The sequence below is a fragment of the Stenotrophomonas sp. MH181796 genome (assembly GCF_009659995.1).
Classification (GTDB): Bacteria; Pseudomonadota; Gammaproteobacteria; order Xanthomonadales; family Xanthomonadaceae; genus Stenotrophomonas; species Stenotrophomonas riyadhensis.
In genome coordinates this window covers 167,935-222,145 of record NZ_RAHU01000007.1, presented here as the reverse complement: position 1 = coordinate 222,145, position 54,211 = coordinate 167,935, and the positions used below count along the sequence as shown (strand labels likewise).

Genomic DNA, 54,211 nt, shown 5'->3' with positions numbered 1-54,211 from the left:
GCGGGTCCACGGCGCGATCCAGCCGGGGTTCCATTTCAGCCAGCGCGAGCGGTGCGACCGGCCCGCTGACGTAGAAGCCCGAGCCCGCGCGCGCGCTGATCACACCCTCGGCGGCCAGGCGCTCGTAGGCCTCGACCACGGTGGAGACCGATACCCCCATTGCCGCCGCCTGCGCCCGTACCGAAGGCAGGCGCGAGCCGGGGCCATCGACCCGCGCGTTGATGCGGGTGCGTACCGCCTGGATGACGGATTCGATGCGGGTCAGGGGGCGTGGCATGGCGGACTGTATTGGAAGTGTGGGCAGTACAGTTACTTGGGACTGTACTGGATTGTAGCTGGGGTGACGGGGGCACAGGTGCTCTCATGGAAATCCCGCCGGGACCGCCCGGCATTGCAGGAGTACAGGCGTGGAACGGTCGGCGAGTGGTTGGATCAATGGCTTCATCGGTGTGGTGATTTTCGCGGGCTCGTTGCCGGCCACCCGCCTGGCGGTGCTTGAACTGGATGCCGGGTTCGTCACCGCCGCACGCGCCACCATCGCCGCTGTGCTCGGCCTGGGGCTGCTGTTGCTGCTGCGCCAGCCGTGGCCGCGCCGCAGTGACCTGCCAGGCCTGGTGGTGGTCAGCCTCGGCGTGGTGGTCGGCTTTCCACTGCTGACCGCGCTCGCCCTGCGCCACGCCTCATCCGCACACACCATCGTGTTTGTCGGCCTGCTGCCACTGAGCACCGCGATATTCGGCGTGCTGCGCGGCGGCGAGCGGCCGCGTCCTGCCTTCTGGCTGTTCTCGTTGCTGGGCAGTGCCTGCGTGGTCGGCTATGCGGTGCGCAACGGCATCGAGGCCTCGCTGCAGGCCGACCTGCTGATGCTGGCGGCGATCGTGGCGTGCGGGCTGGGCTATGCCGAGGGCGGTCGGCTCGCCCGTCATCTTGGCGGTTGGCAGGTGATCAGCTGGGCGCTGCTGCTGGCGTTGCCGGTGATGCTGCCGCTGACAGTGCTGATGCGCCCGGCCTCGTTCGCCGCCGTCGGTGCGTCGGCGTGGTGGGCACTGGGCTACGTGGCAGTGTTCAGCATGCTGGTCGGCTTCCTGTTCTGGTACCGCGGCCTGGCGCAGGGCGGCATCGCCGCCGTCGGCCAGCTGCAGCTGCTGCAACCGTTCTTTGGCCTGGCCCTGGCTGCGCTGCTGCTGCACGAATCGGTCAGCCTCAGCATGGTGCTGGTGACCGTGGTCGCGGTGATCTGCGTCGCCGGCGCACGCCGCTTCAGCCGCTGAACGAAAAAGGGGACGGAGGGGATTAAGTCGTAACTGGCCACACTGTGCCTGAAACGACTTAATCCCCTCCGTCCCCTTTTCGGCGATAGCGTGGGCGTATCGTGGTGGGCGGCGAACGGTATTGGCCGCCGTCGCGGCGCGTGGCGGAAGCTGTGCGCATGAAGCCGATCTCGCGTATTTCCTTCGAAGGCCAGGTGGGCCTGGTGACCGGTGCTGCCGGTGGTCTGGGCCTGGCCTACAGCCGCTTGCTGGCCGAGCGTGGTGCGCACGTGATGATGCATGACATCGGTGCTGGCACCGACGGCCGTGGTGCCGATCCGCTGCGCATTGTGCGCAGCGTCGAGGCGCTGCAGATGCAGGGCCTGTCAGTGCAGGCCGCGAGCAGCCCGATTGACCATCGTGCAGGTTGCCATGCGCTGGTACAGGAGCTGCTGCACCAACATGGCCGCATCGACTTCCTGATCCATAACGCCGGCTGGGTCGGGTACCAGGCACTGGAAGCGATCGAGGACGACGCGCTGGAGCAGATGCTGTGCCTGGCCGCGAAGACGCCCTTGTGGTTGGCACAGGCGGCGTGGCCGGCGATGCGCGCGGCGGGCGGAGGGCGCATCGTCATCACCACGTCCGATCGCGCGCTGTATCCGCAGTACGCACAGCGCGGGCTGTCTGCGTACGCGATGGCCAAACTGGCCGCGCTCGGTCTGGTCAATGTGCTGGCACTGGAAGGTGCCGAGTATGGCATCGTGGTCAATGCGGTTTCGCCGGTGGCGAAGACGCGGATGTGGGGCATCGAGGGTGAGCCGGATGAACTTCATCCGGATGCGGTCGCACAGGGCGTGGCCTTCCTGGCGTCCACGCGCTGCCAGCACGGCGGCTGGGTGCTGCGCGCAAGCAACGGCCAGTTCCACGCGCTGCGCCTGCAGGAGGCCGAGCATGTGGCGTACCCAAGGGATCTGCGCGCGGTCAGTGCCGACAGCATCGAGTCGGTGGCCCTGCAATGGCCGGCCATCGCCCGCGCCAGCGTGGACGTGCGCGGCTGAGGGCGTACCCTAGGCAGGTTTCCACTGCCTGCTTCGAGATGATCGACCTGCGCCTGCTTCGCCAGTATGTGGCCGTGGCCGAAGAACTGCATTTCCACCGCGCCGCAGCCCGCCTGCACATGTCGCAGCCACCGCTGACGGCGGCAATCCGACGGCTGGAAGATGAACTGGGCAGTGAACTGATCGTGCGCGGCAACCGCACCCTGGGCCTGACCGTGGCCGGGCAGACCTTGCTGGTGGAGGCGCGGGCAACGCTGCAGCAGGCCGAGCAGGCATTGCAGCGCACGCGCGAAGCCGCCGCCGGACAGTCCGGCAGCCTGCGCGTAGGCTATGTGGGCAGTGCCCTGTATGGTCGCCTGCCGGGCTTGATCCGCCGCTTCCGCCAGATCTACCCGCACGTTCAGCTGCATCTGCAGGAAGCCACATCACGCCAGCAGCAGCTGTGGTTGCGTGAGCAGCGCATCGACGTCGGCGTGCTGATCCCACCGATTCCCGCCGCTGAGCTGGTGCTGCACGACTTCGATTACGACCGCCTGGCGATTGCGCTGCCGCGTGCGCATGCGCTGGCCGATGCGGCGGAGGTCAGTGTGGCGATGCTGGTTGACGAGTCGTTCGTGTCGTGGCCGGCGGGTGAGGGCATCGGCTTCCACGCGCAGGTGCTGGGCCTGTGCACTGCGGCAGGATTCACCCCGCGCGTCGTGCAGGAAGCGCGGGGCATGCATGCGGTGCTGTCGCTGGTGGCGGTGGATGCTGGCGTGGCGATCGTGCCAGCCAGCATGGCCAGCTTCCGTTCGCAGGAAATCGCTTATCGCCTGCTGGCCGATGAAGCAACGCGCTTCGCGCTGCAGTTCTGCACGCGCCCGGAAGCTCCGGCGCCGGTGCTGCGCAATTTCCTGGACGTTGCCAGCGCAAGCTGATCCCGTGTATCCGCTACGCCTTGCTGCCCTGGAACAGATGCGCAACGGCGTAGTCGATGAACACCCGCAGGCGCGCGCTGGGGTGGCGCCCGCCGGGCCATAGCAGCGAGAACTGCCCCTGGTGCGTGGGCAGCGCGGGCAGTACCCGTTGCAGGCGGCCATCGGCCAGCGCATCGGCCGCGAGGAAGTCCGGCATCCAAGCCAGGCCCATGCAACCGATCGCAGCGGCCAGTACGGCTTCCATGTTGTTGCAGGTCATCGCCGTGGGAAGGCGCGCGCCGACATCGCCTTCGATACCCGGCAGCTGCCACGGGTGCAGCTTTCCGGTGGTGGGGTAACGGAAGCGCAGTGCGGTATGCAGGCGCAGCTCGCCCACATCGGCAGGCGTGCCATGCGCCTGCAGATAGCCCGGCGCTGCACAGAGCATGAAGCGAAACCCGCCCAGCCGCCGTGCGGTGAGGCTGGAATCGGCCAGTTCACCGCTGCGTATCACCGCGTCGAGGCCTTCGCTGACTACATCAACGATGCGGTCGTTGAAGTCCAGTTCCAGCTGCACCTGCGGGTAGCGCTGCTGGAACCCGGGCAGTACCGGCAAGAGGAAGCGGTAGCCGATGGTGGGCAGGCCGATACGCAGCAGTCCACTGGGTGCGTGCTGGCGCTGTGCCAGGTCCGCCTGTGCTTCGGAAAGCTCGTCCAGCGCACGCCGGCAGCGCTGCAGCAGCAGTTCGCCTTCGTCGGTGAGGTGCACGCGGCGGGTGGTGCGCTGGAACAGGCGGGTGCCGAGCTCCTGTTCAAGGCGGGCGATGCGCTTGCCTACCGCCGACGCGGAGAGGCCGAGCACGCGGGCGGCACCGACGATGCTGCCCGCCTCCGCGGTGCGGACAAAGGCGAGCAGGGCAGAGATGGAGTCCATGAGGGGCATGATTGCGGAACATCTGGCCGTAATCAACATCCATCAAGCCTGTTTTTCAGGAATAGCGTCCTGTCCATCATCAATGCCCCTGATGGATGGAGGCCCGCATGGCCCCGGTTTCGATGCTCCCCGTACTTTCCCGCACACATCAGCGCTGGACGCTGCTCGCGGTCTGCCTGGCCGCGCTGGCGTTGCCGTTGTCCTTCTCGGCCGGTGCGGTGGCGGTGCCGGCGCTGGCCCGTTCCGCGGCGTCGTCGCCGACCGCGCTGGCGTGGGTGACCAACGCGTTCATGCTCACCTTCGGCAGCCTGCTGCTTGCTGCCGGTGGCCTGGCCGACCGCTATGGCCGACGGCGGCTGTTCCTGCTGGGCACGGCAGGCTTCACCGTCGCCACGATCGTCGTCTGCCTCGCGCCCACGCTGCTGTGGCTGGATCTGGCGCGCGGGCTGCAGGGCGTTGCCGCTGCAGCGGCGTTGGCATCCGGCACCGCCGCGCTGGCGCATGCCTGGCAGGGGCCGGTGCGTGCCCGTGTGTTCGCCCTGCTGGGCACCACGTTCGGTGCAGGGTTGGCACTGGGGCCGCTGCTCGCGGGCCTGCTGCTGCAGGCTCTGGGATGGCGCAGTGTGTTCGCCGCGGGCGGTGTACTGACGCTGGCGGCGTTCGCCGTGGGCGCGCGCGCGTTGTCCGAAAGCCATGGCGAACGCGGGCGGCTGGATGTTGGCGGCATGCTGGGCTTCAGCCTGATGCTGGCGGCGTTGACCCTGGCCCTGTTGTGGCTGGGTGAATTCGGCCTGCATGCCATGCGCGTGCAACTGACGCTGCTGGCGACGCTGTTGCTGGGCGGGGTATTCATCTGCATCGAACGGCTGCACCGCTCACCGTTGCTGGACCTCTCGCTGTTCTCGCAACCGGCGTTCCTCGGTGTCCAGCTGCTGCCGGTCGCAACCTGCTTCGGCTACGTGGTGCTGCTGGTGGTACTGCCGCTGCAGTTGCTGGGCGTGCACGCACAGAGCACGACATTGGTCGGGCTGCAGATGCTGGCCTTGTCTGCGCCGATGCTGGTGCTGCCGATGCTGGCCGCGCGCTGGGCGGAGCGCGTTGGAAGTGCGCGGCTGTGCACGTTGGGCCTGCTGGTCTGTGCCTCTGGCCTGTACCTGTTGTCGCGCCATGCATCGCATCCGTCGCCCTCGCAGTGGGTGCCGTTGCTGATGCTGGTCGGTGCAGGAACGGCCTTGCCGTGGGGCCTGATGGATGGGCTGTCGGTCAGCGTGGTGCCGGTACAGCGTGCGGGCATGGCCGCCGGCATCTTCGGAACCGTGCGGGTGGCCGGTGAAGGCATCGCATTGGCCGCAGTCACTGCCTTGCTTGCGCTGCTGATCGGCCACCAGCTGCAGGGAGCATCGCCCGCATCGCTGGCGCGCGCCGGTGCCTATCTGGCCACGGGGGCGCAGGCACAGGCGCAGGCACTGCTTCCGGCGATGAGCGGCGCACAACTGCAGCAGGCCAGTGCCGAGGCGCTGGCGATACTGCTGCGTGTCCTGGCGCTGCTGACCGCCGCATGCGCTGTGCTGTTGCACCTGCTGCTGCGGCGGCCCAGGCTGGCTGTGATCAGAACCGAGGGCTGAAGGCGTCGGCCACCCCGCGCGGGCAGCAGGGGGTGTGTCGGTTGCCAGCTGGTTTTCCTTTCCTGCGGGTGCTGCGCATTGGCTCGAAGGCCGTTGCTCAGGGCAGGCCGTCCGTCGCGCCGCGGATGCTCATCCAGGCGCCGCCGCCGGGGGCGCTGCCGGCGCGGACACGGAAGCCGTGCAGGCCGGCAATGGCGGCTACGATCGACAGGCCCAGGCCGAATCCCGGTCCCTGGCCGGCGCTGCTGCTGCCGCGGAAGAAGCGCTGGTAGATCAGCGAGCGGTCCTGCGGTGGGATGCCCGGCCCGTTGTCGATCACATCGATCCTGGGAACGCCTTGATCGTCCACTGCGCGCAGCAGGATGTGGCCCTGCGCTGGCGTGAACTGCAGGGCATTGGACAGCAGGTTGGCCAGCGCTTCGAACAGCAGCTCGCGGTCGCCACGCAGCGGGCCCACCTTCGGATCCACCTGCAGCTCCAGCAACTGCTGCTTTTCTTCGGCCAGGGGCAGGTAGAACTGGTGAAGTTCCTGCAGCAGCTCGGAGACGTCCACCGCGTCGAAGGCCGAACGCCGCTGGTGGCTCTCCAGTTCCGACACCCGCAGCAGCGCGGCGAAGCGCGCCATCAGCATGTCAGTCTCGGCCAGCGCCTTGTCCAGTGGATCGGCGTGCGGGTCCCGTTCGTCCAGGCCCACGCGCATGCGGTACAGGTGGGCACGCAGGCGGGTCAGCGGGGTGCGCAGATCGTGGGCGATACTGTCGCACACGCCTTTGACCTCGGTCATCAACTGTTCGATGCGTTCCAGCATGGCATTGACGATGCTCGACAGCCGATCGATCTCGTCGCGGCGGCTGGAGACCGGCAGGCGCTGGCCGAGGTCGCCGGCAACAATTCGATTGGTGGCCGCTTCGATCTGCTGGATACGTTTCAACGGGCGCCGACGCAGCAGATGCCAGCCCACCAGGCCGGGAATGACGGTCAGCGACACGCCCCACAGCAGTGCATCGAGGATGATGCTGTTGACCGCCATGAGCTTGCCATTCTGGCGTACGAATACCAGCGTGCGGCCATCGCGGGTCACCACGCCGAGCGCACTGCCACCGTTGTCGTGCGGCCCATCGGCCAGCGTCCAACCCTCGACCGGATGCGAGCTGCCATCCAGCGGCAGTCCCTCGGGGATCGCTGTCAGCGGGCCCGCCATCGGCATGCCGGCCTTGTCGAACAACCCATAGGTATAGACCTGGTGCAGATCGAAGCGCTGGCTGTCGCGCAACGCTTCATCCAGTGCCGGGCCGTCGAAGCTCATGAACAGGTGCGCGCGCTGCTGCAGGCCCGATTCGGTCAGGTCACTCAGGTAATCCGAGATGCGCCAGTACATCACGCCCAGCAGCAGGCTCGACCACGCCACGAACAGGATGCAGTACAGGCCCAGCAGTCTGCTGCTGGAGGAGCGCCAGTGGTCAGGATTGCGCGTCGAAGACATAGCCGGTTCCACGGACGGTCATGATCGGCTGGGGCCGGCCGGGTTGTTCGATGCGTTTGCGCACGCGACCGATATGCACGTCGATCAGGTTGGTGCCCGGATCGAAGTGGTAGCCCCAGACTTCCTGGAACAGCATGCTGCGGGTGACCACCTGGCCGGCATTGCGGACCAGGAATTCGAGCAGCTTGAACTCTGTGGGCAGCAGTGCAATCTCGTGGCCACCGCGTCGCGCCGAACGGGTCATCAGGTCCAGTTCCAGGTCGCCGGCACGCAGTACGTTGTCGATGGCCGGGGCCTGGCCCTGGCGCCGGATCAGCACTTCCACGCGTGCGGCCATCTCGTCCGAAGCGAAGGGCTTGGTCAGGTAGTCATCGCCGCCGGCGCGCAGGCCGCGCACGCGCTCATCCACGTCAGACAGTGCGCTGATCATCAGCACCGGCGTGGTGATGCCTTCACGGCGCAACGTGGTGACCAGGGCCAGCCCGTCGATGCCGGGCAGCATGCGGTCCAGGGTGATCACCGCGTAGTCGCCTGCACGTGCCAGCGCCAGGCCGTTGCTGCCGTCGCTGGCCAGGTCCACGTCGAAGCCGTGGCTGCGCAGTTCGGTGGCGATCTCCTCGGCGGTGACAAGATCGTCCTCGATGGTGAGTACGCGCGGCATGGGCCAGTGTGCAGAGTGGGACAGGGGCATCCTCGCAATCGTGGGCAGCGACTGCAAATGAAAAATGTTTCATGCGCCATTTAGCAGGATCGTGCCGCCACGTCTTCTATATTCGGCGCCGAACGCTCCCCCACGCGTGGAACCTGCAGCCGATGATCCTTCCGAATCCCTCCCGTCCGTACCGTGCCTGGCGGTTGCCGCGAACCGCGGCCCTGCCGCTGCTGGCGCTTGCCCTGGCCGGGCTGCTCAGCGCCTGCGGCAAGGACGCGCCCAAGCCCGGCGCGACGACGCCTGAGGTGACGGTACTGACCCTGCGCAGCCAGCCGCTGGCACTGCAGCAGGAACTGCCTGGGCGCAGCGTCGCCTCGCAGGAATCGGACGTGCGCCCGCAGGTGGATGGCGTGCTGGTGAAGCGGTTGTTCGAGCAGGGCCAGTGGGTGAAGGCCGGGCAGCCGTTGTTCCAGATCGAGCCCGCGCTGTACCAGGCCGCGCTGAACGAGGCGCAGGCCAACCTGAAGACGGCCGAGGCCGCTGCGGTGACCGCGCGCCTGCGGGCGCAGCGCATGCGGGCGCTGGGCAAGGACCAGCTGGCCGCGCGCCAGGATGTGGACGATGCGATCGCGAGCGACCAGCAGGCTGCCGCCGCGGCGCAGGCCGCACAGGCCGCACGTGACACGGCCAGCACGCGGCTGGGGTTTGCCACGGTGACCTCGCCGATTGCCGGGCGCATCGGCCGCGCGCTGTTCACGCCGGGGGCGCTGGTCACCTCGGGCCAGGCCGAACCGCTGGCACGGGTGCAGCAGATGGACCCGATGAACGTGGACATCACCCAGTCCAGCAATGAGTACCTGGCACTGCGCCGCGCCATCGCCGACGGTGGCGTGCAGGTCGATACAGCGCCAGTGCGGCTGCGGCTGTCCGATGGCACCGACTACCCGCTGCCCGGCACGCTTGAATTTGCCGACGTGGACGTGCAGCAGGAGACCGGCAGCATCACCCTGCGGGCGCGTTTCCCCAACCCGGATGGGCAGCTGCTGCCCGGCATGTACGTGCGCGCGCTGGTGGGGCAGGGCACCCGCCAGCAGGCGCTGCTGGTGCCACAGGCTGCGGTCGATCGCAGCCCCAAGGGCGAGGCACAGGCGTGGCTGGTGGACAAGGACGGCAAGGCGCGGCTGCGCCTGTTCCGCACCGCGCGTGCGGTGGGCGACCAGTGGCTGGTGCTCGATGGCCTGGTCGCCGGTGAACAGGTGGTGGTGGCGGGCGCGCAGGGCCTGGCCGATGGCATGACGGTACGGGTGAAGCCTGTGCCGGCACCGGCCGGGAAGGACTGAGCAGATGCTGCCGCGCTTCTTCATCCATCGCCCGGTATTCGCCTGGGTCCTGGCGATCTGCATCATGGCCTTCGGCACCATCGCGGTGACCCAGCTGCCGGTGGAGCAGTACCCGGACATCGCGCCGCCGCAGGTCAACATCACCGCGAACTACACCGGCGCCTCGGCGCAGACGGTGGAAGACAGCGTCACCCAGGTGATCGAACAGCAGATCAAGGGCATCGATCACCTGTTGTATTTCTCGTCGACCAGTTCGTCATCGGGGCAGGCGCGCATCACGGTCACCTTCGACCAGAGCGCCAACCCGGATATCGCCCAGGTGCAGGTGCAGAACAGCGTCAACCAGGCCATCAACCGGCTGCCGCAGGAAGTGCAGCAGCAGGGCGTGACGGTCGCCAAGTCGCAGGGCGATTCGCTGATGGTGGTCTCGCTGTACGACACCAGCCGGCGCATGGAACGCGTGGACGTCTCCGATTTCCTGGTCAGCAACGTACAGGACCCGATCAGCCGCATTCCCGGTGTCGGCGAGATCAACGTGTTCGGCTCGGCTTACGCAATGCGTGTGTGGCTGGACCCGCACAAGCTGCGCGCCTATGACCTGATGCCCTCGGACGTGCGCGCCGCGATCCAGGCGCAGAACACCCAGGTGACGGCGGGTGAGCTGGGCGCGATGCCGTCCGGCCCGACGCAGAGCCTCAACGCCACGGTGACCGCGCAGTCACGCCTGCAGACCCCCGAACAGTTCCGCGCGATCATCCTGCGCACCCTGCCCAATGGCGCGGCGGTGTTGCTGGGCGACGTCGCGCGGGTCGAGATCGGCGCGGAGAACTACCAGACCAGCAGCTATCTCAACGGCTATCCGGCGGCTGGCTTCTCGGTCACCCTGGCCTCCGGTGCCAACGCATTGGCCACCGCCGATGCGGTCCGCGCGGAGATCGAACGGCTGCGGCCGACCTTCCCGCCGGGGCTGCAGGTGGCCTATCCGCGTGACAGCACACCGTTCGTGCGGGTCTCGATCGAGGGGGTCATCCATACCCTCATCGAAGCCATCGTGCTGGTGGTGGTGGTGATGTTCCTGTTCCTGCAGAACCTGCGTGCCACCTTGATCCCGGCGATTACGGTACCGGTGGTGCTGCTGGGCACCTTCGGCGTACTGGCGGTTGCCGGATTCACCATCAATACGCTGACCTTGTTCGCGATGGTGCTGGCGATCGGCCTGCTGGTCGACGATGCGATCGTGGTGGTGGAAAACGTGGAGCGCATCATCCACGACGAGCATCTGCCGCCGCGCGAAGCGACCGAAAAGTCGATGGGCGAGATCACCGGCGCATTGATCGGCATTACCGTGGTGCTGGGCGCAGTGTTCCTGCCGATGGCGCTGTTCGGTGGTTCCACCGGCATCATCTACCGGCAGTTCTCGATCACGATTGCATCTGCCATGGCATTGTCGGCGTTGGTGGCGCTGACGCTGACCCCGGCGCTGTGCGCGACCCTGCTCAAGCCGTCTTCGGCGCAGAAGCCACAGGGTCGTTTCTTCCGGGCGTTCAACCGGGGCGTCGAGCGCAGCCAGCTGGCCTACCAGGGAAAGCTCGGTGGCGTCGTTACCCGGCCGCGGCGCTGGATGGCGTTCTACCTGCTGCTGGTGGTCGCCATGGTCGCGCTGTACGCACGCATGCCGACCGGTTTCCTGCCGGTGGAAGACCAGGGCCAGGTCACCTTCCAGTTCTCCACGCCGGAAGGCACGCCGATGGCACGTACCGAAGCGCTGGGCGAGCAGATCAGCCGCTACTTCATGGAGCACGAAAAGCAGAACCTGGACGTGGTGTTCGTGGTGGTCGGCCGCAACAATGCCGGCACCGGCCAGAACGCCGGGCAGGGCTTCCTCGCACTGAAACCCTGGGATGAGCGCACGGGCGACAACACCGCTGCGGCGATCATCACGCGAGCCAATGCCTACTTCCGCAGCTTGCCGGATGCCAAGGTCAATGTACTGGCACCGCCGGCGGTGCGTGGACTGGGCCAGTCCAGTGGCTTCGAACTGTGGCTGCAGGACACCAGCGCGGCCGGGCGCGTGGCCCTGCAGTCAGCGCAGGAACAGGTGGTGCGTGCGGCCGGCGAAGACGATGGGCTCACCTCGGTGCGCCTGAACGGTCTGGGCGACAAGGCCGAGCTGCGGCTGGACATCGACCATGCCCAGGCCAGCGCGCTGGGCCTGGCACAGACCGACATCAATTCCACGCTGTCGGCGGCCTGGGGCGGCAGTTACATCAACGATTTCCTCGATCGTGGCCGGGTCAAGCGGGTCTACATGCAGGGCGACCAGCCCTACCGCAGCGTGCCCGACGACATCGGCCAGTGGTATGTGCGCGGTGGCAACGGCCAGATGGCGTCGTTCGCCAGTTTCGCCAGCAGCCACTGGGCACGCGGGCCGCAGCTGCAGCAGCGTTTCAATGGCCTGCCGGCAATGCAGATCCAGGGCAGCGCAGCTGAAGGGCGCAGCTCGGGCGAAGCGATGCAGCGCATGCAGGCGCTGGTTGCCGATCAACCCGGGTTCGACCTGCAGTGGAGTGGCCTGTCCTACCAGGAACAACTGGCCAGCAACCAGACGTTGTGGCTGTACACCGCCTCCATTGCTTTCATCTTCCTGTGCCTGGCGGCGCTCTATGAGAGCTGGACGGTGCCGGTGGCGGTGGTGCTGGTGATCCCGCTGGGCGTGATTGGTACGGTGCTGGCGACCACCGCGGCCGGGTTCGTCAACGACATCTACTTCCAGGTCGGTCTGCTGACGACCATCGGCCTGTCGGCCAAGAACGCGATCCTGATCGTGGAGTTTGCCGAGGCCCGCTATCGTGCCGGCAGTTCAGCGGTGGAAGCGGCCCTGCAGGGCGCACGCCTGCGCCTGCGCCCGATCGTGATGACGTCGTTGGCCTTCGTGGCTGGTGTGATCCCGTTGGCGTTGGCGACCGGTGCAGGCGCGGTCAGCCGCCGTGAAATCGGCATGAGCGTGATCGGCGGCATGGTCTCCGGTACGGTGCTGGCGGTGGTGCTGGTGCCGGTGTTCTTCGTGCTGGTGCGCCGCCTGGGCCGGTCACGGCCGCAGGACTGAGGGGGGACGCGGCTGTCATCTGGCTGCCGCAGCACCCTCACCCGTTCTTTGCCCAGGTGTCGCTAGCGTAGGTCGTCCCCGTCCCCCACGGAGACCTGCCATGTGGCTGCTCGATCATCTCTGGCCCGGCCGCAGACCCGTACCTCCCCCGGTCGCGGTCGAGCCGCAGGCGTCGCCCCGCCGGCCCTGGCTGAAACGCCCGGTGCGGGCCGGTCGCAGCGGCATGGCCCCCTGGCAGAAGGTTGCCGCACCGCCACGACGCACGCGCCACTAACCGGTGCGGTCGGCGGGGTGGTTGACCCCGTCATTGACCGGGATCACGCCCAGCGCGAACGGGTCGATGCCTTCCAGGCAGGCCACGTTGTAACCGTACTGCTCCGGGTTGGAGCGGCGCCGGTGATGGGTGTAGATGCCGCATACGCCACAGAAGTAGTGCTCGGCCACATGGGTGTTGAACTGGTACAGCTGCAGGTGGTTCTGCCCGCGCACCACCTGCAGTCCCGCGCGGGTGACGCTGGCGGCAATGGCCCCCCGACGTCGGCACATCGAGCAGTCGCAGCGGCGGGGTTCGACAATACCGTCCGGCAGGTCCAGCAGCAGTTCGACCGTGCCGCAATGGCAGGTGGCGCGGTGCCGGGGTTGGACCGGAACGCCGGCCACGGAAGTGATGCCCATCGTTGCTCCTGTGAAGTGAACCTGGCCGCAGAGGCCGCCGCCGACGGTGCGCCGGCCTGCCTGAACGGTCCGTAGATGCCACGGTGAACCCGCTTGTGGCTAACTATGCGGCTTCAAGACCGCGACAGGATGCCAGTGAACGCCGCAGGACGATGGATGACAGGAAGTGCCATGGCGCTGCTGGCGCTGTGGGTGACCGGGCTGCTGACCTATCAGTTGCCGGGGCCGGGCTGGCTGGCCACCGGCGTCGCCGGGCTGTGGCTGCTGGTGGCGCTGTGGGCGTCGTGGCGGGTCGCGCGGGGCCGTGCCTCGCGCCGACTGGGCCTGGCCTTCGGGGCATCGCTGGCACTGGCCGGCCTGTGGTGGCTGCTGCTGACCCCACGCCAGGACCGGCTGTGGGCCGATGACGTGGCCCAGCGTTTGCACGTGGTGTCCTTCGATGGCCGCCACGTCGTGCTGGACAACGTGCGCGACTTCCGCTGGCGCACCGAAACCGACTACGACGCACACTGGGTGCGCCGCGAGTACGACCTGGACCAGCTGCGCTCGGCCGACCTGGTGCTGTCGTACTGGATGGGCCCGGCGATCGCCCACACCCTGATCTCGTTTGGTTTCGAGGACGGTCGCCACGTGGTGTTCTCGCTGGAGATCCGCAAGGAGCGCGGTGAGTCGTTCTCGGCGCTGGGCGGCTTCTTCCGCAAGTTCGAGATGACCTTGGTGGCTTCGGAGGAGACCGACATCATCCGCACCCGCACCAACGCGCGCGGCGAAGATGTCTACCTGTACCGCCTGCACGGCATGGATCGCGCGCAGCTGAAGGAACTGTTCGCTGCGTACATCGAACAGGCGCGTGAACTGGATGCCAAGCCGGGCTTCTACAACACGCTGACCAGCAACTGCACGACCATCGTCTTCGACCTGGCCCGCCACATCGCACCGCGCCTGCCGCTGGACTATCGGCTGCTGCTGTCCGGCTATCTGGCCGAGTACGCGCAGGAGGTCGGTGCGCTGACGCCGGGCGTGCCGTACGCCGAGCTGCACGACAAGGGCCGCATCACCCAGCGCGCACTGGACCTGGGTGATGGCGAGCATTTCTCCACCGTGATCCGCCAGGGCGTGCCCGGCACCGAGCAGGACCCGCAGTAATGACCCAACTCTTTCTGACCCGCTGGCAGCGCCTGCTGCCGGTGTTGTTCGCCGCCTTCCTGCTGCTGGGCAGCAGCGGCTGCGCGATGGTCACCGTCAAGCAGGTCAAATCCAGTGATTCGCTGGTCAACAAGCGTGCCGATGTGCTCAACACCGGCAAGCTCAGCCCGGCCGCGCGTGAAACGCTCAGCGCAGCGGGCCTGGACGAATCGCAGTGCGAGAAGGACTTCCTGGTCTGCCGCAGCACGCTGCTGATGACCGACGACCTCAATGTCGAGCAGCGGCTGTCGGCGCTGTCCGAGCTGTGGGTGAAGGCGGCATTGGCGATGACGCCGAAGAAGACCGCCGCAGGCGATCCGCCGATGAGCGATGCGGCATTGGATGCCTGGCTGGAAGCCGCGCGCTATGCCTATGCCTACCTGTTCTACAGCGGCCGCTCACCGTCCGACCGGGCCTTCGAGGACCGGCAGACGCAGGTGCGCGACTACTACAACTATGCGGCCGAGAAGGCGGCAGTGGTGCTGTTCGTGCGCGCACGCGCCGCTGCGCTGGCCGGCGAGGACTATACGAAGCCGCTCACGGTCGGTAGCTGGTCGCTGGCCTCCAACTACCAGCAGCTGGGCCTGAAGAGCATTCCGGCGCAGCTGGTGCCGGCGGGAACGGTCAGCTTCGTCGGCCTGCGCAGCACCTATCGCCGCGATGGCTTCGGTGCCGAGCTGGTGATGGTGATGGACCCGCCCAAACTGGTCGCGCCAGTGATCGCGCCGGACGGCCCAAAGGCTGAAACCGCGCAGGACGACGAGGACGACGAGCGTCGTGGCCGCCGCCACCGCCATGACGATTCGGTGCCCGAGTTCAGTGAGATGTCCTCGATCAACGTCACCGCACTGCTGCGGTTCGAGGGCAGCAGCCTGGACGACGTGATGCGCACACGCCGGGTCGAGCTGGATGCCTATTCGCCGGAAGCGACCGAGCGCATCACCTTGCACGGCGAGCAGGTGCCGCTGGCCGGCAATTTCACCGCCGCCTACGGCCTGTGGCTGGCGCAGAGTGGCTTCGCCCGGCAGTCGCTGCGCACCCTGTTCGGGATGAGCGAGGGCATCGGCGAGCCGCACATCTACCTGATGCAGCCGTGGGACCCGAACCGCCGCATCATCTTCATGCTGCACGGCCTGGCCAGCAGCCCGGAAGCCTGGGTGAACCTGGCCAACGAGATCATGGGTGACCCCGAGCTGCGCCAGCAGTTCCAGGTGTGGCAGGTCTATTACCCGACCAATGCGCCGATCGCGCTGAACCGCTACGAGATCGCCAATGCGTTCAACGACACGCTGAAGCATTTCGACCCCAACGGCAGCACGCGTGCGTCGAAGGACATGGTCTACATCGGCCACAGCATGGGTGGCGTGCTGGCGCGCCTGCTGGTGAGCGATTCCGGCGATGTACTGTGGAACGACCTGCTGGCCAACTACGATCTGAAGGGCGAGCGCCTGAAACGGGTGCAGACCAAACTGGGTCCGTTGCTGCACTTCAAGGCACAGCCGAACGTGGAGCGTGCGATCTTCATCGCTGCCCCACACCAGGGCACCGACATCGCAGGCAACAAGGTCGGTCGCCTGATCGGTCGCCTGGTGCGCCTGCCGCTGACCATCCTCGGCAAGTTCGAGGACGTGTTCATGGCACTCGCACAGGCCGAGCAGCAGGAGGACGGCACCGCCAAGCCGAAGATTCCCAACAGCATCGACAACCTCAAGGCCAGCGATCCGTTCGTGAAGGCCGCTGCGCAGCTGCCGATCGAAGCGGGCCTGAAGTACCACTCGATCATCGCCCAGCGCAAACCGGAACTGCCGGTGGAAAAGTCCGATGACGGGCTGGTGCCGTACTGGAGTGCGCACCTGCCGGGTGCGTTGTCGGAGAAGGTGATCATTTCCGGTCACAGCGTGCAGGAGACCCCGCAGGCCGTGCTGGAAGTGCGGCGCATCCTGCACCGGGATATCGATGACATGGGGACGGGTACCCGGTAGTGCCGGCCGCTGGCCGGCATTATCTGGACATTCCAGCGTTCGTGAGGTTGCCAGCCAGCGGCCGGCACTACCGCAATGCGGCTGCCTACACCCGCCGCGCGATCACTGTGGACAGCAGCGCCAGGCCGAAGGTGATCGCCAGGCACAGCAGGTAGCCGGTGTGTGGCGCGGCTTCCACGAACAGCGCGAACAGTGCACCGGAAACCGCCAGCGCGGTGGTCACCGACAGCGCCTCGCTCAACTGCAGCGCCGAGGTGTTGGCGCCCTGCTCATGCGGCGCGGACAACGACAGCGTCAGCACCGACAGGCTGGCGTAGATCATGCCCATGCCGAAGCCGGTCACCGCCCAGCCGACCAGCGCCACGGGCAGCGGCACCGCATTGAACAACACGGCCAGTGTGGCGGCGATGCCGACCGTCATCAGCGGTGTACCCACGCGGAGCAGCTGCTGGCGTGACCAGCCGCGCTGCTGATGGCCCTGCAGCCAGGAGCCGGCGAACCAGCCCAGTGCACCAAGACTGAGCACGGCACCGGCCCAGCTGGGCGAGAGCCCGCGTTCGCGCTGCAACAGCAGTGGCAGGTAGGCCTCACAGGCGAAGAAGGCCGCAGCGGCGATGCCGCGCAGCGCGATCACGCTGGGCAATCCGCGGCGCAGCAGCAGCGTGCCGGCTGGCAACAGGCGGTGCACGCAGAACAGCAGCGCAAGCATGGCCACGCCGATGCAGAGCAGCGCAGGCAGGCCCTGCTGCTGGCCGCCGAAGTAGAGCAGCAGCGCCGCCAGCGAAGCACCGCCGGCCCAGCGCACCACGCTGCCGCGTCCATCGTCGCTGCTGGCAGCATGAGTGGGCTGCATGCGTGCCAGCGCCGGGCGCAGCAGCAGCGCGGCCGGGACCGCCAGCAGCGGTACCGCCAGGAACACCCAGCGCCAGCCGAGATGCTGCACGATCAACCCGCTCAGCGCGGGGCCGATCATCGACGGCACCACCCAGCCGGCCGAGAACGCGGCGAATACCTTCGGGCGCAGGTGTTCGGGATAGCTGCGCCCGACCATCACGTACAGTGAAACCGAGATCGCGCCCGCACCCAGGCCCTGCAGCAGGCGCCCGGCCACCAGCATGCCCATCCGCATCGCAAAGCCGGCCAGCAGCAGGCCCAGCACGAAGCAGGCCAGGCCGTACCACAGTGGCCTGGCGGGGCCATGGCGGTCGGCCCAGCGTCCGGCCAGGGTCATGCCGATCACACTGGTGGCCAGGGTACCGCCGAAGGCCAGCGCATACAGGCGCAGACCATCCAGCGCCTCGGCCACGGTGGGCATGGCGGCGGCCACCGCCAGGGCCTCGAAGGCATGCAGCGCCACCAGCGCCACCATGCCGATGGTGGTGGCGCGGTAGCGCGAGGACAGGATCGACGTATCGGACGGCGCGATGGCGTCGGCGGTCGAGAGGGTCGGGGTCATACGGGTCAGATGCGGGCCGCGCTTGTCAACTGGCGGCGAAGATAGCAGCATGACACCTCAACAGCAGTTGAGGTCAAGCAATGGTGTCCCAGGAACTGAGCGTGGGCGAAGTCGCCCAGCGCAGTGGCGTGGCGGTTTCCGCGCTGCATTTCTACGAGCGCAAGGGGCTGATCAGCAGCCTGCGCACCTCGGGCAACCAGCGCCGCTACAGCCGCGACGTGCTGCGCCGGCTGGCGGTGATCCGCGTCGCGCAGCGCGTGGGCATGCCGCTGGAAGCGGTCGGCCGTGCCTTCGAAAGCCTGCCCGAGGGGCGCGCACCGACCAAGGCCGACTGGGCCAAGCTGTCCGCGCGTTGGCGCACCGAGCTGGAGGAACGCATCCACATGCTGCAACTGCTGCGCGACGAACTGACCGGCTGCATCGGCTGCGGCTGCCTGTCGCTGCAGCGCTGCCGCCTGGCCAACCCGGGGGATGTGCTCGGCGAGCGCGGCGACGGCCCGATGCGCTGGGAGTGACCCGCGAAAAGGGGACGGAGGGGATTAAGTCGTTTGTGCATTAACGACTTAATCCCCTCCGTCCCCTTTTTTCTTACCAGACCGTGATCGTCTCGCCGCTCTGGATACCTTCCACCGCGCGCTGGAAAGCCAGCGCCGCACGCTGCGCGCTCACCGCTTCAAAGCCAGGGAAGTAGGGGCCGTAGGCCGCCATTGATTCGATCAGCACGTTCGGGCTGACTACGTTGATGCGCAGGCCGCGCGGCAGCAGCTCGAGTGCGGCGGCGCGCACGAAGCCCTCCAGTGCGGCATTCACCGAGGTGGCGTTGACGCCATCGCGGATCGGCTGTGCGCTGACGATGCCGCTGGTCAGGGTGATCGAACCGCCGGCGTTGAGGTGGTGCTGCGCGGCCAGTGCCAGTCGCACCTGGCCCAGCAGCTTGTCCTGCAGGCCGAGGTTGAACTGCTCGGGCGTCATCTCCTGCAGCGGGCCGAAGTGCAGCTTGCCAGCGGTTGAGATCACCGCATCGACCGGGCCGGTACGCGCGAACAGTTCGGCAACGCTGGCGTCGTCGGTCAGGTCGACGCGCAGCTCACCGCTGTTGCGGCCGGCGGCGAGGATCTGATGCTGCTGGCCGAGCTGGTGGGCGACTGCCTGGCCGAGGGTGCCGCTGGCACCGACGAGGAGGATCTTCATGGCCGTTCCTTGCGAGAGGGGGAATGGGCGCAGTCTGCGCCCTCACAGCGGGGTTAGGTAAGCGGCGTATGCTTCGCAGATTCCTAGCTCTGGATTAGCAATGGATACCCTTCGCTGCATGCAGGCCTTCGTGGCGGTGGCCGAGCGTGGCAGCTTCGCCGGCGCCGCCGAACAGCTGCAGGTCTCAGCGGTGATGGTCGGCAAGTACATCCAGCAGCTGGAGGCGCACCTGGGCACTGCGTTGCTGCAACGGAACACCCGCCGCCAGCGCCTGACTGAAGCCGGCAGCGCCTACCTGGCCGGGTGCCGGCAGGTGCTGGAGCAGGTGCAGCAGGCCGAGGCCGACGTGGCCGGCTTGCAGGTTCAACCTCGCGGACTGCTGCGGGTCAGCGCGCCAACCACCTGGGGCAGTTGCGTGCTGGCGCCACAACTGGCCGGCCTGCTGCGCGCGCAGCCGCAGTTGAACATCGAGCTGGACCTGAGCAACCGTCGCGTGGACCTGATCGAGGACGGCTTCGACGTGGCGATCCGGGTCGGGCCGCTGCCATCGCAGGAGGTGGTGGCGCGGCCGCTGCCCCCCTATGCGATGAGCCTGTGTGCGGCGCCGTCGTACCTGCGCCGGCGCGGCACGCCGCGCACGCCTGCGGATCTGCAGGGGCATGATTGCCTCAGCCACCTGGCCTGGCGCGGCGGCCATGGTTGGCAGCTGGCCAACGGCGAACAGGTGGATTGGGAGGCGCGGTTGACCTGCAACGATGGAGTCGCGTTGCGCGAGGCCGCCGTGGCCGGGGCGGGACTGGTGCTGCAGCCGACCGCGCTGCTGGCCGGCGAGATCGCGGCCGGGCGGTTGAAGCCGCTGCTGCGCGACTACCTGCCCGAGCCGCGGCCAATGCATCTGATCTACCTGCCGGATCGTCGGCCGCGCCCGCGGTTGCAGTGCTTCGTCGATTTCGTCATGGCCACATTGGGGCGGTGATCGTCGGGCGAGCCGGGGTCAGATCCCTTTGCCTCGGCAAAGAGATCTGACCCCAGGAGATCAATCATTCGCCGCAGACAACTCCTGCCCGCGCACCTGCGCGGCGCGCAACGCGGTGTCCACCAGCGCCTCGAAACCACCGGCCTGGAAGCTCTCGATCGCGGCCTGGGTGGTACCGTTCGGCGAGGTCACGCGACGGCGCAGCTCGGCCGGGCTTTCACCGGCCTCATCAAGCATGCGCGAGGCTCCCAGCAGGGTCTGCACCACCAGCGCACGCGCAGCGTCGGCCGGCAGGCCCTGGGCGATCCCCGCCGCTTCCATCGCTTCTGCCAGCAGGAATACGTAGGCGGGGCCGCTGCCGGACACCGCAGTGACCGAATCCATCAGCGATTCGCTGTCGATCCACACCGTGCGCCCGGCACTGGCCAGCACCTGTTCGGCGCGCGCGTGCTGCTGTGCATCCACCGATGGCGTGGCATACAGGCCGGTCACGCCGGCGCCAAGCAGGGCGGGGGTGTTGGGCATCGCGCGCACCACCGCCAGGCTGCCACCCAGCCAGCGTTCCAGCTGCGCGCTGGTGATGCCGGCGGCGATCGACACCACCAGTGGCCGGTTCGCCTGCGCCAGCGCCTGCAGCGACTGGCACACATCGCGCAGCACCTGCGGCTTCACCGCCAGCAGCCAGGTGCGGCCCTGTGCGGCCGCATCGGTTGCGTTGTCGTGCACCTGCACGCCGAAGTCCGCCGCCAGTGACTCGCGCAGTGCTGCGACCGGTTCGGCCACGTGGATGTGTGCGGCAGGCACGCCCTGGCGGATCAGGCCGGCGATCAGGCTGCGGGCCATGTTGCCGCCGCCGATGAAGGTGATGGAATCAGCTGCCATGGAAGTCTCCTTGGAAAGTCAGGCCGGGCGCGGGCGGGCGCCGAACAGGGCGGTGCCGATGCGCACCAGGGTGGCACCCTCGCCGATGGCTTCGGCGTAGTCGCTGCTCATGCCCATCGACAGCGTGTCGATCTGCGCGTGCTGGGCAGCCAGCGACTGGAAAAGTGTGCGCATGCGCACGAATGCATCCCGACGGCGCTCCGCTTCCGGCCACGGTGCGGGAATCGCCATCAGGCCACGCAGGCGCAGGCCGGGTTCGGCGGCAATCGCGGTGGCCAGTGCATCCACGTCTTCCGGTGCACAGCCATGCTTGCTGGATTCGTCGTCGATGTTGACCTGGATCAGTACGTTCAGCGGGCCGCGCGTGGCCGGGCGATGGCGTGCCAGCGCGGTCACCAGCTTGGGACGGTCCACGCTCTGCACCCAGTCGAAATGGCTGGCCACGGCCTCGGCCTTGTTCGACTGCAGGTGGCCGATCAGGTGCCATTCCAGCGCCAGGTGCTGCAGCGCCTGCATCTTGGCGAGTGCTTCCTGCACGTAGTTCTCGCCGAAGGCGTGCTGGCCCTGCGCTGCCAGCGCCGCCACGGCCTCGGCCGGCTGGGTCTTGGACACCGCCAGCAGGCGTGGGTCGGGCCTGCCAGCGGCCTCGGCGGCGGCGTGCAGGTTGCTCAGGATCTGGGGCAGGGGAGTGGCCACGTAACGCGTTCCGTTGAATCAGGAGGCTATACTGCCGCCCGGGGAAAGATCCTTCCAGTCGAAGCCGTTATTGGGGAGTAGCCGCTCATGGATATCGCCGAGCTGTTGGCGTTTTCCGTAAAGAACAAAGCGTCCGACCTGCATCTGTCCGCAGGCCTGCCGCCGATGATCCGCGTGGACGGCGACGTGCGCCGGATCAACATCCCAGCCCTGGACCACAAGCAGGTCCACGCGCTGGTGTACGACATCATGTCCGACAAGCAGCGCCGCGATTACGAGGAATTCCTCGAAGTGGACTTCTCCTTCGAGATCCCGTCGCTGGCGCGCTTCCGTGTCAACGCGTTCAACCAGAACCGCGGCGCCGGTGCGGTGTTCCGTACCATTCCGTCCGAGGTGCTCACCCTCGAGGACCTGGCCTGCCCGCCGTTGTTCCGCGAAGTGATCCAGCAGCCGCAGGGCCTGATCCTGGTGACCGGTCCGACCGGTTCGGGCAAGTCGACCACGCTGGCGGCGATGATCGACTACATCAACAAGAACGAATACGGCCACATCCTCACCGTCGAGGATCCGATCGAATTCGTGCACACCTCGCAGAAGTGCCTGATCAACCAGCGCGAAGTGCACCGCGACACGCATGGCTTCAACGAAGCGCTGCGCTCGGCGCTGCGTGAGGATCCGGACATCATCCTGGTCGGCGAGTTGCGCGACCTGGAAACCATCCGCCTGGCGCTGACCGCCGCGGAGACCGGCCACCTGGTGTTCGGCACCCTGCACACCAGCTCGGCGGCCAAGACCATCGACCGTATCATCGACGTGTTCCCGGCCGGCGAAAAGCCGATGGTGCGTTCGATGCTGTCCGAATCGCTGCGTGCGGTGATCTCGCAGGCGCTGCTGAAGAAGGTCGGTGGTGGTCGTACCGCTGCGTGGGAAATCATGGTCGGCACCCCGGCCATCCGCAACCTGATCCGCGAGGACAAGGTGGCGCAGATGTACTCGGCCATCCAGACCGGCCAGCAGTACGGCATGATGACCCTGGACCAGCACCTGCAGGACCTGGTCAAGCGCAGCCTGATCACCCGCAACCAGGCCCGCGACTACGCCAAGGACAAGCGCCTGTTCGAGTAAGGCGGGCAGCCACGGGGCGGCGTGCGCCAGTGCGCCGCCGTTCCCGCGCCGTTTCCGCCTCCGACCGTTTCCTGGTACATGCCCCATTGGGAGCCCGCCGTGAACACCACCGCGACCACCATCGATTTCACTTCGTTCCTCAAGCTGATGGCGCACCAGCGCGCCTCCGACCTGTTCATCACCGCAGGCATGCCGCCGGCGATGAAAGTCAACGGCAAGATCTCGCCGATCACGCAGACCCCGCTCACGCCGCAGCAGAGCCGCGACCTGGTCCTCAACGTGATGACCCCGGCGCAGCGCGAGGAATTCGAGAAGACCCACGAATGCAACTTCGCCATCGGCCTGTCCGGTGTCGGCCGCTTCCGCGTGAGCTGCTTCTACCAGCGCAACCAGGTCGGCATGGTGCTGCGTCGCATCGAGACGCGCATTCCGACCGTGGAAGAGCTGAGCCTGCCGCCGATCATCAAGACGCTGGCGATGACCAAGCGCGGCATCATCCTGTTCGTCGGCGCCACCGGTACCGGTAAGTCGACCTCGCTGGCAGCGATGATCGGCTACCGCAACCAGAACTCGACCGGCCACATCATCACCATCGAAGACCCGATCGAGTTCGTGCACAAGCACGAGGGCTGCATCATCACCCAGCGCGAAGTCGGCATCGATACCGACAGTTGGGAAGCGGCCCTGAAGAACACCCTGCGCCAGGCGCCGGACGTGATCATGATCGGCGAGGTGCGTACCCGCGAAGGCATGGACCACGCCATCGCGTTCGCCGAAACCGGCCACCTGGTGCTGTGCACCCTGCATGCCAACAACGCCAACCAGGCGATGGACCGCATCGTCAACTTCTTCCCGGAAGACCGACGCAACCAGCTGCTGATGGACCTGTCGCTGAACCTCAAGGGCGTGGTCGCGCAGCAGCTGGTGCCGTCGCCCGATGGCCGCTCGCGCAAGGTGGCGATGGAGATCCTGCTGGGCACGCCGCTGGTGCAGGACTACATCCGCGACGGCGAGATCCACAAGCTGAAGGAAGTGATGAAGGACTCGGTCCAGCTGGGCATGAAGACCTTCGACCAGAGCCTGTTCGAGCTGTACCAGGCGGGCGAGATCAGCTACGAGGACGCGCTGCGCTACGCCGATTCGCAGAACGAAGTGCGCCTGCGCATCAAGCTCAGCCAGGGCGGCGACGCGCGCACCCTGTCGCAGGGGCTGGACGGGGTGGAGATCTCCGAGATCCGATGACCGGACGGGCGCCTGCGGGTGCCCTCTGCTCCGGGATGACTGCAGCGCCGGATGCACGCCGGCGTGAACCTGCCAGGGAGGCCTGCATGCGTGCGACTGTGAGCGTGATACTGGCCATCGCCGTGCTGCTGCAGGCCGGCTGTGCCCGTACCCCCGAACCGGCTGCCCCGGCCGAGGGCTGCGACGATCCGCAGGCGCATGCGTGGTATCTGCTGCCGCCGCCTGCACAGAGGCGTAGCAGGGGCCCGCTTCCGTTCCTCGATTTCACCGGGTTTGCGAGGGCATCCTACAGAGACGCGCTGCGGGATCTCGATGGCTTGCCGGAGCCGTCGTTCCGCTGTGGCAGCGTACCGATCCAGGCGTATCGCTTCGTCTGGCATACCCCATTCTTCCCGGGCGTGGTAGTACGCGCGCAGCGCAACGCAGCGGGCCAGGCGTGGATCGTCGGGCGCAGTGCACGCGATTTCGAGATTCCCGGATCGTTGCCCGGGCGTCCATCCACCGTCATCAAGGGCGGCACGTGCGCTCCACCGCGCGCGCTGAGTGCGCAGGAATGGAAGGCCGTCGCGGCCGCGTTTTCGCTGTTGCAGGGCGAAGACTCGAGCGCTGGGCTTGATGGCTCATCGTGGATTTTCGAGTCCGTGGTGGACGGCGAACAGCGTTGGTTCGCGCGATGGGTGCCACGGGATCCGGCGTTCCGCAACACTGGCAGGATGATGGTGGAACTGGCGGGTTGCACTGACACCCTGCGGGCCATGGAATGACGGGCGGCTGCGCGTATTGATGAATACCAGTCATGACCAACTGCAACGCCGCCCATTCAATCGGCTGCCCTTGCAGGCGTATCGTCAGCGCTCCCTCTCTGGAGCACGACGATGCAGACACGTGAACTGGGCCGCAGTGGCCTGAAGGTTTCCGCCCTGGGCCTGGGCTGCATGGGCCTGAGCCATGGCTACGGCCAACCAGTGCAGCAGGACCAGGGCATTGCCCTGCTGCACGCGGCGGTCGAACGCGGCGTGACCTTCTTCGATACCGCCGAGGTGTACGGGCCGTACACCAACGAAGACCTGCTCGGCCAGGCGCTGGTCCCGTATCGCGACAGACTGGTGATCGCCACCAAGTTCGGCTTCAAGGATGCGCGCGTCGATACCGGCCTGGACAGCCGCCCGGAGAACATCCGTGCGGTGGCCGAAGCCAGCCTCAAGCGCCTGCGCACCGACCATATCGACCTGTTCTACCAGCACCGCGTCGACCCGAACGTGCCGATCGAGGACGTGGCCGGCACCGTGCGCGATCTGATCGCCGAAGGCAAGGTCGGCCACTTCGGCCTGTCCGAGGCCAGCGCCGCCACCGTGCGCCGTGCGCACGCGGTGCAGCCGGTTGCTGCCGTGCAGAGCGAGTACTCGCTGTGGTGGCGCGAGCCCGAGCGCGAGCTGCTGCCGACTCTGCAGGAACTGGGCATCGGCTTCGTGCCGTTCAGTCCGCTCGGCCGCGGCTTCCTGACCGGCGCGATCAACGCCGACACCACCTTCGACGCCAACGATTTCCGCAACAGCGTACCGCGCTTCGAAGTGGAAGCCCGCCGCGCCAACCAGGCGCTGGTTGATCGCATCGCCACGATTGCTGCAGCACGCGGCGCGACGCCGGCGCAGGTGGCGCTGGCCTGGCTGCTGGCGCAGGCGCCGTGGATCGTGCCGATTCCGGGCACCACCAAGGTCCACCGCCTGGAAGAGAACCTGGGCGCGGCTGACCTGCAGCTCGCACCGGAAGAGCTGCAGCGCATCGCGCAGACGTTGGAAGAAATCTCCATCGTCGGCGAGCGCTACAACGCGCAGCGCGCCGCGCAGGCCAAGGGCTGACCGCCGGGCCACCCTGCCTCTGGCGGGTGCAGACCGGGGTGGGTGCGGACCGTTGGTCCGCACACCTCATCCCGCCATCGGCCCGCGCAGCGCATCAAGCACCGTGCGCATCGCTACGGTGACGTGGCGGCGCGACGGGTAATACGCGTAGTAGCCATCGAAGTGCGGGCACCAGTCGTCCAGCACCGACTGCAGGCGGCCATCGTCCAGCATCGGCTGCACCTGGTCCTCCGGCAGCCAGGCCAGCCCGCTGCCGGCCAGCGCGGCAGCACGGGTCATGCCCATGGTGTTGAAGGTCCATTGTCCGGTCACGCGCAGGCTCAGTTCGTTGCCGTCCTGGCCGAAATCCCACGGCATCAGCCCACCATGCGTAGGCAGGCGCAGGGTGATGCAGTTGTGGTTGGCCAGGTCGTGCGGATGCCGTGGCACCACATGCTGGCGGAAGTAGCTGGGTGCACCGACCACGCGCATGCGCAGCGGCGGGCTGATCGGCACGGCGATCATGTCGCGGGCCAGGCGTTCGCCGAGGCGGATGCCGATGTCGTAGCGCTCGGCGACGATATCGGCCAGGCCGTAGTCGGTGGTCAGTTCCACCTTCAGGTCCGGATACTGCTGCAGCAATGGCGCCAGCCGCGGCCAGGCAAGGTACTCGGCGGCATGGCCGGTGGCGTTGATGCGGATGGTGCCGGCCGGGCGTTCGCGATACTCCGTCAGCGCGGCCAGCTCATCCTCGATCTCTGCCAGGCGTGGAGCGAGGGTCTTGAGCAGGCGGGCGCCGGCCTCGGTGGTGGACACGCTGCGGGTGGTCCGGGTCAGCAGGCGCACGCCCAGGCGCTCTTCCAGGCCACGCAGGGCATGGCTGAGCGCGGACTGGGAGACACCCAGCTGGGCGGCCGCCCTGGTGAAGCTGCCTTCGCGGGCGACGTGGACGAAGGCCTGCAGGTCGTTGAGGTTTTCACGGGGCATGGCGGGATGATACGGCCGGGCTGCGCCCGGCACCTGCCGAAACAACGTCAATGGCAACGTCAAAAGCTGGCTTCCCGTGGGAGACGGGGTGGCTCAGGTTGCGGGGGACGGCGCAAGTACGTCCATGTAGCCTCGGTCGCGCCATCCATGGCGCTCACGCCCCCGCAACCTGAGCCGCCCCGCCTTCGACAATTTCCCGCGAGCTGTTGGAACGGCTCCGACCCCATTCTGTGTAGGCGTGTGGGGATGTCGATTTCAGGGACTGTGGTTCGTCGAATGAATGACTTCAACGGGAGCTGCACATGAGCACTGACACCAAGCCGAAAGGCCCGGCCTCGTACTTCCCCTCCATCGAGAAGACCTACGGGCAGCCGGTGACGCACTGGTTCGGGCTGCTGGCGGGGAAGAAGGGCCTGAAACACATGGAACTGGTCAGCTTCCTGAAAAGCGAGCATGGGCTGGGCCACGGCCATGCCAACGCGCTGGTGGCGCATCACCTGGCCGGCAAGGGTTGAGCAGGCAACGCTGCGCTGAACGGCCGTGTGGGGCCTCGCCACACGGCCTTCAGGGTCGGGCAGACTGGGCGTCCATCCCGAGGCAGGACGCCCTCATGCAGGTCACGCTGGAAGCGATCACCCCCGACAACTACGAAGCGGTATGCGATCTCGACGTCAGCGAGGCGCAGCAGGACTTCGTCGCTGGGAATACCTGGTCGCTGGTGCAGGCAGCATTCCATCCCGGCTACCAGACCCGCGCCATCCAGGCCGATGGCGAGCTGGTCGGGTTCTTCATGTGGGTGCCGGAGACGCCGCAGCGGACGTCGATCTGGCGCTTCATGGTCGATCAGCGCTGGCAGGGGCGTGGCATCGGGCGGCGCGCGCTGGAACTGGCGCTGGCGCAGATCCGGGATACGCCCGGCCTGGCCGAGGTCGAGATCTGCTACAACCCGCACAATCCGGTGGCGGGCGCCTTCTATGGCAGCTTCGGTTTCGTCGAGATCGGCATGGACGACGATGGCGAGGACATGCTGGCCGTGCTGCCGGTGACGCCTCCGGAATAACCTGAATGGGCGAGCGCAGCTGAACGATTTCATCTGCAACTGTCATGCAGATCGTGTCTAATATCGCTCCCCACCTGCTGTTCCCCCACCCGTATGTCCCTTCCCGCCCATGGCCCCGCGCCGTGCGACGACGCTGACGGCCACCTGGTCACCGCCGGTCCGCTGACCCCGCCGCCCGACAGTGCCGGCACCACCGCCGACGAAAAAGCGCTGCGCCACTCGATCGCCGAGGACGTGCAGGGCATGGTGCTGGCCACGATGGTGGCCTCGCTGGGCCTGGCCATCTTCGCCAAGGGTGGGCTGATGATCGGCGGCATGGCCGGCATGGCGTTCCTGCTGCACTACGCGATGGGCTGGAACTTCGGCCTGGTGTTCGTGCTGGTCAACCTGCCGTTCTACTGGGTGGCGCTGCGTCGCATGGGCTGGGAATTCACCCTGAAGACCTTCGCTGCGGTCACCGCCTGTGGCGTGCTGACCGACCTGCTGCCGCGCTGGATCGACTTCTCGCACATCAACCCGCTGTATTCGGCGATCGTGGGCGGTGCGTTGTCCGGCCTGGGCATCCTGTTCTTCATCCGGCACCGTGCCAGCCTCGGTGGTATCGGTATCCTGGCGGTGTACCTGCAGCGCACCCGCGGCTGGAGCGCGGGCAAGGTGCAGATGTCCTACGACGCCTGCCTGATGGTGGCCGCCTTCTTCGTGTTGTCGCCGTCGAAGGTGCTGTACTCGGCAATCGGCGCGGTGGTGCTCAGCCTGGTGCTGATGTTCAATCACCGCCCGGGCCGCTACATGGGCGTGTGACGATTCGACGGTAGTGCCGGCCGCTGGCCGGCAACACCTGAGGCGTCCCGAGGCTGCCGGCCAGCGGCCAGCACTACCGGGAGGCCTGTAACCACGGCGGCGACAGCGTCAGCAGCCGCGCATGCACCGGGCAGTCCTCGGCATGCGCACCGGGCAGGTAGCCCAGGCTCATCAGGAACTCGCCGGTGATCTCGCCGCCGGTGAAGCGGAAGGTCTTCTTGAACAGCTTCACCCAGTCGGCCTTGCTGCACGGGTGGTGCGCGTCCAGCCACGCCGCGAAGCTGCCATGGTTGGCCCGCAGCTGCTGGATCACCTGCGCGTTGTGGATTGCCGCCAGCACCTTCAGCCGGTTGCGGATGATGCCTGCGTCCGACAGCAGGCGTTCGATGTCCTGCTCGGCATACGCCGCCACGCGGTCCACATCGAAACCGTCATAGGTAGCGCGGAAGCCCTCGCGCTTCTTCAGGATCGTTTCCCAGCTCAGCCCGGCCTGGTTGATTTCCAGCACCAGCCGCTCGAACAGCTCGCGCTCGTCACGCTGCGGAAAGCCGTACTCGTTGGCGTGGTAGTAGTCGTGCACCGGATGGCCCGGGGCGATGAGGCAGTAACCGCTCATGGGGAAGACTCGTTGGATTCGGGTTCGGGATCGATGGCCAGCGCGGGGCGTCCGCCGATGGACAGCATCGGCCAACGCGGTGGCACAAGAGTGAGTTCGCCATCACGCAGGGCCTGGTTGATCGCCTCGGCCTGGCCGCTGACGGTGCCGAACAGCGAACCGGCCCGGCGCCAGTGGGCATCCCTGCCACGTGCGTACAGCACGCAGTCCGGGCCACGGTGGGTGTACAGCTCGCACAGCAGCACTTCGCCGGTGCCATCGCCGTCCAGGTCGCGATGCACGATCAGGCAGTCGCGCTCGCTCTGGGCGCAGGATTCGCCATTGATCGAACGTGTGGCCAGTGCCTGCCACCAATCGTCCGGCGGCGAGCTGGATCCCTTGGCCAGCTTCAACGTGCGCTGCAGGGCGACGATGTCCTGCGGCCCCTTGTCGAGGCGCTGTCCGTCGTCCCAGCGCGTGGTACGTGCCAGCGCGGCAGCGATCACCTGTGGCGCGTTGGCATCGGCGGTGATGGCTGGATCACGCTGCAGCTCGCGCAGCGCCTGCACGCCACGGCGCCCAAGATCGAAGCGCAGCACGTTGACGTCGCTGCTGGTGATCGCCGGCGGGTCCGCGCGCAGCCGCTCCAGCTGGCTGGACAGGGTCAGCCGCACCGGGTCCAGCAGCGGCGAGTTGCCCAGCAAGGCCAGTGCCAGCACCGCCCAGCACATCCATCGGTTGACCGGCTCCAGCATCTGCAACCAGCGGCTCTGCCGGCGCAGCACCGCCAGCGCGTAGCCCACGGCATAGCCGGCCACGGCCAACGCGACGAGTACTGCCCAGAACCGGTCCATGGTCCAGCCGTACTGCACCACGCGCAGGCCCAGTGCGTACAGCGCCAGTGCGGCGTAGACCGGCAGTGCCAGCAGGCTGGCTTCAACCAGCCGGCGCAGCAGCAGGGGGTAGGGAGCGCTGTCTTCTCCCTGCTGGTAGACCGCATTGGTGAACGTCACCAGCAGCAGCGACAGCACCAGCAGCAGGCTGGCGGCCGAGCGGGTCTTCCACAGCGGTTCCAGCCCGGTCAGCGGCAGGCTCAGCACGAACAGCACGGCGATGAACGACAGCAGCGGCAGCAGTCCGCGGCAGATCGCGAACAGCACCTGGCGGGTGATCTGGATCGCGCGGTGCTGGGTGCGCCCGATCAGCACGCCGAACCCGGCCAGGCTGCCGGTGGCCAGTGCGATGAACGCGTCCTGCCGGAACAGGTCACGGAAGACGGTCACGTCGAGCAGCTGGAACAGCGCCGCCCACAGCCACAACAGCAGCCAGGTCAGCCCGGTGAACAGCGCCGCCAGGGCCAGGGTCAGGCCGTTCTGCCAGGCGCGCTCGAACAGCTCCGGATAGCTGGCGCGCCAATGCCCGTGCTGCAACTGGAACTGCCACCAGGGCAGGGCCACGAACACTGCTACGGCCATGCCCACGGTCAGCGGGAACTGCAGCGCGCCCGATTCCAGTGCGGTCTCGCCGTTGAGGTTCCAGCCGATCCAGGCGGCCAGCGCCAGCACCACCACCGAGCCGAGCACCGCCTGCAGCCACAGGCGGCGCTGGCCCAGCTCGACCAGGCTCAATGCCACCGCGCTGGGAATGGCCAGCACCCAGGCGTACCAGCAGTAGCGCCAGCCGATATCGCGGAACGGCCACGCATCGGACAGTTCCTGCGCGGCATACAGCATCAGACCCTGCAGCAGGGCGATCAGGACGATGGCGCTGCGTGCCGGCAGGGTCAGGGGCGATGAAGACTGCATCGATGACCTTCCATGGCAAAGCACCATCCTAGCCCATCGCGGTTCGGCGCCATCGCGCGACCATCCCGCCCCCAGCAGGTAGAATGGGCCCATGCCTGTAACGCCGACCTCCCTTGCCGATCACCTGCTCGTCGCGCTGCCGTCGCTGCTCGACGCGACCTTTGCCCGCAGCGTCGCGCTGATCTGCCAGCACGACGAGAACGGCGCAATGGGCGTGCTGGTCAACCAGCCTTCCGAGTACACGCTGGGTGAAGTGCTTGCACAGATGGACATCACCACCGGTGATGGCGACCTGCAGGCGCGCATGGTGCTCAATGGCGGCCCGGTGCATCCCGAACGCGGCTTCGTCATCCATGACGACGCGCGCGCGTGGGATTCCAGCCTGACCGTGGGCGAGGGCCTGTACCTCACCACCTCGCGCGACATCCTCGAAGCGATGGCGCGCGGCGAAGGCCCGGCCAATGCCGTGGTCACCCTCGGCTGTGCCGGTTGGGGTGCAGGGCAGCTGGAAAGCGAGCTGTCCGAGAACAGCTGGCTGACCGTGCCGGCCGATGCCGAGCTGGTGTTCCAGCTGCCGCTGGAGCAGCGCTGGCAGGGTGCGGCCTCGCGCATCGGCGTGGACTTGTTCCGTCTGACCGATTACAGCGGCCATGTCTGAGCCGACCGCGCCCGCACCGGTGTCTGCTGCCCCGGCGATCCGCCGTGACGGCACCGTTCTGGGGTTCGACGTCGGCTCTCGCCGCATCGGCGTGGCCATCGGCAGTGCCTTCGCTGCGCATGCGCGCGCGGTGGCGGTGGTCGACGTGCACGGCAATGGCCCGGACTGGACCGCGATCGAACGCCTGCTCAAGGAATGGAAACCCGACGGCCTGGTGGTCGGCGACCCGCTGACCCTGGATGGCCAGGACCAGCCCAACCGCAAGCGTGCGCAGGGCTTCGCCCGCCAGCTGCGGGAACGCTTCAAGCTGCCGGTGGTGATGATCGACGAGCGTTCCAGCTCGGTCGAAGCCGCACGCCGCTTTGCCGTCGAGCGCGCCGAAGGGCGCAAGCGCCGCCGTGATGCGGCCGCTCTCGACGCCGTCGCCGCCGCGGTGATCATCGACCGCTGGCTGTCGTCCCCCGACGACGCCACCCCCATTCCCTGACTGCACGACTCCCGCCATGACTGCCCAGCAAATCGATGCCTCCGGACGCCTGCGCCACCTGTTGACCCTCGAGGGCCTGCCGCGCGAAACCCTGCTGCAGTTGCTCGACCGGGCAGGGCAGATCCGCGATGCCGCGGTCGGTCGTGTCGGCAACAAGCGCCACGTGCTGGCCGGTTCGGCGGTGTGCACGCTGTTCTTCGAACCGTCCACGCGCACCCGCAGCTCGTTCCAGCTGGCTGCGCAGCGCCTGGGCGCCGATGTGCTGAACTTCGATGCCTCGACCTCGTCCACGCGCAAGGGCGAAACCGCCTGTGACACGCTGCGCAACCTGGAAGCGATGGGCGTACGCGGCTTCGTGGTGCGCCACCCCGATGATGGCGCCGTGGCCGCGCTGGCCGAAGCGGCCGGCGAGGGCACCGCGCTGATCAATGCCGGTGACGGCCGCAGCTCGCACCCGACCCAGGGCCTGCTGGACATGCTGACCCTGCGCCAGGCCAAGGGCCCGGATTTCTCGAAGCTGAAGGTGGTGATCGTCGGCGACGTAAAGCACTCGCGCGTGGCCCGCACCGACCTGCATGCGCTGCGCACGCTGGGCGTGGGCGAGATCCGCGTGTGTGGCCCGCAGTCGCTGCTGCCCGACGACGAGACCCTGAAGGGCTGCGTGGTCGGCGATGATTTCGACGCGATGCTGGAAGGCGTCGACGCGCTGATGATGCTGCGCCTGCAGCGCGAGCGCATGGAAGAAGGCCTGGTGCCGTCGCTGGAGCAGTACCACGCGCAGTACGGCCTGACCAACGAACGCCTGGCGCGCGCGGGCAAGGATGCCGCGGTGCTGCACCCGGGCCCGATCAACCGCGGCGTGGAAGTGACCGACGAGGTGGCCGACGGCCCGCAGTCGTGGGTGCTGCGCCAGGTCGCCAACGGCGTCGCGGTGCGCATGGCCGTGCTGGAAACGCTGCTGGGCTGATCGCCACTCTGGTAGGTGTCAACCTTGGTTGACACTGCTGGTGTGGTGGGTGCCAACCTTGGTTGGCACTGGCCTACCCGGACCAAGGTGATTTCCCGATGTTCAGGGAACATGCGCCCGCCCATGCTCTTCTGCATGAACAGCACCCGACTCCTGCTAGGCCGTCATTCCAGTATCGGCCAGAGCTACATCCTCACGACGAACGTGCATGGCCGGGCGGCTCTGTTCGCCAATGAAGCCGTTGCGGCTACCGCCATGCAGGAGTTCCAGCGTCTGGATCTGGAAGGTCTGACCCATTCGATCGCCTACGTGGTCATGCCGGATCACGTCCACTGGTTGATGCAGCTGCGCGCGGCATCGCTCGACGTTGTCATGAAGCGCTTCAAGTCGCGTACGGCGGTGTACGCAAACAGGGTACTGGGCAGGGTAGGGCGCTTCTGGCAGTCCTGCTATCACGATCACGCGATCCGCTCTGATGAATCGCTGTTCCGGCACGCAATGTATGTGATGGCGAAGCCGATCAGGGCGGGGCTGGCAACGCAGCTTGGCGAATACCCGCATGCGTGGTGTGAGTGGGAACTCGAAGGTTACTGTGCCAAGGCGGAGTTCATGGGGGCGGACAGATAGTGCCAACCAAGGTTGGCACCCACCGAAAGCAGGTTCCAACCTTAGTTGGTACCTACCCAAACCAGGCTCCAACCAAGGTTGGCAGCTACCAGAAGCTGCGGTTCAGCGCTTCTGCGCGAACAGCCACGCCCACATCGCCGGGTCGGCGTAGGTGGCGTCCCAGGCATTGTGATTGCCTTCCGGGTACTCGGTGTAGCGCACGTCGCGTGCGTGGGTGCCCTGGAATGCGCTGTGCAGCCTGCGGTCGTCATCCGGCGGAACCACGTCATCCTGCGCGCCGTGGAAGATCCAGATGGGGGTGTGTTGCAGTCGCCTGGCGATCACGGCATAGGGATCGGATTCCTGGGCCACCTGTTCAACGAACAGGGTCGGCCGCTTCGCGCGCGGTACGAACACGGCACCGCATACCGGCACGATCGCGGCAAAGCGGTGCGGGTCATCCAGCGCAATGTTCCAGCTGCCGTAGCCGCCCATCGACATGCCGGTCAGGTACTGGCGCGCCGGATCGGCGCCGAATTCGGCGATGGTCGCGTCCAGCGCAGCCACGGCCATGCGGTTGTTGCGGCCGCTCCATTCCGAGTGCTTCGCTGCCTGCGGGAAGACGACCAGGGCCGGGAAGTCGGCGTGCTCGCGCAGATACGGCCCCAGTCCCGAATACGTCTGCTTGACGCCGTCCCGGCCGCGTTCGCCCGAGCCGTGCAGGAACAGGATCACCGGGATGCCCATGCTGTTGCCGGAGTGTGCGGGGCCTCCCGTCCGCACTCCGGCCGGAATGAAGACCTGGTAGTAGGCGGTCTCTCCGTCCACCTTCACGGCGCGGCCTTCGAAGTGGCCGCGCGCGCTGTGGGGTGTGCTGGCGCAACCGGCCAACATCATCAGCGACAGCAGTGGCAGCCAGCGGGGAAGCGATCGCAGCATGACGGAGCCCCAGTACATGGAATCCCTTTCATGCTATCCCCGCTCGTGCGCCAATGCCTTCTGCAGCGCAATAGGCCCCATCGGCAATCGTTTGCGCAGTGGGCACACGCGGAGCAGAATGCGGAGAGCTATCGGAGTGGCGCAGCCGCACATCATGGAACGAGGCAAAGGGATTATGGTCTGCGCGGCGCTGCTGGTGCTGGTCGCGGGATTGACATGGAAGGGGCTGCAGGCAGGCACGCATTCCGTGCCGGAAGCTTCCGACAGCCAGAGTGAGCCTGGCAGAGCGCCACCTTCGCAGTCTCCGCACCCGGCGGCGCGGCTGAACCGGGCCGATGCAGACTATCAGACCGCAGTCTGGTTGCTTCCGCGGGCGCAGGAACTGGCCAGTCGTTCCGACGCAGGTGATGCCGAGGCGAGCTATGAGCTCAGCCTCATCTATGGGGAATGCGTCTCGTTCTTCGATCCAACCCAGGACGAACCCACGGGCATGCCGCCCGATCGCAGGCCGGCGTTGTATCGCAGTGGTGCCTGGCTGTCCCAGCGTTGCGACGGCATCGATCGACAGGACGCGGGTGAAGCGTCGTTCCGCTACCGCCGACGGGCCGCCGAGCAGGGGCACTTTGCCGCGCAGATCATCGAGCGCTACTTTGGCGGCATGCTGCAGGGCGCATCGAGGCCTTCCACGGATGAACAGGTGTCGATCATCGAGAAGGCGCTTGCCCGCAACGATGGCCAGGCCTATCTCGCCTTGTCGGAAGGCCTGTCCTACGACCCGGGTGGCGTGCATGAGGCGCTGGCGCCCTATCCGGCCGGCACCGACGTGGATGCTGCTGCGTGGATGCTTGCTGCCTGCGATGCCGGTGTGCCGTGTGGCGCGGATTCGGTGCTGCTGCACGAGCTGTGTGGCACTGCAAGCCTGTGTGGCGAGGATTCGGTCGAGGCCGCACTCGGATTGAAACTGTCTCCGGAGGAGCTCGTCGTGGCGCGGCAGCAGGCCGATGCGCTGGCCATCCGGTCACGTGACCTGCGCGGGCGCCGCTGAGCGCAGGCCGTCAGTCCGCGCGCGGGAAACTGGCGATGATGTCCAACTGCTCCTTCGCCTCCGCATTGCCTTCGGCCGCCGCCGCCTGCACCTGCGCCATGTCCGGGTGCAGGACCACCAGCAGTGGATTCTCACAGACCGGGCAGTCGTACTCGGTGGCGTCCTCGTCCAGCTCCATCACCATGGCGCGCGAGCTGCCCTTCCATTCGCAGGCCGGGCAGGTGTGCTGCTGGTCGCGCCAGCCGGGCTGGAAATAGTTCTCGATCGTTGTTGCCATGGGATGTTCCGGGAAGGGAAGGGGGCCGGAGCCCTGCGTCGCAGGGCTCCGCGCCAGCAGGGATCAGTGCAGCAGCACCAGCGTGGCCAGGCCGAGGAAGGTGAAGAAGCCCATCGAGTCGGTCACGGCCGTCAGGAAGATGCCACTGGCCAACGCCGGATCGAAGCCGAAGCGCTTCAGGGTGAGTGGCACCAGCACGCCGGCCAACGCCGCGAACAGCAGGTTGCAGGTCAGTGCAATGGCGATCACTGCCGACAGCCCTGGCGAGTGGAACCAGGCCAGCACGATCAGGCCCAGGATCGAGCCGAGCAGCAGGCCGTTCAGCGCGGCGACCCGCACCTCCTTCCACAGCAGCGTGCGCGCGTTGGAGGCACCGACCTGGCCCAGCGCCAGGCCGCGCACCATCAGCGCCAGCACCTGGGTGCCGGCATTGCCGCCGAGGCCGGCCACGATCGGCATCAGCACTGCCAGCGCGACCAGCTTGTCGATCGTGCCCTCGAAGTGGCCGACCACGCTGGAAGCCAGGAAAGCCGTGCACAGGTTGACCGACAGCCACATCAGGCGGCGGCGCATCGCGCGCCAGACTGGACTGAACAGATCCTCGTCCTCGTCCAGACCGGCGGCGCCCAGCGCCTGGTGCTCGGCCTGGCCGCGGATGATGTCGACCACGTCATCGATGGTGATGCGGCCAACGAGGATGTTGTTCTCGTCCACCACCGGCGCGGAGATCCAGTCATGGTCGGAGAACTGCCGCGCGACCTCCTGGTCGCTCTCGCCGACGTCGATGGCCGGCTGCTCGTCGTCGATCAGGCGGTTGATCGGCGTGGTGTCCTCATGGGTCACCAGTGCTGCCAGCGACACACGGCCGAGGTACTGGTGCCGCCGGCTGACCACGAACAGGTGGTCGGTGTGGTCGGGCAGCTCGCCGCGCAGGCGCAGGTAGCGCAGCACCACGTCGACGTTGACGTCGGCGCGGACCGTCACTACGTCCGGATTCATCAGGCGGCCGGCGCTGTCCTCGGGGTAGGACAGCACCTGTTCCAGCCGCTCGCGGTTCTCGCGGTCCATCGACTTGAGGACTTCGTCGATGACCGTGTCTGGCAGGTCTTCGACCAGGTCGGCCAGATCGTCGATGTCCAGGTCTTCGACCGCGGCGATGATCTCGTCCGGGTCCATGTCTGCGAGCAGGCTTTCGCGCACGTCTTCGCCGACGTGGACCAGGACCTCGCCATCGTCTTCCGGATCGACCAGGCCCCACACCACCTCGCGCTTGCCGGGCGGCAACGACTCGAGCAGGTTGCCGATCTCGGCCGGGGCCAGGGTGTTGACCAGGCGACGCACCGGGCCCAGCCGTCCGCTGTCCAGTGCATCGGACAGCATCCGCAGTTGGCGCGCAGTCTTGTCGTGGCGTACAGCTTCAGCCATCGCAGCTCCCGCGGGATAAGAAAAGCCGCGATCCCGGCAAGGATGCGGCAACAGGGGTGTTCAGCGCGTCATTATCGCAAGGGGATGTTTCAGCGCATACCCCGACGGGAGGCTGGGGTCAGATCCCTTTTCCACAGGAAAAGGGATCTGACCCCGCGCGTGCATGCCCGGCGAATCAGCAGGGTGCTCAGGGCGTATCCGCCACCAGCGCCAGCCAGCGTTCGATGGCGCGGCGGTCGCGCGCGGACAGCAGCTTCGGCGCACGGGCGCGCAGTGTCCCCAGGTCGGCTTCGCGGATCGCACGGCGTACCTCCAGCAGCGTGCCCGGGTGCAGGCTGAATTCGGTCAGGCCCAGCGCCAGCAGCAGTGGGGTCATCCGCGCATCGCCTGCCATCTCGCCGCAGACCGCCACCGGAATGCGATGCCGCGCGCCGGTCTCGATCACCATCTGCAGCAGCCGCAGCACGGCCGGATGCAGCGGTGAATACAGCTCGCCCAGTGCCTCGTTGTTGCGGTCGGCGGCGAGCAGGTACTGCACCAGGTCGTTGGTGCCGATCGACAGGAAGTCGACCAGGTCGATGAAGCTCTCCAGTGCCAGCGCCGCGGCCGGCACCTCGATCATCGCACCCAACGGCACATGGTCGGACACCATGTGGCCTTCGCCGCGCAGCTGTTCGGTCAGCTTGAGCATGCGTCGGCGCACCGCCAGCAGCTCCTCGCGGGTGCTGACCATCGGCACCAGCACGCGTAGCTTGCCGTAGGCCGAGGCACGCAGGATCGCGCGCAGCTGGGTATCGGCCACCTTCGGCCGTGCCAGCGACAGGCGTACCCCGCGCAGTCCCAGGGCCGGGTTCTCTTCATTGCTCAGGGTCAGGCCGGTGCGGTCGGCCTTGTCCGCACCCAGGTCGAGCGTGCGGATGGTGACCGGTCGCCCGCTCATGCCCAACGCGGCATCGCGGTAGGTCTGGAACTGTTCTTCTTCGTCCGGCAGCTCGTTGCGCTGCAGGAACAGGAACTCGGTGCGGTACAGGCCCAGCCCCTGCGCACCCAGCGCGTGCGCCTGGGTCACATCCTCCAGCGATTCGGCATTGGCCAGCAGGGCGATGTCGACCTGGTCGCGGGTACGGCTGGGCTTGCTGCGCAGGCGGCCGAGCTCGCGCTGCTCGCGCGCATGTTCTTTCAGCCGGGCGCGGTAGTCCCGCAGATTGTCGGCCTGCGGGTTGGCGGTGATGCTGCCGTCGGCGCCGTCGATGATCAGCACATCGCCATCGGCGATGCGGCTGAGCAGCTGCGGCACGTTGACGATCAGTGGCAGGTGCAGGCTGCGTGCCAGGATCGCGCTGTGCGACAGCGCGCTGCCGGCGGCAGTGACGATGCCGACCACGCCCTGGGCCTGCAGTTGCGCCAGCTCGGACGGGGCGATGTTGTCGCAGACCAGGATCTCGCCGGCCAGGCCCTTCACCGCCGGTGGCCGTTCGGGCTGCAGGAAGGCGTGGATGCGGCCGATCACGTGGTCGAGATCGTCCATGCGGCTCTTCAGGTAGGCATCGTCCATGCCATCGAAGACCTTGGCCAGGCGGTCGCGCTGCAGGCGCAAGGCATAGCCGGCGCTGTACGGGCCGCTGCGGATCAGCTCATCCAGCCCGAACAGCAGCTCGGGGTCATCCAGCAGCAGGGCATGCAGGTCGAGGAACTCGCCTGCCTCCTGGTTCAATGCACCCTGCAGGCGCTGCCGCAGTTCGTGCATTTCCACGCGTGCGGCGTCCACCGCCCGGTGCAGGCGGGCCAGTTCGGCCTCGACCTGGCTGGTTGCGACACGTTGTTCAGCGACTTCCAGTGCATGCGGCAGGCGTACGCGGGCCCGGCCCATCGCAGTGCCACGGGCCGCACCATGACCGGCCAGCAGCTGTACCGGCCGCTGGCCGGAACCGAGCTGCCCGGCGCGTGCGCGTGGCACGCTCAGTTGTCCTCGTCGAAGCGGCGTTCGAACAGGCCGACCACCGCCTCCATCGCGGCGGCTTCGTCCTCGCCGTTGATCCGCACCGTGACCGGAGTGCCCTGGCCAGCGGCCAGCAGCATTACGCCCATGATGCTCTTGGCGTTGATCTCACGGCCCTTGGCGGCCATGGTCACGTTGCAGCGGAACGGCGCCAGGGTCTGCACCAGCTTGGCGGTGGCCCGGGCGTGCAGGCCCAGGCGGTTGCTGACGGTGAGTTCTCGTTCAAGCATCGTCGACTATCGCTCCATTACGGGTACCCGCCGCGGCTGTGGCGGGCAGTTGATCCAGTCCCTGTTCCGGATAATTCATCACCCGCAGCAACATCGGCAGGCTCAGCGCCGACACCCGGCGAACCGGGGTCCCCAGCCGGGCCAGCTGCCCGGCAAGGTTGGCGGGGCTGGCGCCGTACAGGTCGGTCAGGATCAGCACGCCTTCCCCCCCATCGACCCGCCGCAGGGCGGCCGAGGCGAGCGGGAGCAGGGCGTCCAGGTCTGCGTCGAACGGTACTTCGAAAGCTTCGGTTTTCAGCGGCAACTGCCGCAGGAGCCGGGTCGCCACGTCAAGCAGGGCGGTCCCGACCCCGGGATGTGTTACGAGGAGAATGCCACAGGTCATTACTGCACGTTAACAGGTCAAGGTGAATCGGCGATAGCAGCAGATGAGGGGCACTGTGTCCCGTATTCAGCGTTACCGGGGTCAGAGCCCTTTTCCCCTGGAAAAGGGATCCGACCCCATGCGTTTTTCGATGCCTGACCGGGATTCATCCACGCATGGCGTGGATCTACCGTGTCGACCAAGGTCGACACCTACCAACAGCAACACCGCCTCGCCATCCCACGGAATGCCGCTTTTGCTTTTGCTGTTGCCGGCCAGCGGCCGGCACTACCAGCGGGTGCCGGGTGCAGCCCGGCCGACCCCCTCAGTCCTGTTCGCGGTGATACGTCGCCACGTCTTCCCAGCCCATCTCGCGGGCATGCCGCGCCATGCGCTCGGCCAGGAACACCGAGCGATGCTTGCCGCCGGTGCAGCCGAACGCCACGGTCACATAGCTGCGGGTGCCATCGCCCAGCTTCGGCAGCCAGGTATCGAGGAAATCCATCAGCTGGGTCAGGTAACGCTGCACGTCCGGCTGCGCTTCCAGGTAGTCGCGCACGCCGGGCTCACGACCGCTGAGCGCACGCAGATCCGGATCCCAGTGCGGATTGGGCAGCACCCGCGCATCGAACACGAAGTCCGCCTCGGCCGGTACGCCGCGCTTGTAGGCGAACGATTCGAACAGCAGCGACAGGCGCGTGGCGTGGTCCAGCGCGAACTCGGTGATGATGCGCCGCCGCAGCTGGTGCACATTGAGGTTGCTGGTGTCGATCACCGCATCGGCCTCGCGGCGCAGCGGCGCGGTCAATTCACGCTCGCGGGCGATCGCTTCGGGCAGTGACAGGCCCAGCTGGCTCAACGGATGGCGGCGGCGGGTGTCGGCGTAGCGCTTGAGCACCGCCTCGTCGCTGGCTTCGAAGAACAGCACCTTCACTTCCACGCCGGCGTCGGTGGCGAGCTGCCGCCAATCGCCCAGTTGGCTCAGGTCGGCCTGGCCGCGCACGTCGATGCCCACCGCCAGCCGGCGCGGCGCGCTGCCGTCATGGTTGGCCAGCAGGCTGCGCACGAAGTCCGGCAGCAGGTGGATCGGCAGGTTGTCCGAGCAGTAGTAGTCCTGGTCCTCGAAGGTCTTCAGGGCGACGGATTTACCCGAGCCGGACAGGCCGCTGACGATGATCAGGGTCGGGGCGGTGGGGGTTGCGGTGCTCATGGACAGGCTCTTCGAAGGGCAGGGGAATCAGGGTGTTCGCCGTTCCAGCAGGTTGCTGTGACGGGCGATGAACATCGCCGCCGGGTCGATGCCCTTGGTGCGCAGGATGTGCAGGCGGGTGGCGGCCTCGGTCAGCACGGCCAGGTTGCGGCCAGGCATCACCGGCAGCGTGATCAGCGGTACATCCAGGTCCAGCACATGGCGGGTGCCCGAATCGCCGGTCAGGCGCTCGTAGCCATGCGGGGTGGGTTCGGTCATCGGCTTGGTCAGGTGGACGATCAGCCGAAGGTACTTGTTCTTCTTTACAGCCGTGTCGCCGAACATCTCGCGCACGTTCAGCACGCCCAGGCCGCGCACTTCCAGCAGGTCCTGCAGCAGTTCGGGACAGGTGCCGTCGAGCACGTCCGGGGCGATCTGGGTGAATTCGGGGGCATCGTCGGCGACCAGGCGGTGGCCGCGGCTGAGCAGCTCCAGTGCCAGCTCGCTTTTACCCGACCCGGCCTCGCCGGTGATCAGCACGCCGATGGAGTAGATCTCCATGAACACGCCATGCAGGATCACCCGCGGCGCCAGCGTGCGGGCCAAGTGGTAGGACAGGTGGTTGAGCAGTTCGTGGCCGCGCTTGGGCGACAGCCACAGCGGCGTGCCGGATTCGTCAGCGGCGGCACGGAGGTCTTCCGGGCAGGCCTGGTTGCGGGTCAGCACCAGCGCCAGCGGGTGCGACTGCATGATCTTTTCGATGGTCTCCCAACGCTGGCGCGGCTCCAGCGCATCCAGCCAGGACAGTTCCTCGGTGCCCAGGATCTGCACCTTGTTGGGGTAGATCGCATTGAGATAACCAGCCAGCGATGGACGCCGCGAGACCGTGTTGCCGGCCTCCAGTTCGCGCTTCTCGCCGGACTTGCCGGCAGCCCAGCGCAGCCCCAGCCGCTCGCGCTGCTGTTCGAACAGTTCACGGGCGGTGATGCTGGTATTCATGCGGCACTCGCAGGTGGGGTCATGTCCAGCGCCTCGCGCAGCGCCCGGGCATCGCCCGCTTCGCGCAGGGCCTGGCGGATCTCCGGCGCCGAGAACAGCTCGGCCAGCTCGGACAGCAGCATCAGGTGCTGGTGGGTGTAGTGGGCGGGGACGGCCATGGCGAACACCAGGTCCACCGGCTCGTCGCCGCCGAAGTCGACCGGGGAGGCCAACCGCAGCAGGGCGCCGCGGGGGCGGTCCAGGGTTGGCGCGCGGCCGTGGGGAATGGCGATGCCGTGACCGATCGCGGTGCTGCCCAGCGCTTCGCGCTGGCACAGGTTCAGATAGATCTGTTCGGCGTTGGCCTGGCGGCAGGCCAGCAACCCGGCGGCGGCCTGCAGGACGCTGTCGCGGTCGGTGGCCGTGCAGAGCTGGGTCTGCACGGCCGCCAGGAGGTCAGTCAGGGGCATGTCTGCGGGGAACGGTGGCGATCAGCCACCATTGTCGCCCACCGGCAGCGGTGCGTGCTGCTGTTTTTTCTCCTTGTGCTTGATCACCAGACGGTCAAGCTTGTCCGCAAGCAGGTCGATCGCGGCATACATGGTCTGGGCATTGGCCTCAGCGTGCAGGGTCTGGCCGGGAATGTTGAGGCTGGCGTCGACGTGGTGTTCGGTCTTCTGCAGCTTGAGGGTCACCCGCGCTTCGCAGTGCTGGTCGAAGTGTTTGCCGATCCGGGCCAGCTTCTCCTCTACATAGGACTGCAGGGCCGGGGTGACTTCGACATCTTTGCCAAACGTTTCGATGCGCATCGGGTTTCTCCTGTGTTCGGATGTGCCAATGAACCTCTCCGCCGGGCGCGGCGGCGCGTCAAGCGATTCTGACCCTTTCGTGCGAGGCGGAAATGTTCATGGCTTCACGATACTTCGCCACGGTGCGTCGCGCTACTGGAATTCCCGACGATTTGAGCAGGTCAGCCAGCTTGGCGTCAGAAAGCGGCTTGCGCGGGTTCTCGTCGTCGATCAGGCGCCGGATCATCGCCTGGATGGCCGTGCTGGACGCCTCGCCACCGCCCTCGGTATCGATGCCCGAGGCGAAGAAGGCGCGCAGCGGCAGGGTGCCGCGCGGGGTACGCACGTGCTTGCGGGCGATCGCGCGCGAGACCGTGGATTCGTGCAGGCCGAGTTCGGCGGCGATCTCGCGCAGGGTCAGTGGACGCAGTGCCTGCTCGCCGAATTCAAGGAAACCGGCCTGCTGCAGGATCAGGCTGCGCACGACGCGCAGCAGGGTTTCGCCGCGCTGCTGCAGTCCTTTCAGCAGCCAGCGCGCTTCCTGCAGCTGGGTACGCAGGTAGCCGGCATCGGCATCGCCACAACGTCGGATCAGCTGTTCGTAGCCGCGGTGGATCACCACCTTCGGACCGGCGTGCGCGGCCAGCGCTGCGCGCCACACGCCGTTCTGCCGCCACACCACCACATCCGGCACCACGTAGGTGTCCGGCGACAGCGGTGCGATCTGCGTGCCCGGGCGCGGGTCCAGCGAACGCAGCAGGGTGACCGCCGTCTCGACCTCGTCCAGGGGCTGTTTCAGTTCATGGGCCAGCCCGGCGACGCCACTGCGCGGCAGCCGTTCCAGCGGGCCTGCGGCAATCTGTCGCGCCAACACCAGGCCAGGTGTATCGTCGGCCAGCACATCCAGCTGCAGCTGCAGGCATTCGCCGAGCGTGCGTGCAGCCACGCCGACCGGGTCGAAACGCTGGATGCGATGCAGCACAGCGAGGATCTCATCCTCGTCGGCGTGGATCGCCGGCAACAGGGTTTCGGCGATGGTGGCCAGCGGTTCGCGCAGGTAGCCGTCGTCGTCCAGCGCATCGATCAGTGCAGCGCCGATGCTGCGGTCATGCGTGGAAAGATGCGACAGGTGCAACTGCCACAGCAGGTGGTCGGCCAGCGTTTCGGTTTCGGCCACGCGTTCGGCGGCGCTGCCGATATCGTCGTCATCGTCGAAGCTGCCTCCGCTACCGGACGCGCTCCAGTCCAGTTCGGCCGGTGCCCAGTCGTCGCCGGCATCGGTGCGTTCTGCGGGAGCTTCGCTGTCGTTGCCATCGCCGCCTTCGCTGGCGGTGCTGCCATCGTTGCTGTCGGCCCAGTCCAGCAGCGGATTGCTCTCCACCGCCTGTGCGATTTCCAGCTCCAGCTCGGTGCTCGACATCTGCAGCAGCTTGATCGCCTGCTGCAGCTGGGGCGTCAGCACCAGCTGCTGTCCCAACGATGTCTGCAGCCGAGTCTTCATGCCTGTGCCGAAAGGAAGGAGAGGGACCCGGCGACTGCTTCACAGCTTGAAGGAATCCCCGAGGTAGACGCGACGCACATCGGCGTTGTCCAGGATCGCTTCCGGCGAACCCTGGGCCAGCACGCTGCCCTCGGCGAGGATATACGCGCGGTCGCAGATACCCAAGGTCTCGCGCACGTTGTGGTCGGTGATCAGCACGCCGATGCCACGTTGCTTGAGATGGGTGACGATGCGCTGGATCTCGCCGACCGAGATCGGGTCGACACCGGCGAACGGTTCGTCGAGCAGGATCAGGCGTGGCTGCGCGGCCAGGGCACGGGCGATCTCGCAGCGGCGGCGCTCGCCACCGGACAGGCTGGCGCCGAGCTGGTCGGCGACGTGGCCCAGCTGCAGTTCGTCGAGCAGGCTGTTCAATTCGCGCTCGCGGCCCTTCGAGTCAAGGTCCTCGCGCAGCTCCAGCACCAGGCGGATGTTGTCGGCCACGGTCAGCTTGCGGAACACCGACGGCTCCTGCGGCAGGTAACCCACGCCCTGCTTGGCCCGGGTATACATCGGGTCGCCGGTGATGTCCTTGCCGTCGAGCACGATGCTGCCGGCGTCAGCCGCAACCAGGCCGACGATCATGTAGAAGCAGGTGGTCTTGCCGGCGCCGTTGGGGCCGAGCAGGCCGACCACTTCACCGGCGTCGAGGGTCAGCCCGAAGTCCTTGACGACTTCGCGTTGCTTGTACTTCTTGCGCAGGCCCTTGGCGACGAGCATTACTTCCTGCTCCCGGCCGGCGGTGCCGGCGTAGTGGCCTTGGGCTGTGCCGCAGGTGCGGCCGGGGTCTTGTTCTTCGGCGGGATGACGGTGCGCACGCGGCTGCCGTCGCCACCGGAGTTCATTTCGCCGGTGCGGGTGTTGTAGACCATGCGCTGGCCGGCATTGGTGCCGCGCGCGCTGGTGACCTTGTAGTTGCCGGTCAGGGTGATGATCTCGGTCTTGATGTCGTAGTCGATGCGATCGGCCAGCGCGTCCATCCAGGTGCCATCATCGAGCTGCTGCTTCATCTTGGCCTGTTTGCCGGTGAACACCGCACGCACGGGCTCGCCGTCCTTGAGGTAGATCTCGGCCTCGGACGAGCGCAGGTCCAGCGTGCCCTGGGTGATGATCACGCCCTGCGACAGCACGGTCTTGCCGTCGCCGGTGAGCATGCCCGACTGGGCGCCGGAATCGATGTGCATGTCTTCGTTGCGGTCGGTGGACTTGGCGAAGGCGGCGCTGGGGACAAGAAGACCGAGCGCGAGTACGGCGGCAAAGGGAATCTTCATCGGGGTCCGTTCTACCGGTAGGGGCCGCCCGGGCGGGCCGGGGGCGGGAGGGGGGGGCTGCCGGCCTTGCGCCTGTCCGGAGACGTCGCAGGCTGACGGCGGAATCAGCGTTTGGGCGTGTAGCGGCCCTTGGACTGGCTGAGGAAATGATACGTGTTGTTCTTCGAATCCACTTCGAAGCCGACGCCGGACTGTTCCATGCCCGGGCGGGTCATGGTCACCAGGGCGTCGGTGCGGGCGCGGTTCTCCCTCGGGAACACGTCCAGGTGGTCGGTGCGGAAGGTGGTCGGCACCGTGCCGGGGCCGGCCGGGCTGTCGCCCGCCACATTGCCGCGCAGCTTCATCTCGTCGCCCTTGGCGCTGAGCCAGCCGGTCTCGGCACGCAGGGTCCAGTGCCTGCCATCCTTGTCCGGCATCTCGAACAGCGGGGTGGCGATGTTGATGGTCTGGTCGCCGCGCTGGCGTTCCAGCAGCGGCGCGCGCAGGGTGGTCGATTCCTTGCCGTGCTCATCCAGGGCGACAATCTGGAAGTCGTGCAGGATGTAGTCCACGCCGACCTCCTGGCCGCCGTTGGCTGGCCCCTTGTCGCGATTGCGCAGTGCGGCCCAGCTGCTGAGCAGGGCCGCCAGCAGCAGGCCGATGCCGAGCAGGGTGCGCCAGTTCACGGTGGGCAGGTTCATGCGCCGAACCTCGCCAGCACCGCATCCACATGACCCTGCGCGGCCAGCAGGATGTCGCACAGCTCACGTGCGGCGCCCCGTCCGCCCTCGGTACGGGTCTGCCAATGCACGCGCTCGGCAATCCATGGGTGGGCATTGGCCGGAGCGACGGCCAGGCCGACCGCGCCCAGCGGTGCCAGGTCGGGCAGGTCATCGCCCATGAACGCCACCTGTTCCAGGCCGATGCCGTGCTGTGCGCTCAGGGCCTGCACGCTGGCCAGCTTGTCGCCCACGGCAATCTGGGTGTCGATGCCGAGGTCGGCGCCGCGCTTGAGCGCCGACTGGCTGTTGCGCGCGGTGATCAGTACGGGGTGGATACCGTGCTGCTGCAGCAGTTTCAGGCCCAGACCGTCCTGCACGAAGTACGCCTTGCTCTCGTTGCCGTCCTTGTCGTAGTACAGCCGACCGTCGGTGAGGGTGCCGTCCACGTCGAAGCAGGCCAGGCGGATACGGGCCGCGGCGGCATGCAGGTGGGCGGGGAAGGCGGGCAGGGGGGACCAGGGCATCAGGGCGGCAGGCTCGTTGGGGGCGGGTGCGGCGTTACAGACTGAATGGGGTCTATGGACTGTCGGTTAAACCACCCGGGCCCGCAACAGGTCATGAATGTTCAGGGCACCGACTGCGCGGCCCTGGCCATCGACCACGATCAGGCCGGTGATCTTGTGGGTCTCCATCAGCCGGGCCGCCTCGACGGCCAGCTGGTCGGCGCCGATGGTGCGCGGGTTGCGCGTCATCACATCGGCGATCTTGGCGGTGCGCACGTCCAGCGCACTGTCCAGCGCGCGGCGCAGGTCGCCGTCGGTGAACAGGCCGATCAGCACGCCGTCGGCATCGACCACGGCGGTCATGCCCAGCCGTTTGCGGCTCATCTCCATCAGTGCTTCACTGAGGCTGGCGTCCGCGCCAACGCTGGGCAGGTCGTCGCCGGTGTGCATCACGTCGGTGATATGCAGCAGCAGGCGGCGGCCGAGGCTGCCGGCCGGGTGTGAACGGGCGAAATCGTCGGCGGTGAAGCCGCGTGCGTCGAGCAGGGCCACGGCCAGCGCATCACCCATCGCCAGCGAGGCGGTGGTGCTGGAGGTCGGCGCCAGCGCCAGCGGGCAGGCCTCGGCCGGCACGCTCACGTCCAGATGGATGTCGGCGGCGGTGGCCAGGCTGGACTGTGGGCGGCCGGTCATGGAAATCAGCACGTTGCCCTGGCGCTTGAGCACCGGCAGCAGCATCAGCACCTCGTCCGATTCGCCCGAATAGGACAGGGCCAGCACCACGTCGTCCTCGGTGATCATGCCCAGGTCGCCGTGGCCGGCTTCGCCCGGGTGCACATAGAAGGCGGGTGTGCCGGTCGAGGCCAGGGTGGCGGCGATCTTGCGGGCGATGTGGCCGGACTTGCCCATGCCGGTCGCAACCACGCGCCCACGGCTGGCCAGGATCGCCTGGCAGGCCTGCTGGAACGCCTCGCCAAGGCGGTCGGCCACGGCGTCCAGCGCCTGCCGCTCGATCTCGAACACGCGGCGGCCGCTGGCGACCAGGCCGGCAGGGTCGACGGAACGGGGGGGCAACAGGGATTCGGCCATGCGGACGCCACGCAGCGGAAGTAGAATGGAGGCACATTTTATTAGGAAAGCCCGTTGGACGCCGACACCATCCGCAATCTGATCGAAACCGGCCTGCCCGGCGCCCGCGCCGACGTGCAGGGCGACGATGGCGTGCATTTCGAAGCGACCGTGGTCTGCGAGGCCTTCGCCGGCAAGATGCCGCTGGCCCGCCACCGCATGGTGTATGCCACGCTGGGCGACCTGATGGGCGGCGCGATCCACGCGCTGGCGCTGAAAACCGTGACCCCGGCCGAAGCCGGCTGAACCGCAGAAGATCCCGAATACATGGCCAAGATCGTTGTGACCGGCGGCGCTGTGCTGCACGGTGAAGTGAGCATCTCCGGCGCCAAGAACGCCGTCCTCCCCATTCTCTGCGCGACCCTGCTGGCCGATGCGCCGGTGGAGATCACCAACGTGCCGCACCTGCACGACGTGGTCACCACGGTGAAGCTGCTGGGCGAGCTGGGCGCCAAGGTCACCATCGACCAGGGCACGCTGTCGCGTGGCAGTGCGATCGTGGTCGACCCGCGTTCGGTCAACCAGCACGTGGCACCGTACGAGCTGGTCAAGACCATGCGCGCCTCGATCCTGGTGCTGGGTCCGCTGCTGGCCCGCTTCGGTGCGGCGGAAGTATCGCTGCCGGGCGGCTGCGCGATCGGTTCGCGTCCGGTCGACCAGCACATCAAGGGCCTGCAGGCGCTGGGCGCCGAGATCGTGGTCGAGAACGGCTTCATCAAGGCCACCGCCAAGCGTCTGAAGGGCGGCCACTTCACCTTCGACATGGTCAGCGTCACCGGCACCGAGAACGTGCTGATGGGCGCGGTGCTGGCCGAAGGCACCACCATCCTCGACAACTGCGCGATGGAACCGGAAGTGACCGATCTGGCGCACTGCCTGATCGCGCTGGGCGCGAAGATCGAAGGCCTGGGCACTGCCCGCCTGGTGATCGAAGGCGTCGAGCGCCTGTCCGGCGGCCGCCATGAAGTGCTGCCCGACCGCATCGAGACCGGCACCTTCCTGGTGGCCGCAGCGATGACCGGTGGCAAGGTCACGGTCAACCGTGCGCGCCCGAACACCATGGACGCGGTGCTGTCCAAGCTGGTCGAAGCCGGTGCGAAGATCGAGACCACCGACGACAGCATCACCCTGGACATGCAGGGCAAGCGGCCGAAGGCGGTCAACCTCACCACCGCGCCGTACCCGGCATTCCCGACCGACATGCAGGCGCAGTTCATGGCGCTCAACTGCGTGGCCGACGGCGTGGGCGTGATCAACGAAACGATCTTCGAGAACCGTTTCATGCACGTCAACGAACTGCTGCGCCTGGGCGCGGACATCCAGGTCGAAGGGCATACCGCCATCGTGCGTGGCAACGAGCACCTGAGCGGCGCGCCGGTGATGGCCACCGACCTGCGTGCATCGGCCTCGCTGATCCTGGCCGGCCTGATGGCCAGCGGCGAGACCACCATCGACCGCATCTACCACCTTGATCGTGGCTACGAGAACATCGAAGAGAAGCTGTCTTCGCTCGGTGCCACCATCCGGCGCGTGCCATGATCCTGCGCGGCAAGTTCAGCCCGCGCCGCAAGGCGCTGCTGGCCCTGGTGCTGATCGTGCTGGCGTGGCTGGGCTATGCCTGGTACGCCAACATCGCCATCACCCAGGGCATCGAGCAGAAGGACATGGACTGGAACGGCGACGGCACGGTCTCGCGTGATGAGATCATCGAGTCGTTCTATGCGGTTGCGGTGAATGACAGCCAGGACGGCAACCGCCATTGCCGCACCTTCGTCTGGCGCAGCACCGGCGAGCAGATCCGCGTGGACTGCCGCACCGAGTTCAAGGCGGCCGAAGAGAAACCGGCCGAAGCGAAGAAATAAGAAAACGCCCGCGGAAGCGGGCGTTTTCTTTCGCGGGGTCGGATCCCTTTCCGACGGAAAGGGCTCTGACCCAGCCATGTCGCAACCGGGGTCAGAGCCCTTCCCGGGGGAAGGGATCCGACCCCAACAATCAGTTCATCGCCTTGATGGTCAGGTCCAGCGCATCGCGGCCGCTCTCACGCTGCAGCATGCGCGCCGGCACCGGGAATTCCGGCACGATCCAGGCGATCAGCTCCTTGTTGCCGTCGGCGCGCGAGACCTTGGTGGCCTCGTAGCTCTTGCCGCCCACGGTGATCGATTCCTTGCCGATCACACGGTACGTCATGTTCTTGATGCGGCCTTCGTCGACCATGCGATAGGTCAGCGGCTTGCCCGCCGCCAGGTCACGGGCGATCGCCAGGTTGATCAGCAGCGCGTCCATGTCACCGGCTTTCAGCGCAATCGGGCCAGCGCGATCCGGCTTGATGTCACCGGTCCAGGTGGCCTGGTTGCTGGTCCAGTTGTAGTTGGCCTGCACGTTGCGCTTCTTCACCAGCAGCGCCGAACGGTCCTGGCTGCTGAGCGGGCGCAGCTGGCCACGCACTTCCTCGAACACCGTGCTCTGGCTGAGGTCGGCCAGCTGGTTCTTCACCTGCAGGCTGTAGCGCCACTTGTTGCTGCCTTCGCTGGCCAGGGTCATGGTGCCGTTGGCCTGCATGCCCATGTAGCTGGCCAGGTAATCGGCCTTGAACGGTTCCAGCGCCATGGCCGGCAGGCTGGCCACGGTCAGGGCAGCGGCTGCGATCCAGGTGAGGGGGCGGGTCAGGGTATTCATGCTCAGACTCCTTGGTATTCGATCAGGCGCAGATCGACGCGGTCTTCGCCGTCTTCGCGTTGCAGGATGCGCACCGGGGTGGGGACACCGTTGGCGATCCAGAGAATGGTTTCGTTTCTGCCACCGTTGGTCCGGTAGACCCGCAGTGCGTTGTAGGACAGGTCGCCGACCTCGACGTTCTCGGTCTGCGGCGCGGCCTGGTAGTCGTGTTCGCGGACCTTGCCCATGTCCACGTAGCGGTAATGCATGGAGGCGCCTGGACGCGCATCGCGCATGATCGCCAGGTTGATCAGCAGCGCGCTCTGGTCGCCCGGCTGCAGCGGGATCGGCTGCGCGCGTTCCTTCTTGACGTCACCGGTCCATTGCGCGGTGCCGGCCTGCCAGTTGTAGGTGCCGACCGCCTTCTTGCCCAGGAACAGGCCCTTGCGCACCGTGCTCTGGCTGAGCGGCGCATACACGCCGCTTCGCTCCTCGAACACCGTGCTCTGTTCGATGTTCAGGCCCAGCACGCTGGCAAAGCCGCGGCGGCCGACCACCTGCATGTCCACCCGCCACTGGCTGCCGCCGGTGTGGGTGACCTGCATGCTGGCATCGCCCGCTTCCTTGCCCTTGTAGAAGGCCTGGTAGGTGGCGCTGAACGGTTGCAGCGGCGGTGGCTCCCAGGCCAGTGCCGGTGGCATCGGTACGGCCGGCGCATCGGCTGGCGGCTGCGCTGCGGGCACGGGTGCCGGCGGGGTGGCGGGCGCCTGTGCCTGGCCCCAGCCCACGCCGGGGAACACGGCAAGCGACAACAGCAATGGAGTGGACAGCAGGGTCGTGGTCTTCATGGAGGACAGGGACCGCAGGAGGGGGCAGGATGCCAGCCCCGCAGTCAGCGGGGCGTGTGCATGGGGACTACCGGTTCAGGTTCCCGGCGGAATCTAGGGCCAACGGGCTAAACAGGGGGTGACCGTCCAGTTGCGGCTGGCTCTCCCGTTCAGCCAGGCGGCCGGCGCACAACAGCTGCAGGGTGGCGATCAGCAGCGGATGCTCCACCGCCAGCACGCGCGCGGCCAGGCTGTCGGCGTCATCGCCGGGCAGCACCGGCACCCGCACCTGCGCCAGCACGGCGCCCGCATCCAGCTCGGGCACGACCAGATGCACGCTGGCACCGTGCTCGGCGTCGCCCGCCTGCAGCGCCCGGGCGTGGGTGTCCAGGCCCTTGTGCAGCGGCAGCAGCGATGGATGGATGTTGACCAGCCGGCCATTGAAGCGCTGTACGAAGGCCGCGCCGAGGATGCGCATGTAGCCGGCGCAGACGATCCAGTCCGGTTGTACTGCGGCCAGCGCATCGCCGAGCGCCTGCTCGTAGCTGGCGCGGTCGCTGAAGGACTTCGGTGCATGCGCCCAGCGCAGGTTCGGTGCGACGCGCTGCAGGGCCTCTGCGGCGGGGCGGTCGGAAAACACGCCGACCACCTCGGCGGGCAGTCGGCCGTCGGCAATGGCATCGAGGATGGCCTGCAGGTTGCTGCCGCGACCGGAGGCGAGCACGGCAATGCGGGTGGTCGCGGTCACTGCTGGGCGCTCCGGCGGATCAGCGGCCAGATCAGCAGGCTGCCGAGGGTGGCCATCAGCATGTCGGCGTGCGCGTCCCACATGTCGCCCTGCTGCCCGTTGTAGGCCTCGGCAGCATCCGGTGACAGCGCCAGCGCGATGGCCCACTCGAACCATTCGTAGACCAGGCTGGCACACATCACCGTCATCACCGCCAGGGTGAAGGCCTGGCCCAGGCGCAGCGCCGGCCACGCATGACGGGCAAGCTGCAGCAGCGCAGGAGTGAAGCAGACGCCGAACAGGAAGTGGATGAGGCGATCGAAATGGTTGCGCTGCCAACCGAAGGCCGCATTCGGCGACCAGCCGCTCAGCGTCTGCGCCCAGGCGTCGTAGGGCACGTTGGAATACAGCCAGCGCGCGGCCACGCAGTGCAGGGCGATGAAGCCGCAGATCGCGATGAAGGCACCGTTGCCCAGCCAGCCGCCGCGACGGTCGACCCACAGCAGCGCGGCCAGCCCGATCACGGTCAGGGTGCTGTGCAGGGCCTGTTCGGTAGGCCACAGCGGGTGGACCCAGCTGATTGCGAACACCGCCAGCACGGCGGCAAAGGCCAGCTTCTTGGGGCCCGAGAAACGGTGGGTGGTGGGCGAAGCGGACGTCGGGAGGGCAGGCGCGGACATGGGAAATCGATCAGGAAAGGACGGAGCGTCTGCCGGCAGGTTCAGACACTGAGGTGGTCGCCGCGGTCGAACAGCGCGGCCATGTCAGGTTTGGACAGGAACACCCAGGCATAGGCGGCCAAGGCCATGCCCAGCGGGCCGGCCAGTACGCCCAGCCACGCCGCGCGCCGGCACCAGGCCAGCCCGGTGCGATGTGACAGCTGGCGCGCGGTATACAACTGCACGAACCCCAGCACGGCCGCCAGCACGGCGATGGACGCATAGACCGTGGTCAGCATCCAGGCGTCGTCCAGCCCGCGCGAGTGGGCAACCCATCCGCTGAGGCCAAGGAACGCCACTGTGGCGAACCAATGGAAGCCGGCCAACGCGTAGAACAGCACTTTCAGCGTCTGTAGATGGCTGGTCAGCTGCAACTGCGCCAGGGTCTGATGCGGCAGCGGCGGCGGATTGCCGGAGGCGGTCATGCGGGCGTGGCGGGAAGGTCGAAGGCGGCCTTCACCTGCGGGCGCAGCAGGGTGATCAGGCCGAACACCCCCAGCACCGTGCCGATGGGGGTGAACAGGCAGGCCAGGCCGGCCGCGATCAGGCACAGCAGGTAGCGGCGTCTCTGGGCCAGGCAGCGGCCGGCATAGGCGACGAACGCGCCCAGGGTGACGCCTCCGAATACGGCGACGCAACCGATGAGGGTGAACATCCAGCCGAACAGGCGCTGCTCGGCCGGCGACGACGGCTGGCCGCCGGAATTCATCGGCAGGTTGCCGGTGAGCGCGGTGATGCCCAGCACGATGTGGATGATGAAGATCAGCGAGAACAGCACGATCAGGCCGCCGACCACGTAGTGCGCGATGGCCAGCATGCGCAGGTGGTCGGCATCCTGCGCGCTGAACACCGGTACCGTCGCCAGCGGCGGCGGCACGGGGGCGGGCGACAAGGGGGGCGTTGCGTCCATGCGGGCTCCTGGGTTGTCGGGATCAGGCGATGTGGACGCGCTCGGCGCCTTCGGCGGTGACCACCTGGCCGATGGTCCAGTGCTCCAGGCCCTGCGCCTTGACCGCATCGGATACCGCGGCCACCTGGTCCGGCGCCACGATCAGCACGAAGCCGATACCGCAGTTGAAGGTGCGCCACATCTCGCTGTCGGCGACTGCGCCTTCCTTCTGCAGCCACTGGAACACCGGCGGCAGGGTCCAGGACGAGGCCTGGATGTCCAGGCCGAGGCCGTCGGGCACCACGCGGATGATGTTCTCGGTCAGGCCGCCACCGGTGATGTGGGCCATGCCGTGGATGGCCGCGCCGTGCGACTTCAGCAGCGACAGGATCGGCTTCACGTACAGGCGGGTCGGCGCCATCAGCGCATCGACCAGCTTCACGCCGCCTTCCAGCT

At 67.4% G+C, this 54,211-nt stretch carries 60 protein-coding genes (2 of these 60 running past the window's edge); 25 read left to right on the top strand and 35 right to left on the bottom strand.

Annotated elements, in window-relative coordinates; translation table 11 throughout:
- Positions 1-277, bottom strand: partial view of a PLP-dependent aminotransferase family protein gene (locus tag D5301_RS18185; RefSeq protein WP_153856490.1) — the start only. It extends 1,103 nt beyond the left edge of the window; only the first 277 of its 1,380 coding nucleotides appear in the window; the start codon lies at positions 275-277; its stop codon lies off the left edge, out of view.
- A 130-nt stretch (positions 278-407) separates the two neighbouring features.
- Here D5301_RS18185 and D5301_RS18180 point away from each other — a divergent pair, with 130 nt between their 5' ends.
- From D5301_RS18180 to D5301_RS18170, 3 genes are all read left to right on the top strand, one after another.
- A complete protein-coding gene (locus D5301_RS18180) occupies positions 408-1,271 on the top strand; it encodes a DMT family transporter (protein WP_101765038.1) in 864 nt (287 codons plus the stop codon).
- 158 nt (positions 1,272-1,429) lie between these two features.
- Entirely contained in the window at positions 1,430-2,311 is an 882-nt protein-coding gene (locus D5301_RS18175) for an SDR family oxidoreductase (protein WP_153856489.1), read from the top strand.
- A gap of 38 nt (positions 2,312-2,349) precedes the next feature.
- A complete protein-coding gene (locus D5301_RS18170; protein WP_153856488.1) occupies positions 2,350-3,228 on the top strand; it encodes a LysR family transcriptional regulator in 879 nt (292 codons plus the stop codon).
- A gap of 13 nt (positions 3,229-3,241) precedes the next feature.
- On the opposite strand, the gene D5301_RS18165 is transcribed toward D5301_RS18170, so the two are convergent.
- Positions 3,242-4,141 carry a LysR substrate-binding domain-containing protein gene (locus tag D5301_RS18165; RefSeq protein WP_153856487.1) on the bottom strand — a complete coding sequence of 300 codons (900 nt, stop codon included), beginning with the start codon at positions 4,139-4,141 and terminating at the stop codon, positions 3,242-3,244.
- 107 nt (positions 4,142-4,248) lie between these two features.
- Here D5301_RS18165 and D5301_RS18160 point away from each other — a divergent pair, with 107 nt between their 5' ends.
- Positions 4,249-5,766 carry an MFS transporter gene (locus tag D5301_RS18160; RefSeq protein WP_153856486.1) on the top strand — a complete coding sequence of 506 codons (1,518 nt, stop codon included), beginning with the start codon at positions 4,249-4,251 and terminating at the stop codon, positions 5,764-5,766.
- 97 nt (positions 5,767-5,863) lie between these two features.
- Here D5301_RS18160 and D5301_RS18155 read toward each other — a convergent pair whose 3' ends face one another.
- Both D5301_RS18155 and D5301_RS18150 read right to left on the bottom strand, forming a co-directional pair.
- Entirely contained in the window at positions 5,864-7,249 is a 1,386-nt protein-coding gene (locus D5301_RS18155; protein WP_153856485.1) for a HAMP domain-containing sensor histidine kinase, read from the bottom strand.
- Positions 7,227-7,910 (bottom strand): response regulator transcription factor, encoded by a 684-nt coding sequence (locus tag D5301_RS18150; protein ID WP_153856484.1) that lies wholly within the window; start codon positions 7,908-7,910, stop codon positions 7,227-7,229. Before D5301_RS18150 ends, D5301_RS18155 begins: the two co-directional genes overlap by 23 nt.
- 152 nt (positions 7,911-8,062) lie before the next feature.
- Here D5301_RS18150 and D5301_RS18145 point away from each other — a divergent pair, with 152 nt between their 5' ends.
- Together D5301_RS18145 and D5301_RS18140 are read left to right on the top strand one after the other, a co-directional pair.
- Positions 8,063-9,241 (top strand): efflux RND transporter periplasmic adaptor subunit, encoded by a 1,179-nt coding sequence (locus tag D5301_RS18145; RefSeq protein ID WP_153856483.1) that lies wholly within the window; start codon positions 8,063-8,065, stop codon positions 9,239-9,241.
- 4 nt (positions 9,242-9,245) lie between these two features.
- Positions 9,246-12,347, top strand: a complete 3,102-nt coding sequence (locus tag D5301_RS18140) for an efflux RND transporter permease subunit (protein ID WP_153856482.1) — start codon at positions 9,246-9,248, stop codon at positions 12,345-12,347.
- Positions 12,348-12,617: 270 nt separating this feature from the next.
- On the opposite strand, the gene D5301_RS18135 is transcribed toward D5301_RS18140, so the two are convergent.
- The gene (locus D5301_RS18135; RefSeq protein WP_153856481.1) at positions 12,618-13,022 is read right to left on the bottom strand and encodes a GFA family protein; all 405 of its coding nucleotides are present in this window, start codon (positions 13,020-13,022) and stop codon (positions 12,618-12,620) included.
- Positions 13,023-13,193: 171 nt separating this feature from the next.
- Here D5301_RS18135 and D5301_RS18130 point away from each other — a divergent pair, with 171 nt between their 5' ends.
- A complete protein-coding gene (locus D5301_RS18130) occupies positions 13,194-14,168 on the top strand; it encodes a DUF4105 domain-containing protein (RefSeq protein ID WP_097048700.1) in 975 nt (324 codons plus the stop codon).
- Entirely contained in the window at positions 14,168-16,189 is a 2,022-nt protein-coding gene (locus D5301_RS18125) for an alpha/beta hydrolase (RefSeq protein ID WP_153856480.1), read from the top strand. The genes D5301_RS18130 and D5301_RS18125 overlap by 1 nt, the downstream gene beginning before the upstream one ends.
- Before the next feature lie 85 nt (positions 16,190-16,274).
- Here the strand turns inward: D5301_RS18125 and D5301_RS18120 are convergent, their stop codons facing one another.
- The gene (locus tag D5301_RS18120; protein WP_153856479.1) at positions 16,275-17,696 is read right to left on the bottom strand and encodes an MFS transporter; all 1,422 of its coding nucleotides are present in this window, start codon (positions 17,694-17,696) and stop codon (positions 16,275-16,277) included.
- A 29-nt stretch (positions 17,697-17,725) separates the two neighbouring features.
- On the opposite strand from D5301_RS18120, the gene soxR reads away from it, so the two are divergent.
- A complete protein-coding gene (gene soxR, locus D5301_RS18115; RefSeq protein ID WP_094002028.1) occupies positions 17,726-18,160 on the top strand; it encodes a redox-sensitive transcriptional activator SoxR in 435 nt (144 codons plus the stop codon).
- Positions 18,161-18,233: 73 nt separating this feature from the next.
- On the opposite strand, the gene D5301_RS18110 is transcribed toward soxR, so the two are convergent.
- Complete coding sequence (locus tag D5301_RS18110; protein ID WP_094002029.1) at positions 18,234-18,836, bottom strand: short chain dehydrogenase; 603 nt, start codon at positions 18,834-18,836, stop codon at positions 18,234-18,236.
- 100 nt (positions 18,837-18,936) lie between these two features.
- Between D5301_RS18110 and D5301_RS18105 the strand changes: the two genes are divergently transcribed.
- Complete coding sequence (locus tag D5301_RS18105) at positions 18,937-19,812, top strand: LysR family transcriptional regulator (RefSeq protein ID WP_153856478.1); 876 nt, start codon at positions 18,937-18,939, stop codon at positions 19,810-19,812.
- A gap of 60 nt (positions 19,813-19,872) precedes the next feature.
- Here the strand turns inward: D5301_RS18105 and proC are convergent, their stop codons facing one another.
- Positions 19,873-20,694: a pyrroline-5-carboxylate reductase gene (gene proC, locus D5301_RS18100; protein WP_153856477.1), complete on the bottom strand. Its 822-nt coding sequence runs from the start codon at positions 20,692-20,694 to the stop codon at positions 19,873-19,875.
- Positions 20,695-20,712: 18 nt separating this feature from the next.
- A complete protein-coding gene (locus D5301_RS18095) occupies positions 20,713-21,390 on the bottom strand; it encodes a YggS family pyridoxal phosphate-dependent enzyme (protein ID WP_324187345.1) in 678 nt (225 codons plus the stop codon).
- Between the two features lie 87 nt (positions 21,391-21,477).
- On the opposite strand from D5301_RS18095, the gene D5301_RS18090 reads away from it, so the two are divergent.
- The 4 genes from D5301_RS18090 to D5301_RS18075 all read left to right on the top strand — a co-directional run bounded on the left by D5301_RS18090 (position 21,478) and on the right by D5301_RS18075 (position 25,616).
- Positions 21,478-22,515, top strand: coding sequence for a type IV pilus twitching motility protein PilT (locus D5301_RS18090; RefSeq protein WP_006422551.1), 1,038 nt, complete (start codon positions 21,478-21,480; stop codon positions 22,513-22,515).
- A gap of 99 nt (positions 22,516-22,614) precedes the next feature.
- A complete protein-coding gene (locus tag D5301_RS18085) occupies positions 22,615-23,757 on the top strand; it encodes a PilT/PilU family type 4a pilus ATPase (RefSeq protein WP_005408369.1) in 1,143 nt (380 codons plus the stop codon).
- A gap of 122 nt (positions 23,758-23,879) precedes the next feature.
- Positions 23,880-24,521 carry a hypothetical protein gene (locus D5301_RS18080; protein ID WP_153856476.1) on the top strand — a complete coding sequence of 214 codons (642 nt, stop codon included), beginning with the start codon at positions 23,880-23,882 and terminating at the stop codon, positions 24,519-24,521.
- Between the two features lie 111 nt (positions 24,522-24,632).
- The gene (locus tag D5301_RS18075; RefSeq protein WP_153856475.1) at positions 24,633-25,616 is read left to right on the top strand and encodes an aldo/keto reductase; all 984 of its coding nucleotides are present in this window, start codon (positions 24,633-24,635) and stop codon (positions 25,614-25,616) included.
- A gap of 66 nt (positions 25,617-25,682) precedes the next feature.
- Here the strand turns inward: D5301_RS18075 and D5301_RS18070 are convergent, their stop codons facing one another.
- Positions 25,683-26,582 (bottom strand): LysR family transcriptional regulator, encoded by a 900-nt coding sequence (locus D5301_RS18070; RefSeq protein WP_110711393.1) that lies wholly within the window; start codon positions 26,580-26,582, stop codon positions 25,683-25,685.
- A gap of 302 nt (positions 26,583-26,884) precedes the next feature.
- Between D5301_RS18070 and D5301_RS18065 the strand changes: the two genes are divergently transcribed.
- The 3 genes from D5301_RS18065 to D5301_RS18055 all read left to right on the top strand — a co-directional run bounded on the left by D5301_RS18065 (position 26,885) and on the right by D5301_RS18055 (position 28,443).
- Positions 26,885-27,097 (top strand): DUF4287 domain-containing protein, encoded by a 213-nt coding sequence (locus tag D5301_RS18065; protein ID WP_005408372.1) that lies wholly within the window; start codon positions 26,885-26,887, stop codon positions 27,095-27,097.
- A gap of 95 nt (positions 27,098-27,192) precedes the next feature.
- On the top strand, positions 27,193-27,642 hold the full coding sequence (locus tag D5301_RS18060; protein WP_153856474.1) for a GNAT family N-acetyltransferase: 450 nt from the start codon (positions 27,193-27,195) through the stop codon (positions 27,640-27,642).
- A 93-nt stretch (positions 27,643-27,735) separates the two neighbouring features.
- Entirely contained in the window at positions 27,736-28,443 is a 708-nt protein-coding gene (locus tag D5301_RS18055; protein WP_088028269.1) for a YitT family protein, read from the top strand.
- 73 nt (positions 28,444-28,516) lie between these two features.
- Here the strand turns inward: D5301_RS18055 and D5301_RS18050 are convergent, their stop codons facing one another.
- Complete coding sequence (locus D5301_RS18050) at positions 28,517-29,059, bottom strand: DNA-3-methyladenine glycosylase I (protein ID WP_153856473.1); 543 nt, start codon at positions 29,057-29,059, stop codon at positions 28,517-28,519.
- Entirely contained in the window at positions 29,056-30,843 is a 1,788-nt protein-coding gene (locus D5301_RS18045; protein ID WP_153856472.1) for a DUF4153 domain-containing protein, read from the bottom strand. Before D5301_RS18045 ends, D5301_RS18050 begins: the two co-directional genes overlap by 4 nt.
- Positions 30,844-30,934: 91 nt before the next feature.
- On the opposite strand from D5301_RS18045, the gene D5301_RS18040 reads away from it, so the two are divergent.
- The 4 genes from D5301_RS18040 (at position 30,935) to D5301_RS18025 (ending at position 33,582) form a co-directional block, all read left to right on the top strand.
- Positions 30,935-31,501, top strand: coding sequence for a YqgE/AlgH family protein (locus D5301_RS18040; RefSeq protein ID WP_014036231.1), 567 nt, complete (start codon positions 30,935-30,937; stop codon positions 31,499-31,501).
- A 19-nt stretch (positions 31,502-31,520) separates the two neighbouring features.
- A complete protein-coding gene (ruvX, locus tag D5301_RS18035; protein ID WP_180846525.1) occupies positions 31,521-31,988 on the top strand; it encodes a Holliday junction resolvase RuvX in 468 nt (155 codons plus the stop codon).
- Positions 31,989-32,004: 16 nt separating this feature from the next.
- Entirely contained in the window at positions 32,005-32,955 is a 951-nt protein-coding gene (locus D5301_RS18030; protein WP_014036233.1) for an aspartate carbamoyltransferase catalytic subunit, read from the top strand.
- Positions 32,956-33,090: 135 nt separating this feature from the next.
- Complete coding sequence (locus D5301_RS18025) at positions 33,091-33,582, top strand: transposase (RefSeq protein WP_153856471.1); 492 nt, start codon at positions 33,091-33,093, stop codon at positions 33,580-33,582.
- A gap of 102 nt (positions 33,583-33,684) precedes the next feature.
- Here the strand turns inward: D5301_RS18025 and D5301_RS18020 are convergent, their stop codons facing one another.
- Positions 33,685-34,500: a prolyl oligopeptidase family serine peptidase gene (locus D5301_RS18020; RefSeq protein WP_153856470.1), complete on the bottom strand. Its 816-nt coding sequence runs from the start codon at positions 34,498-34,500 to the stop codon at positions 33,685-33,687.
- A 154-nt stretch (positions 34,501-34,654) separates the two neighbouring features.
- On the opposite strand from D5301_RS18020, the gene D5301_RS18015 reads away from it, so the two are divergent.
- The gene (locus tag D5301_RS18015; protein WP_153856469.1) at positions 34,655-35,545 is read left to right on the top strand and encodes a hypothetical protein; all 891 of its coding nucleotides are present in this window, start codon (positions 34,655-34,657) and stop codon (positions 35,543-35,545) included.
- A gap of 10 nt (positions 35,546-35,555) precedes the next feature.
- Here D5301_RS18015 and D5301_RS18010 read toward each other — a convergent pair whose 3' ends face one another.
- The 15 genes from D5301_RS18010 to D5301_RS17940 all read right to left on the bottom strand — a co-directional run bounded on the left by D5301_RS18010 (position 35,556) and on the right by D5301_RS17940 (position 47,899).
- Complete coding sequence (locus D5301_RS18010) at positions 35,556-35,822, bottom strand: hypothetical protein (protein ID WP_110711404.1); 267 nt, start codon at positions 35,820-35,822, stop codon at positions 35,556-35,558.
- A 63-nt stretch (positions 35,823-35,885) separates the two neighbouring features.
- Positions 35,886-37,247 (bottom strand): magnesium transporter, encoded by a 1,362-nt coding sequence (gene mgtE / locus D5301_RS18005; RefSeq protein ID WP_110711405.1) that lies wholly within the window; start codon positions 37,245-37,247, stop codon positions 35,886-35,888.
- 187 nt (positions 37,248-37,434) lie between these two features.
- On the bottom strand, positions 37,435-39,204 hold the full coding sequence (gene ptsP / locus D5301_RS18000) for a phosphoenolpyruvate--protein phosphotransferase (protein ID WP_164162768.1): 1,770 nt from the start codon (positions 39,202-39,204) through the stop codon (positions 37,435-37,437).
- A gap of 2 nt (positions 39,205-39,206) precedes the next feature.
- Positions 39,207-39,476, bottom strand: coding sequence for an HPr family phosphocarrier protein (locus tag D5301_RS17995; RefSeq protein ID WP_046983647.1), 270 nt, complete (start codon positions 39,474-39,476; stop codon positions 39,207-39,209).
- Complete coding sequence (locus tag D5301_RS17990) at positions 39,469-39,861, bottom strand: PTS fructose subfamily transporter subunit IIA (protein ID WP_010483657.1); 393 nt, start codon at positions 39,859-39,861, stop codon at positions 39,469-39,471. Before D5301_RS17990 ends, D5301_RS17995 begins: the two co-directional genes overlap by 8 nt.
- A 304-nt stretch (positions 39,862-40,165) precedes the next feature.
- Complete coding sequence (gene rapZ, locus D5301_RS17985; protein WP_153856467.1) at positions 40,166-41,050, bottom strand: RNase adapter RapZ; 885 nt, start codon at positions 41,048-41,050, stop codon at positions 40,166-40,168.
- A gap of 27 nt (positions 41,051-41,077) precedes the next feature.
- Positions 41,078-42,028: an HPr(Ser) kinase/phosphatase gene (hprK, locus tag D5301_RS17980; protein ID WP_005408388.1), complete on the bottom strand. Its 951-nt coding sequence runs from the start codon at positions 42,026-42,028 to the stop codon at positions 41,078-41,080.
- Positions 42,025-42,477 (bottom strand): PTS sugar transporter subunit IIA, encoded by a 453-nt coding sequence (locus tag D5301_RS17975; RefSeq protein ID WP_110711411.1) that lies wholly within the window; start codon positions 42,475-42,477, stop codon positions 42,025-42,027. Before D5301_RS17975 ends, hprK begins: the two co-directional genes overlap by 4 nt.
- A 21-nt stretch (positions 42,478-42,498) precedes the next feature.
- Complete coding sequence (gene raiA, locus D5301_RS17970) at positions 42,499-42,816, bottom strand: ribosome-associated translation inhibitor RaiA (protein ID WP_004147311.1); 318 nt, start codon at positions 42,814-42,816, stop codon at positions 42,499-42,501.
- Between the two features lie 58 nt (positions 42,817-42,874).
- Entirely contained in the window at positions 42,875-44,296 is a 1,422-nt protein-coding gene (locus D5301_RS17965; protein WP_153856466.1) for an RNA polymerase factor sigma-54, read from the bottom strand.
- Between the two features lie 39 nt (positions 44,297-44,335).
- Positions 44,336-45,055 carry an LPS export ABC transporter ATP-binding protein gene (gene lptB / locus D5301_RS17960; RefSeq protein ID WP_010483646.1) on the bottom strand — a complete coding sequence of 240 codons (720 nt, stop codon included), beginning with the start codon at positions 45,053-45,055 and terminating at the stop codon, positions 44,336-44,338.
- On the bottom strand, positions 45,055-45,606 hold the full coding sequence (lptA, locus tag D5301_RS17955) for a lipopolysaccharide transport periplasmic protein LptA (RefSeq protein WP_153856465.1): 552 nt from the start codon (positions 45,604-45,606) through the stop codon (positions 45,055-45,057). The genes lptB and lptA overlap by 1 nt, the downstream gene beginning before the upstream one ends.
- Positions 45,607-45,710: 104 nt before the next feature.
- Positions 45,711-46,286 (bottom strand): LPS export ABC transporter periplasmic protein LptC, encoded by a 576-nt coding sequence (gene lptC, locus D5301_RS17950; protein ID WP_153856464.1) that lies wholly within the window; start codon positions 46,284-46,286, stop codon positions 45,711-45,713.
- Positions 46,283-46,831 carry an HAD hydrolase family protein gene (locus D5301_RS17945; protein ID WP_153856463.1) on the bottom strand — a complete coding sequence of 183 codons (549 nt, stop codon included), beginning with the start codon at positions 46,829-46,831 and terminating at the stop codon, positions 46,283-46,285. The genes lptC and D5301_RS17945 overlap by 4 nt, the downstream gene beginning before the upstream one ends.
- A gap of 66 nt (positions 46,832-46,897) precedes the next feature.
- A complete protein-coding gene (locus D5301_RS17940; RefSeq protein ID WP_110711422.1) occupies positions 46,898-47,899 on the bottom strand; it encodes a KpsF/GutQ family sugar-phosphate isomerase in 1,002 nt (333 codons plus the stop codon).
- Between the two features lie 54 nt (positions 47,900-47,953).
- Between D5301_RS17940 and D5301_RS17935 the strand changes: the two genes are divergently transcribed.
- Genes D5301_RS17935 through D5301_RS17925 form a run of 3 tightly spaced genes read left to right on the top strand, consistent with a single transcriptional unit; the run spans position 47,954 to position 49,800 of the window.
- Complete coding sequence (locus D5301_RS17935) at positions 47,954-48,184, top strand: BolA family protein (protein WP_005408396.1); 231 nt, start codon at positions 47,954-47,956, stop codon at positions 48,182-48,184.
- Positions 48,185-48,205: 21 nt separating this feature from the next.
- The gene (murA, locus tag D5301_RS17930) at positions 48,206-49,477 is read left to right on the top strand and encodes a UDP-N-acetylglucosamine 1-carboxyvinyltransferase (RefSeq protein ID WP_153856462.1); all 1,272 of its coding nucleotides are present in this window, start codon (positions 48,206-48,208) and stop codon (positions 49,475-49,477) included.
- Complete coding sequence (locus D5301_RS17925; protein WP_049459898.1) at positions 49,474-49,800, top strand: hypothetical protein; 327 nt, start codon at positions 49,474-49,476, stop codon at positions 49,798-49,800. The genes murA and D5301_RS17925 overlap by 4 nt, the downstream gene beginning before the upstream one ends.
- Before the next feature lie 130 nt (positions 49,801-49,930).
- On the opposite strand, the gene D5301_RS17920 is transcribed toward D5301_RS17925, so the two are convergent.
- The 7 genes from D5301_RS17920 to purM form a co-directional block, all read right to left on the bottom strand.
- Positions 49,931-50,614, bottom strand: a complete 684-nt coding sequence (locus D5301_RS17920) for a DUF3108 domain-containing protein (RefSeq protein ID WP_010483632.1) — start codon at positions 50,612-50,614, stop codon at positions 49,931-49,933.
- A gap of 2 nt (positions 50,615-50,616) precedes the next feature.
- The gene (locus tag D5301_RS17915) at positions 50,617-51,441 is read right to left on the bottom strand and encodes a DUF3108 domain-containing protein (protein WP_032130367.1); all 825 of its coding nucleotides are present in this window, start codon (positions 51,439-51,441) and stop codon (positions 50,617-50,619) included.
- Between the two features lie 67 nt (positions 51,442-51,508).
- Positions 51,509-52,168, bottom strand: a complete 660-nt coding sequence (gene purN / locus D5301_RS17910) for a phosphoribosylglycinamide formyltransferase (protein WP_032130366.1) — start codon at positions 52,166-52,168, stop codon at positions 51,509-51,511.
- Positions 52,165-52,827 carry a DUF2238 domain-containing protein gene (locus tag D5301_RS17905; RefSeq protein ID WP_049398166.1) on the bottom strand — a complete coding sequence of 221 codons (663 nt, stop codon included), beginning with the start codon at positions 52,825-52,827 and terminating at the stop codon, positions 52,165-52,167. The genes purN and D5301_RS17905 overlap by 4 nt, the downstream gene beginning before the upstream one ends.
- A gap of 41 nt (positions 52,828-52,868) precedes the next feature.
- The gene (locus D5301_RS17900) at positions 52,869-53,291 is read right to left on the bottom strand and encodes a hypothetical protein (protein ID WP_032130364.1); all 423 of its coding nucleotides are present in this window, start codon (positions 53,289-53,291) and stop codon (positions 52,869-52,871) included.
- A complete protein-coding gene (locus D5301_RS17895) occupies positions 53,288-53,776 on the bottom strand; it encodes a hypothetical protein (RefSeq protein WP_153856461.1) in 489 nt (162 codons plus the stop codon). The genes D5301_RS17900 and D5301_RS17895 overlap by 4 nt, the downstream gene beginning before the upstream one ends.
- 22 nt (positions 53,777-53,798) lie before the next feature.
- A protein-coding gene (gene purM, locus D5301_RS17890) for a phosphoribosylformylglycinamidine cyclo-ligase (RefSeq protein WP_049421530.1) crosses the window boundary here: on the bottom strand, positions 53,799-54,211 show its end. Its footprint extends 646 nt past the window's final position; only the last 413 of its 1,059 coding nucleotides appear in the window; its start codon lies off the right edge, out of view; the stop codon is at positions 53,799-53,801.

Coding starts and splice junctions, on each gene's coding strand:
- D5301_RS18175 (WP_153856489.1), top strand. CDS start 1,430: ATGAAGCCGATCTCGCGTATTTCCTTCGAAGGCCAGGTGGGCCTGGTG.
- D5301_RS18170 (WP_153856488.1), top strand. CDS start 2,350: ATGATCGACCTGCGCCTGCTTCGCCAGTATGTGGCCGTGGCCGAAGAA.
- D5301_RS18165 (WP_153856487.1), bottom strand. CDS start 4,141: ATGGACTCCATCTCTGCCCTGCTCGCCTTTGTCCGCACCGCGGAGGCG.
- D5301_RS18160 (WP_153856486.1), top strand. CDS start 4,249: ATGGCCCCGGTTTCGATGCTCCCCGTACTTTCCCGCACACATCAGCGC.
- D5301_RS18155 (WP_153856485.1), bottom strand. CDS start 7,249: ATGTCTTCGACGCGCAATCCTGACCACTGGCGCTCCTCCAGCAGCAGA.
- D5301_RS18150 (WP_153856484.1), bottom strand. CDS start 7,910: ATGCCGCGCGTACTCACCATCGAGGACGATCTTGTCACCGCCGAGGAG.
- D5301_RS18145 (WP_153856483.1), top strand. CDS start 8,063: ATGATCCTTCCGAATCCCTCCCGTCCGTACCGTGCCTGGCGGTTGCCG.
- D5301_RS18140 (WP_153856482.1), top strand. CDS start 9,246: ATGCTGCCGCGCTTCTTCATCCATCGCCCGGTATTCGCCTGGGTCCTG.
- D5301_RS18135 (WP_153856481.1), bottom strand. CDS start 13,022: ATGGGCATCACTTCCGTGGCCGGCGTTCCGGTCCAACCCCGGCACCGC.
- D5301_RS18130 (WP_097048700.1), top strand. CDS start 13,194: ATGGCGCTGCTGGCGCTGTGGGTGACCGGGCTGCTGACCTATCAGTTG.
- D5301_RS18125 (WP_153856480.1), top strand. CDS start 14,168: ATGACCCAACTCTTTCTGACCCGCTGGCAGCGCCTGCTGCCGGTGTTG.
- D5301_RS18120 (WP_153856479.1), bottom strand. CDS start 17,696: ATGCTGCTATCTTCGCCGCCAGTTGACAAGCGCGGCCCGCATCTGACC.
- soxR (WP_094002028.1), top strand. CDS start 17,726: ATGGTGTCCCAGGAACTGAGCGTGGGCGAAGTCGCCCAGCGCAGTGGC.
- D5301_RS18110 (WP_094002029.1), bottom strand. CDS start 18,836: ATGAAGATCCTCCTCGTCGGTGCCAGCGGCACCCTCGGCCAGGCAGTC.
- D5301_RS18105 (WP_153856478.1), top strand. CDS start 18,937: ATGGATACCCTTCGCTGCATGCAGGCCTTCGTGGCGGTGGCCGAGCGT.
- proC (WP_153856477.1), bottom strand. CDS start 20,694: ATGGCAGCTGATTCCATCACCTTCATCGGCGGCGGCAACATGGCCCGC.
- D5301_RS18090 (WP_006422551.1), top strand. CDS start 21,478: ATGGATATCGCCGAGCTGTTGGCGTTTTCCGTAAAGAACAAAGCGTCC.
- D5301_RS18075 (WP_153856475.1), top strand. CDS start 24,633: ATGCAGACACGTGAACTGGGCCGCAGTGGCCTGAAGGTTTCCGCCCTG.
- D5301_RS18070 (WP_110711393.1), bottom strand. CDS start 26,582: ATGCCCCGTGAAAACCTCAACGACCTGCAGGCCTTCGTCCACGTCGCC.
- D5301_RS18065 (WP_005408372.1), top strand. CDS start 26,885: ATGAGCACTGACACCAAGCCGAAAGGCCCGGCCTCGTACTTCCCCTCC.
- D5301_RS18060 (WP_153856474.1), top strand. CDS start 27,193: ATGCAGGTCACGCTGGAAGCGATCACCCCCGACAACTACGAAGCGGTA.
- D5301_RS18055 (WP_088028269.1), top strand. CDS start 27,736: ATGTCCCTTCCCGCCCATGGCCCCGCGCCGTGCGACGACGCTGACGGC.
- D5301_RS18050 (WP_153856473.1), bottom strand. CDS start 29,059: ATGAGCGGTTACTGCCTCATCGCCCCGGGCCATCCGGTGCACGACTAC.
- D5301_RS18045 (WP_153856472.1), bottom strand. CDS start 30,843: ATGCAGTCTTCATCGCCCCTGACCCTGCCGGCACGCAGCGCCATCGTC.
- D5301_RS18040 (WP_014036231.1), top strand. CDS start 30,935: ATGCCTGTAACGCCGACCTCCCTTGCCGATCACCTGCTCGTCGCGCTG.
- D5301_RS18030 (WP_014036233.1), top strand. CDS start 32,005: ATGACTGCCCAGCAAATCGATGCCTCCGGACGCCTGCGCCACCTGTTG.
- D5301_RS18025 (WP_153856471.1), top strand. CDS start 33,091: ATGAACAGCACCCGACTCCTGCTAGGCCGTCATTCCAGTATCGGCCAG.
- D5301_RS18020 (WP_153856470.1), bottom strand. CDS start 34,500: ATGCTGCGATCGCTTCCCCGCTGGCTGCCACTGCTGTCGCTGATGATG.
- D5301_RS18015 (WP_153856469.1), top strand. CDS start 34,655: ATGGAACGAGGCAAAGGGATTATGGTCTGCGCGGCGCTGCTGGTGCTG.
- D5301_RS18010 (WP_110711404.1), bottom strand. CDS start 35,822: ATGGCAACAACGATCGAGAACTATTTCCAGCCCGGCTGGCGCGACCAG.
- mgtE (WP_110711405.1), bottom strand. CDS start 37,247: ATGGCTGAAGCTGTACGCCACGACAAGACTGCGCGCCAACTGCGGATG.
- D5301_RS17995 (WP_046983647.1), bottom strand. CDS start 39,476: ATGCTTGAACGAGAACTCACCGTCAGCAACCGCCTGGGCCTGCACGCC.
- D5301_RS17990 (WP_010483657.1), bottom strand. CDS start 39,861: ATGACCTGTGGCATTCTCCTCGTAACACATCCCGGGGTCGGGACCGCC.
- rapZ (WP_153856467.1), bottom strand. CDS start 41,050: ATGAGCACCGCAACCCCCACCGCCCCGACCCTGATCATCGTCAGCGGC.
- hprK (WP_005408388.1), bottom strand. CDS start 42,028: ATGAATACCAGCATCACCGCCCGTGAACTGTTCGAACAGCAGCGCGAG.
- D5301_RS17975 (WP_110711411.1), bottom strand. CDS start 42,477: ATGCCCCTGACTGACCTCCTGGCGGCCGTGCAGACCCAGCTCTGCACG.
- raiA (WP_004147311.1), bottom strand. CDS start 42,816: ATGCGCATCGAAACGTTTGGCAAAGATGTCGAAGTCACCCCGGCCCTG.
- D5301_RS17965 (WP_153856466.1), bottom strand. CDS start 44,296: ATGAAGACTCGGCTGCAGACATCGTTGGGACAGCAGCTGGTGCTGACG.
- lptB (WP_010483646.1), bottom strand. CDS start 45,055: ATGCTCGTCGCCAAGGGCCTGCGCAAGAAGTACAAGCAACGCGAAGTC.
- lptA (WP_153856465.1), bottom strand. CDS start 45,606: ATGAAGATTCCCTTTGCCGCCGTACTCGCGCTCGGTCTTCTTGTCCCC.
- lptC (WP_153856464.1), bottom strand. CDS start 46,286: ATGAACCTGCCCACCGTGAACTGGCGCACCCTGCTCGGCATCGGCCTG.
- D5301_RS17945 (WP_153856463.1), bottom strand. CDS start 46,831: ATGCCCTGGTCCCCCCTGCCCGCCTTCCCCGCCCACCTGCATGCCGCC.
- D5301_RS17940 (WP_110711422.1), bottom strand. CDS start 47,899: ATGGCCGAATCCCTGTTGCCCCCCCGTTCCGTCGACCCTGCCGGCCTG.
- murA (WP_153856462.1), top strand. CDS start 48,206: ATGGCCAAGATCGTTGTGACCGGCGGCGCTGTGCTGCACGGTGAAGTG.
- D5301_RS17925 (WP_049459898.1), top strand. CDS start 49,474: ATGATCCTGCGCGGCAAGTTCAGCCCGCGCCGCAAGGCGCTGCTGGCC.
- D5301_RS17920 (WP_010483632.1), bottom strand. CDS start 50,614: ATGAATACCCTGACCCGCCCCCTCACCTGGATCGCAGCCGCTGCCCTG.
- D5301_RS17915 (WP_032130367.1), bottom strand. CDS start 51,441: ATGAAGACCACGACCCTGCTGTCCACTCCATTGCTGTTGTCGCTTGCC.
- D5301_RS17905 (WP_049398166.1), bottom strand. CDS start 52,827: ATGTCCGCGCCTGCCCTCCCGACGTCCGCTTCGCCCACCACCCACCGT.
- D5301_RS17900 (WP_032130364.1), bottom strand. CDS start 53,291: ATGACCGCCTCCGGCAATCCGCCGCCGCTGCCGCATCAGACCCTGGCG.
- D5301_RS17895 (WP_153856461.1), bottom strand. CDS start 53,776: ATGGACGCAACGCCCCCCTTGTCGCCCGCCCCCGTGCCGCCGCCGCTG.